At 38.5% G+C, this 57,671-nt stretch carries 42 protein-coding genes, 1 tRNA gene and 2 rRNA genes (1 of these 45 running past the window's edge); 28 read left to right on the top strand and 17 right to left on the bottom strand.

From position 1 onward, the window contains the following. Positions 1 to 12 precede the first annotated feature (12 nt). Positions 13 to 1,023, bottom strand: coding sequence for a hypothetical protein (locus MMG00_RS00960; RefSeq protein WP_242150122.1), 1,011 nt, complete (start codon positions 1,021 to 1,023; stop codon positions 13 to 15). Positions 1,024 to 1,264: 241 nt separating this feature from the next. On the opposite strand from MMG00_RS00960, the gene MMG00_RS00955 reads away from it, so the two are divergent. Then, on the top strand, positions 1,265 to 2,422 hold the full coding sequence (locus MMG00_RS00955) for an alpha/beta hydrolase family protein (protein ID WP_242150118.1): 1,158 nt from the start codon (positions 1,265 to 1,267) through the stop codon (positions 2,420 to 2,422). A gap of 208 nt (positions 2,423 to 2,630) precedes the next feature. On the opposite strand, the gene MMG00_RS00950 is transcribed toward MMG00_RS00955, so the two are convergent. Then, the gene (locus MMG00_RS00950) at positions 2,631 to 3,407 is read right to left on the bottom strand and encodes a hypothetical protein (RefSeq protein WP_242150115.1); all 777 of its coding nucleotides are present in this window, start codon (positions 3,405 to 3,407) and stop codon (positions 2,631 to 2,633) included. Between the two features lie 11 nt (positions 3,408 to 3,418). Then, entirely contained in the window at positions 3,419 to 3,952 is a 534-nt protein-coding gene (locus MMG00_RS00945; protein ID WP_242150112.1) for a hypothetical protein, read from the bottom strand. A gap of 204 nt (positions 3,953 to 4,156) precedes the next feature. Between MMG00_RS00945 and MMG00_RS00940 the strand changes: the two genes are divergently transcribed. Further along, positions 4,157 to 5,062 carry a hypothetical protein gene (locus MMG00_RS00940; RefSeq protein WP_242150110.1) on the top strand — a complete coding sequence of 302 codons (906 nt, stop codon included), beginning with the start codon at positions 4,157 to 4,159 and terminating at the stop codon, positions 5,060 to 5,062. Between the two features lie 121 nt (positions 5,063 to 5,183). Here the strand turns inward: MMG00_RS00940 and MMG00_RS00935 are convergent, their stop codons facing one another. Then, a complete protein-coding gene (locus MMG00_RS00935) occupies positions 5,184 to 5,573 on the bottom strand; it encodes an iron-sulfur cluster assembly protein (RefSeq protein ID WP_242150107.1) in 390 nt (129 codons plus the stop codon). A 100-nt stretch (positions 5,574 to 5,673) separates the two neighbouring features. Further along, entirely contained in the window at positions 5,674 to 6,120 is a 447-nt protein-coding gene (gene sufU / locus MMG00_RS00930) for a Fe-S cluster assembly sulfur transfer protein SufU (RefSeq protein ID WP_242150104.1), read from the bottom strand. 344 nt (positions 6,121 to 6,464) lie between these two features. Here sufU and accD point away from each other — a divergent pair, with 344 nt between their 5' ends. The 19 genes from accD (at position 6,465) to MMG00_RS00835 (ending at position 27,689) form a co-directional block, all read left to right on the top strand. Continuing rightward, positions 6,465 to 7,334 carry an acetyl-CoA carboxylase, carboxyltransferase subunit beta gene (accD, locus tag MMG00_RS00925; protein WP_242150101.1) on the top strand — a complete coding sequence of 290 codons (870 nt, stop codon included), beginning with the start codon at positions 6,465 to 6,467 and terminating at the stop codon, positions 7,332 to 7,334. 37 nt (positions 7,335 to 7,371) lie between these two features. Continuing rightward, positions 7,372 to 8,664 (top strand): bifunctional tetrahydrofolate synthase/dihydrofolate synthase, encoded by a 1,293-nt coding sequence (folC, locus tag MMG00_RS00920; protein ID WP_242150099.1) that lies wholly within the window; start codon positions 7,372 to 7,374, stop codon positions 8,662 to 8,664. Then, positions 8,657 to 9,448: an SPOR domain-containing protein gene (locus MMG00_RS00915; protein ID WP_242150096.1), complete on the top strand. Its 792-nt coding sequence runs from the start codon at positions 8,657 to 8,659 to the stop codon at positions 9,446 to 9,448. Before folC ends, MMG00_RS00915 begins: the two co-directional genes overlap by 8 nt. A 30-nt stretch (positions 9,449 to 9,478) precedes the next feature. Beyond that, positions 9,479 to 10,168, top strand: a complete 690-nt coding sequence (locus MMG00_RS00910; protein WP_242150093.1) for a CvpA family protein — start codon at positions 9,479 to 9,481, stop codon at positions 10,166 to 10,168. Beyond that, a complete protein-coding gene (gene ubiG / locus MMG00_RS00905) occupies positions 10,161 to 10,856 on the top strand; it encodes a bifunctional 2-polyprenyl-6-hydroxyphenol methylase/3-demethylubiquinol 3-O-methyltransferase UbiG (RefSeq protein ID WP_242150090.1) in 696 nt (231 codons plus the stop codon). Before MMG00_RS00910 ends, ubiG begins: the two co-directional genes overlap by 8 nt. Positions 10,857 to 10,959: 103 nt before the next feature. After that, positions 10,960 to 11,685 (top strand): SDR family NAD(P)-dependent oxidoreductase, encoded by a 726-nt coding sequence (locus MMG00_RS00900; RefSeq protein WP_242150088.1) that lies wholly within the window; start codon positions 10,960 to 10,962, stop codon positions 11,683 to 11,685. A gap of 38 nt (positions 11,686 to 11,723) precedes the next feature. Then, complete coding sequence (locus MMG00_RS00895) at positions 11,724 to 13,145, top strand: M16 family metallopeptidase (RefSeq protein WP_242150086.1); 1,422 nt, start codon at positions 11,724 to 11,726, stop codon at positions 13,143 to 13,145. A 13-nt stretch (positions 13,146 to 13,158) separates the two neighbouring features. Next, the gene (locus tag MMG00_RS00890; protein WP_242150083.1) at positions 13,159 to 14,487 is read left to right on the top strand and encodes a M16 family metallopeptidase; all 1,329 of its coding nucleotides are present in this window, start codon (positions 13,159 to 13,161) and stop codon (positions 14,485 to 14,487) included. A 1,075-nt stretch (positions 14,488 to 15,562) separates the two neighbouring features. Further along, complete coding sequence (gene yoaA / locus MMG00_RS00885) at positions 15,563 to 17,512, top strand: DNA repair helicase YoaA (RefSeq protein WP_242150080.1); 1,950 nt, start codon at positions 15,563 to 15,565, stop codon at positions 17,510 to 17,512. Between the two features lie 27 nt (positions 17,513 to 17,539). Next, a complete protein-coding gene (gene plsY, locus MMG00_RS00880) occupies positions 17,540 to 18,142 on the top strand; it encodes a glycerol-3-phosphate 1-O-acyltransferase PlsY (protein WP_242150077.1) in 603 nt (200 codons plus the stop codon). A 213-nt stretch (positions 18,143 to 18,355) separates the two neighbouring features. After that, the gene (gene rluB / locus MMG00_RS00875; protein ID WP_242150074.1) at positions 18,356 to 20,083 is read left to right on the top strand and encodes a 23S rRNA pseudouridine(2605) synthase RluB; all 1,728 of its coding nucleotides are present in this window, start codon (positions 18,356 to 18,358) and stop codon (positions 20,081 to 20,083) included. 227 nt (positions 20,084 to 20,310) lie between these two features. Further along, positions 20,311 to 21,270: an ABC transporter ATP-binding protein gene (locus MMG00_RS00870; RefSeq protein ID WP_242150072.1), complete on the top strand. Its 960-nt coding sequence runs from the start codon at positions 20,311 to 20,313 to the stop codon at positions 21,268 to 21,270. After that, positions 21,263 to 22,036, top strand: a complete 774-nt coding sequence (locus MMG00_RS00865) for an ABC transporter permease (protein ID WP_242150069.1) — start codon at positions 21,263 to 21,265, stop codon at positions 22,034 to 22,036. Before MMG00_RS00870 ends, MMG00_RS00865 begins: the two co-directional genes overlap by 8 nt. Before the next feature lie 171 nt (positions 22,037 to 22,207). Then, entirely contained in the window at positions 22,208 to 22,996 is a 789-nt protein-coding gene (locus MMG00_RS00860; protein WP_242150066.1) for an MlaA family lipoprotein, read from the top strand. Positions 22,997 to 23,099: 103 nt separating this feature from the next. After that, complete coding sequence (locus MMG00_RS00855; protein WP_242150064.1) at positions 23,100 to 23,909, top strand: 16S rRNA (uracil(1498)-N(3))-methyltransferase; 810 nt, start codon at positions 23,100 to 23,102, stop codon at positions 23,907 to 23,909. A 219-nt stretch (positions 23,910 to 24,128) separates the two neighbouring features. Then, positions 24,129 to 25,112, top strand: coding sequence for a glutathione synthase (gene gshB / locus MMG00_RS00850; protein WP_242150061.1), 984 nt, complete (start codon positions 24,129 to 24,131; stop codon positions 25,110 to 25,112). A gap of 302 nt (positions 25,113 to 25,414) precedes the next feature. Then, positions 25,415 to 26,461, top strand: coding sequence for a M42 family metallopeptidase (locus MMG00_RS00845; RefSeq protein WP_242150058.1), 1,047 nt, complete (start codon positions 25,415 to 25,417; stop codon positions 26,459 to 26,461). 162 nt (positions 26,462 to 26,623) lie between these two features. Then, positions 26,624 to 27,490 (top strand): YicC/YloC family endoribonuclease, encoded by an 867-nt coding sequence (locus MMG00_RS00840; RefSeq protein ID WP_242150055.1) that lies wholly within the window; start codon positions 26,624 to 26,626, stop codon positions 27,488 to 27,490. 122 nt (positions 27,491 to 27,612) lie between these two features. Next, a tRNA-Arg gene (locus tag MMG00_RS00835) sits at positions 27,613 to 27,689 on the top strand. A 96-nt stretch (positions 27,690 to 27,785) separates the two neighbouring features. On the opposite strand, the gene MMG00_RS00830 is transcribed toward MMG00_RS00835, so the two are convergent. After that, on the bottom strand, positions 27,786 to 28,376 hold the full coding sequence (locus MMG00_RS00830) for an acyltransferase (RefSeq protein ID WP_242150052.1): 591 nt from the start codon (positions 28,374 to 28,376) through the stop codon (positions 27,786 to 27,788). Between the two features lie 227 nt (positions 28,377 to 28,603). On the opposite strand from MMG00_RS00830, the gene MMG00_RS00825 reads away from it, so the two are divergent. From MMG00_RS00825 to MMG00_RS00810, 4 genes are all read left to right on the top strand, one after another. Next, positions 28,604 to 29,260 (top strand): LexA family protein, encoded by a 657-nt coding sequence (locus tag MMG00_RS00825; protein WP_242150049.1) that lies wholly within the window; start codon positions 28,604 to 28,606, stop codon positions 29,258 to 29,260. A 293-nt stretch (positions 29,261 to 29,553) separates the two neighbouring features. Beyond that, the gene (locus MMG00_RS00820) at positions 29,554 to 29,874 is read left to right on the top strand and encodes a hypothetical protein (RefSeq protein WP_242150046.1); all 321 of its coding nucleotides are present in this window, start codon (positions 29,554 to 29,556) and stop codon (positions 29,872 to 29,874) included. Positions 29,875 to 30,070: 196 nt separating this feature from the next. Then, positions 30,071 to 30,325 carry a hypothetical protein gene (locus MMG00_RS00815; protein ID WP_242150043.1) on the top strand — a complete coding sequence of 85 codons (255 nt, stop codon included), beginning with the start codon at positions 30,071 to 30,073 and terminating at the stop codon, positions 30,323 to 30,325. A 60-nt stretch (positions 30,326 to 30,385) separates the two neighbouring features. Continuing rightward, the gene (locus MMG00_RS00810; protein WP_242150040.1) at positions 30,386 to 30,706 is read left to right on the top strand and encodes a Dabb family protein; all 321 of its coding nucleotides are present in this window, start codon (positions 30,386 to 30,388) and stop codon (positions 30,704 to 30,706) included. A gap of 161 nt (positions 30,707 to 30,867) precedes the next feature. On the opposite strand, the gene MMG00_RS00805 is transcribed toward MMG00_RS00810, so the two are convergent. Both MMG00_RS00805 and MMG00_RS00800 read right to left on the bottom strand, forming a co-directional pair. After that, the gene (locus tag MMG00_RS00805; protein WP_242150037.1) at positions 30,868 to 31,119 is read right to left on the bottom strand and encodes an integrase core domain-containing protein; all 252 of its coding nucleotides are present in this window, start codon (positions 31,117 to 31,119) and stop codon (positions 30,868 to 30,870) included. Next, entirely contained in the window at positions 31,110 to 31,703 is a 594-nt protein-coding gene (locus MMG00_RS00800; protein ID WP_242150034.1) for an HTH domain-containing protein, read from the bottom strand. The genes MMG00_RS00805 and MMG00_RS00800 overlap by 10 nt, the downstream gene beginning before the upstream one ends. Positions 31,704 to 31,927: 224 nt before the next feature. Here MMG00_RS00800 and MMG00_RS00795 point away from each other — a divergent pair, with 224 nt between their 5' ends. After that, positions 31,928 to 33,034: an adenosine deaminase family protein gene (locus MMG00_RS00795; protein ID WP_242150031.1), complete on the top strand. Its 1,107-nt coding sequence runs from the start codon at positions 31,928 to 31,930 to the stop codon at positions 33,032 to 33,034. A 114-nt stretch (positions 33,035 to 33,148) separates the two neighbouring features. Here the strand turns inward: MMG00_RS00795 and MMG00_RS00790 are convergent, their stop codons facing one another. The 7 genes from MMG00_RS00790 to dcuC form a co-directional block, all read right to left on the bottom strand. Next, positions 33,149 to 34,684, bottom strand: a complete 1,536-nt coding sequence (locus MMG00_RS00790) for a glycosyltransferase (RefSeq protein WP_242150029.1) — start codon at positions 34,682 to 34,684, stop codon at positions 33,149 to 33,151. After that, a complete protein-coding gene (locus tag MMG00_RS00785; RefSeq protein ID WP_242150026.1) occupies positions 34,681 to 37,764 on the bottom strand; it encodes a UDP-N-acetylmuramoyl-tripeptide--D-alanyl-D-alanine ligase in 3,084 nt (1,027 codons plus the stop codon). Before MMG00_RS00785 ends, MMG00_RS00790 begins: the two co-directional genes overlap by 4 nt. A gap of 26 nt (positions 37,765 to 37,790) precedes the next feature. After that, positions 37,791 to 39,011 carry a beta-barrel domain-containing protein gene (locus MMG00_RS00780; RefSeq protein WP_242150023.1) on the bottom strand — a complete coding sequence of 407 codons (1,221 nt, stop codon included), beginning with the start codon at positions 39,009 to 39,011 and terminating at the stop codon, positions 37,791 to 37,793. An 11-nt stretch (positions 39,012 to 39,022) separates the two neighbouring features. Further along, positions 39,023 to 41,161 (bottom strand): type I secretion system permease/ATPase, encoded by a 2,139-nt coding sequence (locus tag MMG00_RS00775; RefSeq protein ID WP_432805930.1) that lies wholly within the window; start codon positions 41,159 to 41,161, stop codon positions 39,023 to 39,025. A gap of 182 nt (positions 41,162 to 41,343) precedes the next feature. After that, a complete protein-coding gene (locus MMG00_RS14330; RefSeq protein ID WP_242150017.1) occupies positions 41,344 to 49,383 on the bottom strand; it encodes a BapA/Bap/LapF family large adhesin in 8,040 nt (2,679 codons plus the stop codon). A gap of 51 nt (positions 49,384 to 49,434) precedes the next feature. Beyond that, entirely contained in the window at positions 49,435 to 50,907 is a 1,473-nt protein-coding gene (locus MMG00_RS00765; RefSeq protein ID WP_242150014.1) for a TolC family protein, read from the bottom strand. Positions 50,908 to 51,436: 529 nt separating this feature from the next. Next, entirely contained in the window at positions 51,437 to 52,825 is a 1,389-nt protein-coding gene (gene dcuC / locus MMG00_RS00760) for a C4-dicarboxylate transporter DcuC (RefSeq protein WP_242150011.1), read from the bottom strand. A 310-nt stretch (positions 52,826 to 53,135) separates the two neighbouring features. Here dcuC and MMG00_RS00755 point away from each other — a divergent pair, with 310 nt between their 5' ends. Both MMG00_RS00755 and MMG00_RS00750 read left to right on the top strand, forming a co-directional pair. Beyond that, entirely contained in the window at positions 53,136 to 53,675 is a 540-nt protein-coding gene (locus MMG00_RS00755) for a hypothetical protein (protein ID WP_242150007.1), read from the top strand. A 146-nt stretch (positions 53,676 to 53,821) separates the two neighbouring features. Continuing rightward, a complete protein-coding gene (locus MMG00_RS00750; RefSeq protein ID WP_242150005.1) occupies positions 53,822 to 54,766 on the top strand; it encodes an AEC family transporter in 945 nt (314 codons plus the stop codon). Between the two features lie 1,098 nt (positions 54,767 to 55,864). Here the strand turns inward: MMG00_RS00750 and rrf are convergent. Beyond that, a 5S ribosomal RNA gene (gene rrf, locus MMG00_RS00745) occupies positions 55,865 to 55,979 on the bottom strand. A 183-nt stretch (positions 55,980 to 56,162) separates the two neighbouring features. Beyond that, positions 56,163 to 57,671 (bottom strand): 23S ribosomal RNA (locus MMG00_RS00740); it runs 1,403 nt beyond the window's last position.

Genomic DNA, 57,671 nt, shown 5'->3' with positions numbered 1-57,671 from the left:
ATAAAAAAAATATTAATATTTACCTGTCTCTTTAAATGAGAAAAAGCCTACAGCCCTTGCATTAGAATTCTCATTGGACAATCCAAGTTTTCGACAAAGACGACCATATATATTTGAAGGGAATCCGCCCTTAAAACTCCATTGCTCTTCTCCTCTACTCATAATTACATAACCCGAAATGTGAGGATATTTATATCCAAGTCTATTATTGATAATGTAATCACTAACCTGTTTACTCCTAGTGAAACCCTGTTTTGATACTTCTTTAACTAAATATTCAAACTCTTTTTCACTAATTATATCAACAGGTGTTGTTGATTGTAGCCACTCGTTTGCACCTTGCAATTCAAACAACATTTCATTAATCTCATCAGAACTATATTTAATAATAGAGTTGTCTACTAATGTAAGTAACTCCTTTCTTAATCGCTGATCTCTTTTTTTATCCTCTATAATCCAATCAACATCTTTTGAGTAATTCAACGAATCTAACATCTCTAATATCTCTTCATCATTAAAATCCTCTGTACTAACTAACTTTAAGAGCCTTTCTTTTAAAACAGATTTTTCTTTCTCTTCTTTTCTTTGGGCTTCAAGTCTAATTTTTTCTTGCTGTTCTGTTAAATAAAGTAAATTACTCTCGGCTACATCTTCTCCTTGGATTACCTTTGTAACAAAATACAACCAACTAGGACTCTTCCCAACAATAGAATCATCCCATAATTCATTCAGTTTCTGAACAATAACCCCTTTCTCTTTTGCCTTGATCATCTTACTTACCCTGTCAGCATTAATTACTCCTTTTAAACGATATCCTTTAGAACTTTTTTCAACTTCAAACCAAAAAAACACATCTGAAAAACTATTTCTTTCTATTGATTTGACTAATTCAGGATCAGTTTTAATTATAGTCGATATATGAAAAAAGAGACCCTCTGAACGCAACTCTGGCAATATACATTTTACAAAACCAAACCCTCTATCAAGAAAATATTTTTCAATAACTCCAAATCGAATATCCATACACCCTCTTAATTTTAGAAATTAATGTATTTGTTTCAACATAAAAGTTATTTTGAGTTTATATTCCGTACTATCTAACTCTTCCAAACAATGCTTGATGAAACCCCTAATCAATAAACCATATTACTATTTATATCTTCATTCTAAACTTAACTGTTATCTCCTTTAAACTGACTTTATTATAGATAATGATATTAAAATAATCTTAACATATATCAAATCTATAATTAGGAGTTGTTAAATGATAGACTCAAGTGCAACAATCTCTCAAAAGCCTTATATTCTTGATCACCTAGATGAGTGTCAAAAGATCGAGATACTCTCCTATCAAATGCCTTATATATCAGGAATCATGCAAGATACAACGGCATTGGTTTTTTATCCTAAAACACCTAAACCAAAAGATGGCTGGAGAGTGATCGTTTGGATGCATGGAACCGTTGGGGTTAGTGATCGCTGCGCTCCTAGTAAAAACCCTCTTAATAAACACTTTAAGTTAACAGCGCAATCAATCCTCGCGAAGGGCTATGTCATTATTGCACCTGACTATGAAGGCCTTGGTTCTCCTGGAATCCATCCTTACTTAAACTTAAAGAGCGAAGCGCTATCGGCAATTTATGCGATTAATTCTATTAAAACAGCTTTTCCTCAAGATTTTCAAGGAGAATGGATGGTTATAGGACAATCTCAAGGAGGACAAGCCTCTCTAGGAACAGCGCAATATGCCAATAATGATCCCTATTTTAAAGGCGCTATTGCCGGCGCACCTGCCTCTAACCTACAAATGATCGGCGAAGATGTGTTGCCTAGAATATTTACCCAGCTTTATCTCTCTGAGCAAAAATCTGATATTCCCCTTAATGAGCGTAATTCTATTCACTCTTTTGCCACTATTTTGTCATATGTCGCTTTTATGGGAGTGGGTATTACGGCGATTCATCCACATTATAATTATCTGCAACTTTTTCAACCTAAAATACAACATATTGCAAAAAAAGCAGCCGGAAGTAATGGAGAAGATGGACTTTGCTTAGCAGCTTTACGGGATCTATTTACAGCAGATATCATCCAATTTTTACAATCTAATCCAAGTGCCCAGCTGATGGATTATCCAGGAATCAATGATGATTCTTTTAAAAATGATCCCGTTTTAGTAGAGTTTTTTGCAAATAGCCAGCCAGGCACTAAAAAACTCGATAAGCCTATACTCCTCATACAGGGAGAAAAAGATACTAACGTCCCTTCTATCGCCACAGAAAAGCTCGCTGAAGATCTTAAAATGCTAGGATCAAAAGAGGTCTCTTTAATACTCGTTCCAGATGCCTCACACACGCAGGCGATTATTTGGGAAAATAGCGCACTTATCCGTTTTATTCAGCAACATATGCCGGCAAACTAATATAGTGAAATCGGTTTAAAAGTGACCAAATTAGATTACCGGCGCATCGCAGATAAGAAGGTTTTATCCGACACCATGCAAGTGAATTTAAAGCATACTGTGTTGCTTTACTTTTAAGATTATATCTCTTAAACCAAATCGACTATCTTAAAGCCACATCGCGATAGAACGAGGTATCCTAAAATCGTTTTTGCACTCCTATCAGCTATTAACGAATAAAATCTGGATAGTCGAAATAGAGCATCACCACATAATTCTCAAATACAAGCGCCATATTCATATAGATCAATAGCGCAACGCTCAATAATGCTCCGATAACTAAAACAGCTTTATAAACCGTAGGTCTATTAGAAGTCCAATGCGTTATCAACATCATAATATGGCTGCTACATAACACGGAAAAAGAGAAAATAAAACACGCAAACCACAAAGGCCAGCTAATAAGATTAATATCTAACATGATAATTATTTTCACGAAAGTTAGCATTATTATCACATGCAATAATAACGTAATGCAGGGAGATAACATGCAAGCAATCAAACCTCTTTTTTTATCCTGACTACCTGGGAAATAAGCCATTACAAAGAGGATAATCGCACCATAGAGAAATAACGTCATAAAACCATGAAGGATTATAAAAAAAGCACTTGAAGTATCGAAATCACGGCGAAACTGATAGATCTCTTCATTTAGATAAAATAAAATAATTGCCGAAAGAACTAATCCTACGAATACCGTTATTAAGGCTTTCTGCGTCTCATAATAACGCTCCAAACTTCCCCAGAAAATGATCAATACCAAAACTATCACGGCGAAATAACTTAAGCTAATGCGTGAGAGTGAAACATCATAAGCCAAAATATTCGATAAAGAGAGATCAAAGGCATCAATCCCCATATAACTCACTAACGCAATTAAAATAAAGTATAAAACCTGTCGCCCAACAGGAGCAATAATAGTAGGCTGACTTGATTGAGATGTCATATAAACTCCCCTTAATAATTAATAGGATAAGCTTGGATAATGCTGATATAACGAACCGACCCATCTTCATTACGCTTAATATCTATGGTGGCAGTTTCTTTATCAGCGCCTTTAATCACCACTTCACCTTGCTCATCAAATCCAATCTCAAAATGTAATTTACGGCTAAAGAGATTTTCAAGCTCATTATCAATCGATCCGGTCAACGTTATACGACAATAAGCCCTTTCCTGCTTCCCTCGAGGATTCGGTAACGGCCAAGCAACAACCTCTATTTCATGATCCCGCTTTGTAAAAATCTCTGTTTCACGAATAGGTTGTAAAAAGGACATCAGATAAGGGGCGGGGTCATAGTTTTGAGTATCTACAATTTTATACTCATCATTAAGATACATCGCGCAGCGCATATCACTTGCAGCGATAGGAATCATAAAGCTTTTATATAAAATATCTTCCGGCTTACGCCAATCCATAATAAAGACCATTAATAACCCAACTAAGAGTAAAAAAGTGGTCATTATTCCCAACAATGCGCGCTTTATCATATTAATATCCCCGTTAAATATTGGGCTTAAATATTACCTTGTTTTTATTAAATATCACTATAAATATCTATTTTATTGATAAAATCAATAATTATTACAATTTAAAGGCATACTATTAAAAGATAGATCACAACTTTGTAATCTCTATCTGATGGGCAACATCTCCCCCTATCACCATTAGCTATATCTTTAATAGAGGTCTTTATGCCAAAATTCTCACTTTACTGCTTGCCATTTATAGCCGCGATGACTTATGGCATTAGCAACTTTATAAATAGTGTTCGAATATCTACCAAACTAATGCATATTGATCCCTATCTTGAGCCATTTTGGATGAGCTTATCGATTCCCTTAGCAGTCAATCTCATCCCAACACTGATGATGTTTTTACTTTTCATCCCCCTATTCTCAGTGCTTAAGCTCCAGCTTGTAACGAAACGAAATATCCTTATCATTATTCTCACTATTATCATCGTAAATCTTTTTAAAATACTCATGGGTCACTTAGGGGTTGGACCTGCTTTTGCGAGTCTATTTCATGGAGAAAGCTATTTTAAAGTATTTAATGTCATCGCAAGAATGACAAATCTTCTCTTCTTTCTCTTACCTTTAATGCTAATACTCTATGGAGCTCGAAATTATTTAGATCTCTACAAGGAAACATATTCTAAAGATGAGAAGAGATGGAAAATTGCCAATCTTTTTGGAACGATGGCTTTTTTTAATTATACCCTTTGGCTACTTTACCCTCTATTAATGCTCTTTAAAGAAAACTACTCCTTGATGGCAGAGTTTCAAGTGGAGTTTTGGTTAAAATTACCCGTAACGATTATGTTATTTCTTTTAATGCTTTCAAAAAAAATTCGCCCAACCTATTTCAATATTCCAGCCACATTTTATGCCGGCATCACTCTCGCTCTACTGACTCTGCTAGTCTCTATCATTGGTGAATCGGTTATTATGCTTGCAGATCACGCGAGTATTGGCGCCTTAATTCTTCTCTTATTTAGTGTTCCCATTATTGCCATCATCATCATTTGCTTTGCCACTATAAAAGTCACGAACTACTTTTTAGTAAACTCGCAAAAACCCAATAATCACTGGCAATAAGCCCCGCTAGTAACTTTCCTACGCTTAATCACGCAACAAAAAGCCCGAAACATCTCTGCATCGGGCTTTAATATTCAATTTAAATTTTAGCTTAAAAACCTCTAATGAGATGTTGTTAAGCTTAGAGCATATTTAACTCTAGCTTTGCACGAAGTGACATCCGTTGCGGCGTCCAAAATGGTTCCCACACAAGATCAACAACGCACTCTTTAATTTCAGGAATTGAGTAAACTGCATTAGAAACCCAGCTCGGCATCTCCCCAGCAACAGGGCAACCCGGCGCCGTTAATGTCATATCAATACGCACACGGATATTGTTTTCCGTTAGTTCTAAAAACTCAATGGCGTAAATTAGTCCAAGTTCATAAATATCTACGGGGATCTCTGGGTCGTAGACCTTTTTCACGGCATCAATGATACGTTCTACTAACTCTTCTGACTCTTCATTGGGCGCAACACCTTCGGCAAAGAGAATTTGCGGAAAGTTTGGCTCATCACGATTAATATCCATCTTTGATTCTATCCTTCAAATCTGTAGCTAATGCTGATTGAAACACGCAGTATTCTATCGCATGTCTCTTTATTCTTGATTATTTATATTACTTATCGGCTTACTCAGTCTTGGCAACTTCATCTTTTTCATGAATAGCTGAGTGCATAGCATGCCATGCAAGTGTTGCACACTTAACGCGCGCGGGATATTCCCTAACACCAGTTAAAACTCGAAGCTTCCCTAAACCATCGCTATCTTCACCATCAAGCATCACGGCATCATGAAAAAGCTTAAAGAGCGCATCTGCCTCTTCCACCGTTTTACCTTTAATAGCATCTGTCATCATTGAGCTTGAAGCTGTCGAGATCGCGCAACCATCACCTTGAAAAGAGACATCTGTAATAATCCCATCTTCAATATTGACATAAACCTCGATCTGATCACCACACAACGGGTTATACCCTTCTGCATGATGAGTGCATGGATCAATCACACGAAAATTACGAGGATTTCTATTATGATCTAAGATCATCTCTTGATAGAGCTCTCTGATATCAAAACTCATGATAATATTTACCAACCTTAAATAGCACTAAATTCGTACTGATTATAACGGATCATCTGCTTCTTTACGAGTATTGATTCTATCGATTCAAAAAATCTAGTAACACATTGATCCTATATTCTTCTTGTACAATGCATGCTTCTCATTGAGTTTCCTATCAATTTTAAGGATCATTTCTGTCTTTTTTATCCGCACACTTGTTCTCATAAAAAATTCACCATTGGCTATTTTTCTGTTTTATGAGAAAATCGACTATTAAATTCGGAATATCTCAACGAAATTTACCTAAAAATTTCATAAACAACGAATGTTATATCAGAATAAACAAAAAGGATGGTTACTGAATGAACTGGTTTGAACGTATAATTCCAATGATCCGTACCCAAAAAAAGGGTAACTCAGTTCCAGAAGGTGTATGGGCTAAATGCCGTTCTTGTGATGCCATTCTCTATCAACAAGAACTTGCTGCAAACCTACAAGTTTGCCCAAAATGTGATGCGCATATGCGAATCGATGCTCGCACACGCTTAATCTCTTTCTTAGATGAAAACTCAGCTGTAGAAATGGGCCAAGATATTGAATCTGTCGATTTTCTTAACTTCCGTGATAGTCGTCGCTACCGTGATCGCTTAACAGATGCACAAAAATCAACAGGAGAGACGGAAACCCTGATCGCTATGCATGGAACACTCAAAGGCATGGAGATCTCCGCAACGTCGTTTAACTTCAACTTCATGGGTGGTTCAATGGGGTCTGTTGCCGGTGAGCGATTTATCCGTGCGGTGAATTATAGTTTAGAAAATAACTGCCCGCTTGTAGCCTTTATGACAAGTGGCGGCGCTAGAATGCAAGAAGGTTTAACCTCACTCATGCAAATGGCAAAAACATCTGCAGGAATCGCTAAACTTAATGAAAAAGGCATTCCTTTTATCTCTGTCTTAACCGACCCTACATTTGGTGGTGTTTCTGCCAGTTTAGCAATGCTTGGGGACATTAATATTGCCGAGCCTCATGCTTTAATTGGTTTTGCAGGTCCGCGTGTTATTGAGCAAACGGTTCGTGAAAAACTGCCAGAAGGCTTCCAACGCTCAGAGTTCCTCCTTGAAAAAGGGGCTATTGATATGATCGTTGATCGCCGTCATCTGCGTAACGAAATTGCAAGCTTACTTGCAAAATTAACGCACCAAGGTCAACCTTTAGATGAGGTTTGCTAACCCTTTCTAATTTGCTATGACACAAAAAGAGATGAATATGGCTTCTGAACGCTCCCTTCAATCGTGGCTAACTTATTTAGAAGCCATTCACCCTCTCTCAATGGATTTCAAACTCGCTCGTATCATTACTGTATACGAGCGTTTAAGTCTTACCCCCATTGCGCCACTTGTCATCACGGTTGCTGGCACCAATGGCAAAGGCTCAACCTCTACGACCATTGCAAATCTCTATAAAGCCCATGATTTTAAAGTGGGTCTTTTTACATCCCCCCATATTAATCGCTTTAATGAACGTATTAGAATCAACCTTGAGGAAGTTTCTGATAGCGAACTTATTGAAGCCTTCAATGCGATTGAAAAAGCACGAGAAGAGATCACCCTTACCTACTTTGAGTTTGCAACACTTGCAGCCTTTTATCTATTTAAGAAAAATCATGTGGATGTTGCTGTTTTAGAGGTGGGCTTAGGAGGACGATTAGATTCTACCAATATTGTTGATGCTAATATTGCAGTAATTACGCCTATTAGCATTGACCATACCGCACAATTAGGTAATACCATCACAGCCATTGCCGGTGAAAAAGCAGGCATTATTAAAGCAAAGGCAAAAGTTGTTACAGCCGAATCAGAGCCAAGCATCTCCATTATTAATAAAGCACAATCGGAAGATGCCTCGCTTTATATTCGCGATGAAGCCTATCATTACGAGATATTAGAAAATGGAGCATTCACCTATCAATTTGAAAACTCCGCAACGCTCACGCTTCCTCAACCTAACTTATTAGGTAAACACCAATATCAAAACGCTTCAGCGGCCATTACAGCGCTCTATCTCTCAGGCACAGATGTAATACCAGAGAAAGTAGAACAAGGCTTAAAGAGCGTTAAATTAGAAGGAAGATTCCAAGCACTAACACGCAAAAATTCCCCCAGAGTGTTCTTAGATGTCACACATAATCCTCAAGGCGCGACTGTTTTAAAAGCATTAGTTGAAGAATTCGTTGCAAAAAGTCAGCCTAAACCAAAGGTAACTGCCCTTTTAGGGATGCTGAAAGACAAAGATGAGCAACTATTAGTCAAAACATTAAGTGAGACTGTTGATGAGTGGATTACAGCACCAATACTCGATGAGAGAGGGCAATCAGCGGAAATATTGCGTGATAAAATTTCCCATCTATTAACAAAACCACCACATGCATCAAACTCTATTCCAAAGGGATGTGAGTTTGCCTTATCTTGTAGCCAGCCCCATGATATTATTATTGTATTCGGTTCATTTCACATGATGGCAGAAAGCCTCAACTGGTTTAAAGAGAATCAATATGTCTAATACCCAATCCAAACCTATCTTACAACGCGCAGTAGGCGCTATTTTTCTCTTAGCGCTCATTGGGCTCGTGGCGATTTTACTGTTACAACCCTCAGATCGCTTACCTGACTCCACGGCTAAAAATAGTAAACCTCAGCAGCCGACCATTAGTATTACTGCTAATGATAATAAGCCCTCTACACCATCAAATGATAATTTAGAGCCCGCACTTATTCTTGAGAGCACAACCGATGTTGATGTTGCCGATACAGATTCAACCACAGCTCCAACTGAAGTTATTGGGGAAGATATCTGGCAAAGTGTTGAACAGCAAACTCAAGAAGAGATTCAAGCTGCAAAACCGATCTTAGTGGTAAGTAGCGAGCCCTCAACACAAGAAGCTTCTAAGCCAAAAGTTGACACGCCTAAGACACAAGCCTCCCAAACCACACCAAAAGCTGAAACGACTAAACCAGAAACGGTTAAACCTAAGGTAGAGGCGCCAAAGCTTGAATTGATTGCAGATAGTGAAAAAACAACAACCTCAAAACCCAGCGCACAAGCAACGCCTAAAGCAGATGCCAGCGGCAAATGGTATGTTCAAATTGGCGCTTTTGGCAATGCTGCGAATGCCCAAAAATTAGTAAATCAATATAAGCAACAAGGTTATAATGTCCGAATCCAAAAGGATAATAATCTCAATCGCGTTCAAATTGGTCCCTTCTCAACAAAAAAAGATGCTGAGAAAGTCCAAGCAAAAACCAAAACCCAATCTCTCAACCCCGCGGTGATTCACCTCCCGTAATTTTACTTTTCATCTTAGGAGCTCGTTATCGTGGATATCTCTACAATTATTGATGCTGTTATTATTGCTATTATTGCTATCTCAGTGATTGTAGCTTTTTTTAGAGGCTTTATCTCTGAAGCACTTTCTCTTGTAGTCTGGATTTTAGCCTTTATGGGCGCTGTAATGTATTACCAGGATGTCGGAGAGATGTTACCAAAAATCTTTGGTGGCAGCTTAGGCTCATTAAATAGTGAAGATTCTATTTTTAGTGACTTAATTAGCTTTGCGATCACCTTTATAGGGTTACTGATTTTATTGGGCTTGGCTAATCTTCTCATTACTTTTATCCTAAGACGCCTTAGCATTTCATGGCCTGATCGTCTTTTAGGGGCTATTTTCGGGCTTCTTCGAGGCATGTTTATTGTCGCAATTATCTCTCTTTTTGTGATTGAATCCCCCTTTAAAGAGACTGAATATTGGTCAAATGCTAAACTTAGCAATATGGCAACCTCATGGGCGCATACGCTCTCTTCATTTATTCCTGAAAACTTCTTAGAGAGCATTAATACTGCTGTAATTGAACCTGCAAAAGAGTCGATTCAACAAGGATCAACTAGCTTGAGAGAACAAGCAACTGATGCCGTTATTGAACGCATTAGTCAGCCTAATAATGAAGTTATTTTAGAATCCACAGAAGCTGTGACTGAACCAAGCGAAGAGGCAACAATTAATGAGTAATGTATCGAACGAAGAAATTCAAAAATTTAATGATCAAGATTGGTGGAATACTGAAGGAGAGCTTAAAACACTTCACGATATCAATCCTACTCGCTTTGAATTTATGGAAGACTGCGTCGAATTAGCGGGTAAAAAAGCTTTAGATATCGGCTGTGGTGGGGGGATTATCTCGGAAGGATTAGCACATCGCCATGCAAAAGTGACAGGTATTGATATGGCGCCTAATGCCATCGAAGTTGCCAATCATCACGCAAAATCTCATCACCTAGAAATTGACTATCAAGTCATTACCGCTGAAGAATTTGCTAAAGATCATATTGAAAAGTTTGATGTCATCACCTGCCTTGAAATGCTTGAACATGTTCCTACTCCAAGTTCTGTGATCAAAGCGGCAAGTGATATGTTAAAACCGGGTGGGAGCATCTTCTTCTCAACAATTAACCGCACCTTTAAAGCAAAAAGCTTAGCGGTATTTGCAGCTGAGAATGTTTTGCGTATTGTTCCTAAAGGTACGCATGATTACAACAAATTCATTACCCCTCTAGAGCTCTACGAAATGTGTGAAGCTTACGGCTTAACAGTAAAACGCATTCAGGGCATGAGTTACAATCCATTTAATCGCGTTGCCGGCTTAACCGATGATGTCAGCATGAACTACCTTGTTTATGCGACTAAAGATCGTATTTAATTGCCATTTCACACTTAAAACCGATTCATTATCAACGATCAAGCGAGCAAAGAGGCGTTACATTCTCTTTGCCATCCGCTTTTCATTAAAAAAGGATCATGACATGACAAAACCTTTAGATGGAAAAATTATTTTAGTTACAGGCGCCTCAGGGGCTATTGGCAAAGAATCAGCGCTTCGCTTAGCAGATTTAGGCGCAACCATTATTTTAATGGGCCGTAAAGAAGAGAAACTCAATCCGATCTACGATATTATCGTTAACCGTGGTGGTGCTGAACCTGCTATCGTTGCGATGGATTTCTTAAAGGTTGAAGATCTTGATTACTATAACCTCGCACAAAACCTCGGCGCGGAGTTTGGCCGATTAGACGGTATTGTTCATGGCGCTATTAACTTAGGATACCTCACGCCGCTTGCGCATACTACGCCTGAAAAGTGGCATCATGGATTACAAATCACGCTAAATGCGCCCTACTTTCTTACGCATGCGATGCTACCACTTTTAGATCAATCAGAACGTGCTTCTGTGATCTTTTTTGCCCATGATGAAGTCGCTTTTGGTGATAAAGCTTACTGGGGTAGCTACGCTGTTGCAAAAGCCGGCTTGATGACACTCATGAAAACTTTTGCACTTGAAAATGAATCAGAAGGTAAGATAGCATTTAATGCAATTGATCCTATTTGCATCAACTCCTCATTAAGAATGAGCGTGATGCCAGAAGGCGCGCCTGATGCAAGAGAGCTTCGTAAAGTTATTGATCTTGTCTTTAAACTTAACGATCCTGCAGAAGGTTTTGTCACAGGATCAACATTGACGGTCGACGAATAATTCGTTCAATCAAATTACTATTAAGAGGAGCACAGCATATGACACAGACTCACTCCCTCAAGAAAGCGGCACAACTATTCGTAGCCGCTTTCTCTTTTTCCACCATCTCATTTGCCTTTGCCGCGCCTGAGATCACCTCTTTTGAGAATACTCATGAAGCAACTTTAAATAATGGCTTAAAAGTGGTTGTTCGAGAAGATCATCGAACCCCTGTCGTCACGGCAATGGTTTGGTATAAAGTTGGCTCTGTTGATGAGCCTCGTGGTCTTGGTGGAGTCTCTCATATGCTTGAGCATATGATGTTCAAAGGAACAGATACATTAGGCCCTAACGAGCACTCAACGATTATTGCTAACTTAGGGGGAAGAGATAATGCTTTCACCTCCACTGATTACACCGGCTATTTTGAAAATCTACCGGCATGGGAGTTAGAAACGGCACTCAAACTAGAGGCCGATCGCATGCAAAACCTAGAGCTTCGTGAAGCTGACTTTGCACCAGAAAGACTCGTTGTTGCCGAAGAGCGCCGTCAAAGAACAGATAGTAATCCTCAAGCAAAGCTCTATGAAACATTTAGTGCCACCATGTTTAATACCAGCGCTTATCGTAACCCGATTATTGGCTGGATGCCGGAGATCCACTCATGGCAGTTGGAAGACCTTCAAAAATGGTACGAGCAATTTTATGCGCCTAATAACGCGACAGTGGTAATTGTAGGTGATGTCGATCCTACGAAAACAATCGAAATGGTAGAGCACTACTTTGGCAATATTCCAAGTAGTGAGAATATTACTCGCCCTTACAACTTTGAAGTGGCACAAGAAGGTGAAAAACGAGTAAACCTTGCTGTTCCAGCCAATCTTCCTGTGATTTTTATGGGCTATAAAGTCCCTAGTGTCAATGAGATTGAAGAGGGCTCAATGGATGCAGCGGCTCTACTTTTAACCTCAATCATTCTCGATGGAACAAACTCTTCTCGCTTAAGTAAAAGCATGGTCAGAGATCAGCAAATCGCCTTGCAAGCAGGGAGCTTCTATAGCTACGGCGCTCGTTACGTTACTCCTTTTACTTTTGTGGGGGTTCCTAGCGAAAAGAACTCTTTAGAAGATTTAGAAATCGCATTTAAAAAAGAGATAAAAAATCTTCAAACAACACCAGTAACGCAAGCAGAACTAGATCGTATTATTGGCCTTTATGAAGCAAGTAGCATCTACGCTAAAGATTCAGTCTACTCCCAAGCAATGCTGATCGGTCAAGCAGAAACCACAGGTGAAGGCTGGCAAAATGCAGAGAAACGCGTAGAGCTCTTGAAAAAAGTCACCCCTGAAATGATTCAAAATGTTGCCAACAAATATTTCCAAGACGATTTATTAACCGTGGCAACGCTCCATCCCACTAAACAAGCAGCCAACCTGTTAGAAACCTCTGATGCCGTGCTGATTGATACAGCAACAGAATAATAGGAGAGAGATCATGAAAAATTTACTCGCAGGAATTCTTGCCACTTCCGCATTTTTAATCGGACTTACCGCTAATGGAGCTTCTCAAGTTGAAACTTGGAAAACCAAAGAAGGCGCCTCAGTCTATTTTCTACAAGCACCAGAAATCCCCATTATGGATATGATTGTTTCCCTTGATGCCGGAAGCTTACGCGAAGGCAATCAATATGGCTTAGCAAGCATGACCGCAAATATGATGACTAAAGGTACATCTAGGCTAAATGAAGAAGATTTCTTAACAAAGCTTGATGATCTACAAAGTAGTATCAATGCCGGAAGCTCATTAACCAGCACTAATTTCTCTTTACGCTCTTTAACGAAAGAGACGTCATTAAAGCCCTCCCTTGAACTTTTCTATGAAGTCCTTATGGAGGCTAATTTTAACGAGAAAGTCTTTGAGAGAGAACGCGCACAAGCCATTGATGGACAAAAAGCAATTCTCGATAACCCAGGGCAAATCGCTAATGAGCTCTACTATGAAACACTCTACCCAAATACGGTTGTGGGCGCGACTTCTAAAATGTTAGAACAATCCTTAAAATCACTAACAATGAGTGATTTAGAGAAATTCCGTACACAGTTCTACCATGCCAATAATGCCAAAATTGTCTTTGTCGGCGATATTAGCAAGGAAGATGCTGAAAAAATTGCAACTCATATTAGTGGGCTTCTTGGCCAAGGAGAAGTTGCTCCCCTTAACATCGATATTAAATCTGTAACGACTAACAAAACCGTGGAACAAGCATTCAATAGTCCGCAAACACAAGTGATTATGGGCCAACCTGCTATTGATCGCTTTAATAAGGATTATCTGCCCTTAATCGTAGGAAATCATCTTTTAGGGGGTAGCGGTTTAACTTCTATTTTAATGACCAATATCCGGGAAAAAGATGGTTTAACGTACGGCATTTATAGTTATTTTGCTGCCGGCATGTATGAAGGCCCATTTACGGTTAGTTTCTCTACCAAAAATGAGAGCGTGGAAGAAGCGATCGAAAAGAGTAAGGCTGTGATTACTAAATTTATCGCTGAAGGCCCAGAAGAAGATGCCTTACAACGCGCAAAAAATAACTTTTTAGGGGCTTTAGTACTCGACCTTAATAGCAACGCAAAACTCGCCAATGCGATTTTAGGATTAGCAAATTATAATCTTCCCCTCGATTATTATGAAACGCTGCCTGAAAAAGTGAAGGCCATTACGCCTGCAGAGATACAATCGGCATTTAAACGCCATGTCAACCCAAAGGAGATGGCAACAGTGATTGTCGGCGGCTATGTTGAGGCTGCAAAAACAGAAAAATAACGACAAATATCTCATTTAATCAGTAACTTAAAAGATTCATGAGATCAATAAGGGCTATCCCAAGTTGTTCACAGTTCCTGTGGATAAGTTTTGGGATAGCCCTATTACATTGCCAACAACCCCGATAGGAATGCGCTTTTATAACTTTGATTAAAAATAGAACAGCACTTTTTTCGACATTCCTCTATATTGATAGATCCCGCTTTAAAAACTTTTATAAAATAACTTCTAAATCTGTTTTAGATGCATCTTTCAGCGATCTTTAGAATTTACATCTGGAATACATATTCTTTAAGTCAAAATTTATTAGTTAGTCTTCCTCCTAAAAAAGGTTGATGAGCAGATAGGTCGAATGCTTGCATATTTTTGGAAATTACGTGCCAGCCGTTTTAAGCCTTTTTCGGTTCGAATCAGAATTTAATACGTGATAGCTATATATAATAGATTCGGTTCAAGAAACATTATTTTAAAAGTATTAAGAGCACAAAGTGTGTATCAAATTAGCTTGCATGCTGCCGGATAGAACGATTCTTGTGCTTCTCATAATCGATGCACCGGCAATCTGATTCAGTGATTTTTAAACCGATTTCTCTTATATAGCAATAAATCCCCCTTCCTCTAAAGAATTAGTATTTAAAATATAGTGAAATAGGTTCAAAATAGGCGGATTTAAATGCCGGCGCATCGGCTATTAACAATAAGAAATATGTTCTACCCGGCATCTTGCAAGCACTGTTTAATACGTACTTTTATTTATAGATTGATGCCGCGCTGGAGGGAATGTTTCGTGTTCTTTGTAAAACTCCGTATCAGCTGTTTAAGGCTTGTTTTTCTTAAACCGATTTTACTATATCTATAAAGAACTCAAAATTATGGCTGACAGCAAGAAATAATCAGCCCTTTTCCACAAAATTCATCAACAAAAGCCTTGAGAAAAAACCTCAAGGATTTTTTGTAATTATAGAATTTTCAAAAAAACAGCTACAATAGCTGACCGGCAATTGATGTTAAGATGAACTGCGATATTTCTTTCCCATCAATCACCCTTATAAAGATTTAAAACGACAATATCATTATGAATAGAGAGAGCATTACGCATTTTTTTGCCGATGGTGGCAATTTAAGCCTAGCAATTGAAGGATATCAGCCCCGTGACGAACAGATTAAGATGGCTAAAGCGATTGCTGAAGCAATAGAAGAACATGACACACTCATTGTCGAAGCAGGAACTGGTACCGGAAAAACATTTGCCTATCTTGTCCCAGCACTCTTATCAAAACGTAAAACTTTAATTTCAACAGGAACAAAACACCTTCAAGACCAGCTCTTTGAAAAAGATATCCCCCTCTTAAAGGGGCTTATTAAACATCCTATTTCAACAGCCCTTCTTAAAGGTCGTTCAAATTATCTCTGCCTTTATCGCACAAAGACCTTACGGGCTCGTGGCCGATTTGAAAATAAAAAACAAGTTGAACAATTCTTTAAAATTGAGCGCTTTGCAGGACAAGATGCAACGGGTGATATCACTCAACTCTCCGGCATTACTGAGACTGAGCTCTGGCCACAAGTAACCTCAACAACAGAGAACTGTCTTCATAACGAATGCCCTGATTTTGAAGAGTGCTTTGTCTTTAAAGCCCGAAAAAAAGCGATGGATTCAGATGTCGTTGTGATCAATCATCATCTTCTTTGCGCGGATCTTGCACTCAAGCAAGATGGTTTTGGCGAGATTCTACCTGAAGCTGAAATTATCATTATTGATGAAGCCCACCAATTAGCAGAAACGGCGGGACTCTTCTTTAGTACGCAATTATCGACAAAGCAATTTCATGATTGGATCGATGATCTCAATAAAGCTATTGCCGTTGAAGCTGCTGACTTTAGTGGTCACGATACGGCAGCTGATGCGCTTTTTAAAGCGCTTACAGATCTTCGTAAAGCACTGCCACAATATAATCAGCGCTATGCACTCTCTGAATTTGAAGAGAACCCGATTATCACGGGGCTTTTTCAAGAGATCTATGATATTGCAAAAACAATTCTTTCTATTGTCGATCCTCTCAAAATACGCGCACAAATCTTTCTAAAACTTGTAGAGCGGTTAGAAGAGATCATTATGACTTGGAAGATCCTTCTTTTAAGCGAGAAGACCCCCGATTCCGTCAACGCGATTAACTGGCTTGAAACTTATACCTTTAATATCACGTTTCACTCAACGCCACTAGATATCTCCGAGCAATTTCGTAAAAATAGCGGATCGCTCAATGCTAGCTGGATCTTCACCTCAGCAACATTAGCGGTAAAAGATGATTTTAGCTATTTCTGCCGTCCGCTTGGACTCTCTAAAAAGAATACTTTAAAGCTCGATAGCCCCTTTGATTATCCACGGACATCCCTACTCTATCATCCTGATCACCTACCTTTACCAAGTGATCCCAAGTTTTTACCAGAGATGATTGATGCGGTGTTGCCAGTTATAGATATTGCCAAAGGAAGAAGTTTTATCCTCTTTACCAGTTATCGCGCGCTCAATGAGGCTAAAGAGCTCTTAAAGAAAAAAACAGCCTATCCCCTTTTTGTACAAGGTGATATGCCCAAAATGCAACTCATTGAAGCCTTTAAAGCATCCGGTAACGGCATTTTACTAGGAACAATGAGTTTTTGGGAAGGCGTTGATGTTAAAGGTGATGCGCTCTCTTGCGTAATTATTGAAAAATTCCCGTTCTCCTCGCCAGGAGATCCTATTGAGCAGGCAAAAATGGATCTTATTCGAGAGCAAGGTTATGACCCCTTCAGTACTTACCAATTACCAAAAGCAATTATCGCTTTAAAACAAGGTGTAGGTCGATTAATTCGCGATCATGATGATTATGGCGTGCTAGTCATTGCAGATACAAGATTATCGAAAAGTCGCTATGGTAAGCGCTTTTTAGACAGTTTACCGCCGATGACAAAAACATTAAAACCTGAACGTATTACACGTTTTTTTGACTACATGGAAAATAAACGAGAAACTAGCTCATAATTTTTTCCCTCATCTGAGATTTTAAAAATGGATATTACCCTTTTCGGTTACCTTTTAATTGGTGGAAGCTACCTTATTGGCTCGCTTTCATCCGCAATTATTCTCTGTAAGCTTGCAGGTCTTCCTGATCCTCGTACCGAAGGCTCTGGCAACCCCGGCGCTACTAACGTCATGCGTATCGGTGGCAAAAAGCTTGCGGCATTAACACTTCTAGGAGATCTTTTAAAAGGTCTTATTCCTGTTATTTTGGCATGGCTACTCAATCAGTCACCACTTACGGTGTCGCTCGTTGCAATTGCGGCATTTATTGGTCACCTCTTCCCTATTTTCTTTGGATTTAAGGGTGGAAAAGGTGTAGCAACAGCGCTTGGCGCCATTTTAGGGCTTAACTATTTAGTGGCTCTCTGCGCACTTGGCGTTTGGATTATTATTTTTGCAATCACAAAAATCTCCTCGCTCTCAGCACTTATTGCGGCAGTATCAGCACCAATATTCCTCTATCTGTTTAATGCTTCAAGCGAAATTGTGTGGGCAGTGATCTTTATGGATCTACTCTTAATCTATCGTCATAAAAGCAATATTCAAAGATTACTCAAAGGTGAAGAAGGGAAACTGAAATCTAAAAAATAAGCCTCTCGATGATTAATATTCTCCTCAGAGTTGTTAATCACCTATAAAGGTCTCAAAGGAAAAACCTTCGAGATCTTTTTTTATTATTAAATGGCATTTTAAACTGCCACTATTCAAGCATCACTCTTATTAGGTTTTTATTGCAATACGCTACAATTCATTGCAAGAATCAGCTATAATAAGATGTATTTAAATTCCTATTTTAAGGGCATCATGAAAGAACGTTTACAAAAAGTTTTAGCGAACCTGGGTTTGGGTTCACGCCGAGAAATCGAAGGTTGGATTAGCGAAGGTCGTATTAGGGTCAATGACGAAGTCGCTGAGCTCGGATGCCAAGTCGATGGAACAGAGACTGTCCTCTTAGATGGTCGTCGTATTTCTATCGATAGCGGCGAACAAGAACGTCGTGTCCTCATCTATTACAAACCAGAAGGTGAGATTACTACTCGCCATGATCCTGAAGGTCGTCCAACAATTTTTGACAGTCTTCCCCGCATTAATGATGGTCGCTGGATTACGGTTGGCCGTCTAGATATCAATACACAAGGTCTTCTTCTTGTTACAAACGATGGAGAACTTGCGCATCGTTTAATGCACCCATCTCATGAATTAGAGCGTGAATATGCTGTTCGCGTGATTGGTGAATTTACCGATGAAATGGCCGAGAATATGAAAAATGGCATCGAGTTTGAAGATGGCCTTTCTAAATTTGAGGAGATTCTCTGGTCAGGTGGAACTGGTGCAAACTTCTGGTATCACGTAACTGTTAAAGGCGGTAAAAACCGTGAGGTTCGCCGTCTTTGGGAATCACAAGGTTTAATGGTTTCTCGTCTTATCCGTATTCGTTACGGTAATGTAGAGTTACCGAAAGGTCTTCGTGAAGGACAATTTATTGATATTGATCCTGAAATCTTAAAAGAGCTTGTTGAATCAGTTGGCCTTGAACATCAACGTGTGACGCTTGATGAGAAGACAGAACGCCAACGTTCTAAAGCACGTCGCATTGGTGGAAGCCAATTAGATCGTCGCCGTGAATTAAATCGCGATCATCGCGGATCTCAAGATGCACGCCGTCATGATGGAGACCGTCCATTTAATCGCGATAACAATCGTGGCGAAGGCCGTTCTTTTGACCGTGACAACAATCGTGATGAAGGCCGTCCGTTTAACCGCGACAACAATCGCGGTGAAGGTCGTCCGTTTAACCGTGACAACAATCGCGGCGAAGGTCGTCCATTTAATCGTGATAATAACCGTGGCGAAGGTCGTCCATTTAATCGTGACAACAATCGTGGCGAAGGCCGTTCATTTAATCGCGACAACAATCGTGGCGAAGGTCGTCCGTTTAATCACGATAATAACCGTGGCGAAGGCCGTTCATTTAATCGCGACAACAATCGTGGCGAAGGTCGTCCGTTTAATCGCGATAATAACCGTGGTGAAGGTCGTCCGTTTAATCGCGACAACAATCGTGGCGAAGGTCGTCCGTTTAATCGCGACAACAATCGTGGCGAAGGTCGTCCGTTTAATCGCGACAACAATCGTGGCGAAGGTCGTCCGTTTAATCGCGATAATAACCGTGGCGAAGGTCGTTCTTTTGATCGCGATAATAACCGTGGTGAAGGTCGTCCGTTTAATCGCGACAACAATCGTGGCGAAGGCCGTTCATTTAATCGCGACAACAATCGTGGCGAAGGTCGTTCGTTTAATCGCGATAATAACCGTGGCGAAGGTCGTCCGTTTAATCGCGATAATAACCGTGGTGAAGGTCGTCCGTTTAATCGCGACAACAATCGTGGCGAAGGTCGTCCGTTTAACCGCGACAACAACCGAGGTGAAGGTCGTAGCTTTGGATCACAAGATTCACGCCGCCATAACCGAGATGAGAAACGCACTTTCAATCGTGAAGATCGCTTTTCACCAAAAAGATCACGCGACTAATTAATCTTAGTAGCCATCCATCATAAAGATCTTTTGCAATCGCAAGAGATCTTTATTTATTTTATCGGTAAGGGTTTTTAATAAAAAATTAGCGATAACTTCGCTTCATAAAAATTTTATAGGGATTCAATTAAAAATAACTATTCGTCAATCAATCAAGAATCAGGCATCCTAATTGATCGTCATAATGAATCCACATATTTGATTAAACTAGAGGAATAGAGTTTATGACTGCTCCATTAGCGTTAAAAATTACTGACTTAAAAAAACAGTATCGAAACGGTAAAGTTGCCCTAAAAGGCATCGACCTTGAAGTAAAAGAGGGGGATTTCTTTGCGCTCCTTGGCCCAAATGGTGCCGGAAAATCAACAACCATTGGCATTATTACGGATCTTGTGGAGCCTTCTTCTGGCAATGTTGAAGTCTTTGGCGTAGATACTAAGAAAAATAAGAATCTTGCCAAATCGATGATTGGTTTAGTACCTCAAGAATTTAACTTTAATCCCTTTGAGCCTTGCGAAGAGATTATCATTAATCAGGCGGGTTATCTTGGTATTCCTCGCACAGAAGCTAAAAAAAGAGCCGCTGAACTTTTAGCATTACTCGATCTTACAGATAAAGCTAAAGTAATGGCAAGAGAGCTTTCTGGTGGTATGAAACGCCGTCTCATGATTGCCAGAGCGCTAGTTCACAATCCTAAGCTCCTCATTTTAGATGAACCAACAGCCGGCGTTGATATTGAAATTCGCCGTCAGACTTGGGAACTGATGCAAAAAGTAAATGCGGCAGGTACCACGATTATTCTTACAACTCACTATCTCGAAGAAGCAGAACAGATGTGTAAGAATATTGCCATTATCAATCATGGTGAGATCGTGCAACAAAGCTCAATGAGCGCCCTACTTCGGGAGCTTCAGTCGGAATCATTTATTCTGACACTGAGTGATCATGTTGATGAGTTGCCTCTTATTGAAGGGGTCTCTTTAAAACTCATTGACTCAATGACATTAGAAGCAGAAATCACTAAACCGCATACCATCAATGATCTCTTTATTGGGCTCAATACAAAAAATATTAAAATTGATACGATGCGTAATAAGTCTAATCGCTTAGAAGAACTCTTCCTAAGAATTACTAATAATCCATCCTCCCACACGAACAACCTAGAAGGAGCAAAAAATGAGTAATCGCGCTTATTGGATTGCCTTTTATACGATTATTACTAGAGAGATCTATCGCTTTGTCCGTATCTGGCCACAAACGCTCCTGCCCCCCCTTATTACAACGATTCTCTACTTCCTTATCTTTGGAAAAGTCGTTGGAGAACGAGTCGGTAGTATGGATGGCGTGACTTACGCACAGTTTATCGCCCCTGGTCTTATTATGATGACGGTGATTAGCAACAGCTATTCCAATGTTGTTTCCTCATTCTTTAGTGCAAAATACACCAGCCATATTGAAGAGATGCTCGTGGCACCCGTGCCAAATCTTGTGATTATTGCCGGATATGTCATGGGCGGTGTTGCAAGAGGTCTTGCGGTTGGCGGGATTGTCACAATCGTTGCACTCTTTTTCATCGATATGCAGATTAATAACATAGCACTGATGATTCTCATCTTTCTCTTAACATCTCTTGTATTCTCCTTAGCCGGATTAATTAATGCGATATTTGCGAGAAGCTTTGATGATATCTCTATTATTCCAACCTTTATTTTAACGCCATTAACCTATCTTGGAGGCGTATTCTATTCTGTATCACTCCTTCCAAGCTTTTGGCAAAATATCTCTTATTTTAACCCTGTTCTTTATATGGTCAGTGCATTTCGCCATAGTATTTTAGGCGTTTCAGATATTAATATTTGGGCCGCAATCCTCTTACTTTTAGGATTTTTTATCGTCTTATTTGGCGTTGCTTATTATCTTTTAAACAAAGGGATTGGCCTTAAATCATAGTCTAATAAAAAATGAGATAAACCATCTCTTTCATAACACCCATCGAATATTTTATTAAAAAGCAGTATCATATTAAATGATCGGCTATCAATAACTATTCGATAACAATAAGATAAATTACAACATCCATCATAGATGGGGTTTAAACATTCAATCTAAGAAGACTTTTGTATGAAATATTTTCAACTATTGGGCACGCTAATAATTGCAGCCGCCATCACAGCTTGTGCAGGGAATCCTCCTAATCCTTATGATCCTTATGAGGGATATAACAGACCTACCTATGCATTTAATACAGCGTTTGATAATGCAATCTCTAAACCTGTCGCTAAAGGATATGTTCATGTTGTACCTAAGACCGTTAGAACCGGGGTATCAAACTCCTTATCTAACTTAGGTGATACGCATAATGCGGTAGTTCACGTGACACAAGGGGAATTTCTTTCAGCGCTTGAAAGCGTGCACCGCTTTGTATTCAATACGACATTTGGTCTACTTGGATTTGTAGATGTCACAGAGATGTTTAATCTCCCATCGAAAAAAACGAATGATATGGGAACTACTTACGCTAAGATGGGCTGGGCTAATAGCAACTACTTTGTGATTCCATTTGTGGGCCCTTCAACTTCTCGAGATACCGTTGGCGTTGTGAGTGATGTCTTTGTAAACCCTGCGACCTATGCCTTTAATGATTGGCAAGCTCTCGGGCTTTATACGGTTGGTCTAGTCAATCTTCGAAGTGAGCTTTTAGACGTGGATTCAGTCACTAAATCGGCCGCACTCGATCCTTATGTCTTCCAAAGGGAAGCCTATCTTCAATATCGTAATCAGCTTCTTAAAAATCGTGGGGTAAAACATATTCGTTCAGCCCATGAAAAAGAAGGAGGTTTTGACGATTACGATGATGATGACGATTCAGGTCTTTCTATTGCAGAGCTTGCTCGTCAAAGAAATCAATAAATTTATCTAAAGCCTTTAACTTTAGTAAATTCCCGAAGGCGTTTAGTCAATTGATTAAGCGCCTTCGATCTTTTATAAAATTTATAAAAAGGACTATCCGTCAATGCGCCGTTTTTTAAACCAACCATTAATGATTGGTGAGGAAATTATTCTTCAAGATGAAGATTATAACTATATTGCTCGTGTTTTAAGAAGCCGAGAAAATGACCCTATTACGCTATTTAACGGTGAAGGTGGGGAATATCACGGCAATATTATTGAAATTACTAAGCGCCATCTCACAGTAAAACTTAAAAAGTACAACCCCATCAATCGAACCGGTTCTATTAAAATCCACCTGCTCCAATCCCTTGCTAAAGGTGAGAAAATGGAGTTAGTACTACAAAAAAGTACTGAGTTAGGAGTTACTTCCATCACGCCTCTTGCCACTGAGCGCAGCGTTATGCATCTTAAGAAAGATCAAACGGAAAAACGTCTAGAGCGCTGGAATAACATCATCACCTCGGCATGCGAGCAGTGCGAGTTAAATATTCCACCAACGTTACAAGATCCAATCTCCATAGAAGCATGGATTAATGAAGTCCTACCAACATTAAATACGACAATCATTACCTTGGCACCAACAGCAAAACATTCTCTTGGGAGTTTTCTAAAAAGCGTTAAGTTCCCGGAATCAAAAAATGAAGAAGGGCTACATAATGATGCCCTATCCCACTCCTTTACGATCATCATCGGTCCTGAGGGTGGATTAACACAAGAGGAGATTGAAATGTTACAAAATGCCGGAGCACAGAGCGTCTCTCTTGGTTCTCGTATTTTACGAACAGAAACCGCAGCCTTATCTGTCATCTCAACGATTCAAGGATTAATAGGCGATTGGTCAACTGAAACTGAGGAATTACTAGAAGATTAGTGGATGAATAATGGATGAATAAAGAGATCTCTTCACCAATATCTCTATCTGTAAAAAATCAGTATCAGTCATATTAAAGAAATCAATTTTTCCTCTCTCTAGAAATGCATTATGCTTAAATAAAAGCATAAATACCGCTGGCTACTTACAAAAACAGATTCAGCGAAAACAATTAAAGAATAATACGATTACAAAACTATTACGATTTCGAGGAAGTTTATGAATAAGACACCAAGAATTATCTTTATAATGGATCCTATCGAATCTCTTCTCCCAAAGAAAGATACTACGATTGGAATGATGATGGGCGCAGTGAGTCTCAATCTCCCTATCTACTACACTAAGCAAGAATCCATCTATCTTTTAGAAGGAGTCGTACAAACAACAGCGCAAGAAATTACGCTCCATACAAAAGGGGATAATCAACTCAAAAGCCTCGAAGATTGGTATAGCTTAAAACCTTCTGAAAATCTGGTGTTTGGCCCTAATGATATTGTCTTGCAGCGTAAAGACCCACCATTTAATATGCATTATATCCATACGACTTATCTACTTGAGCTGATGGAAAAACAAGGATCTCTTATCTGCAACCGACCAGATTCGCTTCGAGATTGTAATGAAAAAATGTTCACCACATGGTTTCCAGAGCTCTGCCCACCAACGCTTGTGACAAGCCAAAGTCACCATATCAAAGCGTTTATTGAAAAGCATCACGATACAATCGTCAAACCCCTTGATGGCATGGGCGGAAGTTCAATCTTCAGGGTTGTGGAAAAGGATGCAAATCTTAACGTTATCCTTGAAACGCTCACAGAGCATAATACAACATCAATCATGGTGCAGCGTTATATCCCAGAGATAAAACAAGGTGATAAGCGCATTATCTTAATTAATGGCAAACCTGCACCATACTTACTTGCTCGAGTACCAGCAGAAAATGAAACTCGTGGTAACCTCGCAGCTGGCGCAACTGGTGTTGTCCAAGAACTCTCAGAAAATGATCAGCGTATTTGCGATACCTTAGGCCCTGAACTTGTAAAACGTGGGCTCTACTTTGTGGGTCTTGATGTTATTGGCAACTATCTCACAGAAATCAATGTCACAAGCCCAACGGGTATTCGCCAAATTGATGATGAAAAAGGGACTTTTTTAGGAAAAGATATTATTGAAGCGCTACTCGTTGAATGGAAGAAGGGCGCTTAAAATCAAGCTTAAATGATTAGAAATAGCCCTCACTGGTATCTTAAAATATAGATAAGTACTACTCTTTAAGTAGTACTTATTTTTAATATAGTGAAATCGGTTTAAAAGAAACTGAATCAGATTGCCGGCGCATCGGTTATGAGAAGCGCAGGAATAGTTCTATCCGGCATCGTGCAAGCTTATTTGATACACAATCTGTACCGTTAATATTTTTAAAATAGTGTTTCTTAAACCGAATCTACTATAACTTTAAGCTCTGGATTTTTCCTCTATTTTTACCTTCAATTCAAGGAATCTACTTTATGTCATTAAATCAGGATGCCTTAATTCGGCAGTTAGAAACGCTAGTTAATATCCCTTCACCATCAGGCTTCACAACACAAGCACTAGGCTATGTACAAGAAGTACTAGAACAATTATCACTCCCTATCCAAAAGACCAACAAAGGGGCGATTATTACCAAAATAGAAGGTAAGGATCCCTCAAAAGCGAGATTACTTACGGCACACGTGGATACTTTAGGCGCTATGGTTAAAGAGGTAAAAAGTGATGGGCGTTTAAAACTTACAAAAATTGGTGGATTCAACTGGAATGCCGTAGAGGGGGAATATTGTCAAATTCATACAAGAGATGGCAAAAAATTTACCGGCACGATCTTAATGCACGAAACTTCTGTTCATGTTTATCGTGAATCTGGCGAGCTTCCAAGAGATGATGCGCATATTGAAGTTAGACTTGATGAAAAAAGCAAAAACCAGCAAGAGACGCTTGCTCTTGGGATTCATGCCGGCGATTTTGTCTCTTTCAATCCCCGTTTTTCATATACTGATAGTGGATTTATTAAATCTCGTCATTTAGATGATAAAGCCAGTGTTGCCTTACTATTGTCTTTGATAGAGAATATTCAAAGTAGCGGTAAAATTCCGCCTTATACGCTCTATTTCTACTTTTCAAACAATGAAGAGATTGGCTTTGGGGGCAACTCATCCATCCCTCAGGAAACGGTGGAATATCTTGCCGTAGATATGGGCGCGATTGGCGATGGGCAAACCACTGATGAATATAGTGTCTCAATCTGCGCAAAAGATTCATCTGGTCCTTACCACTATGAGTTTACAAATCACCTTATCTCTTTGGCAAAAAAAGAGAAGATTCCGTATCAAGTTGATATCTACCCTTTTTATGGCTCAGATGCATCTGCCGCAATTAGAGCAGGATTTGATATTCGTCACGCACTCATTGGTCCCGGCATTGAATCCTCCCATGCAATGGAGCGAACGCATTTAGATTCAATGATTGCAACATTTAATCTTCTACTTGCCTATAGTTATTCTGCAATGATTGACTAAAGTAGAATATAAGCTGACTCATTGTGCGCTTTAGCTACACTAAAGCGCTTTTTTCCGTATAATAGTTTTCATATTTTTAAAGTATCACCCCCTTTCTTTTCTAGAAAGAGGTCGGTGCTTAGATCACCACAAACAATAGATATCATCATACAAAGGTTGCCTATGTTACGCTCCATGACAGGATTCTCTCGCGAAACCACAACGACTGAAATCGGACAATTAAGTCTTGAAGTACGCAGTGTTAATCATCGTTACTTAGATCCGACATTTAAAATGCCGGAGCTTCTCCGTGCGCTTGAACCTGAACTTCGTGAAACGCTTCAAAAAAATGTTTCTCGCGGCAAGGTTGAAGTTGCAATTCGTATTGATTTTGATGAAGCAGAAAGCGCGCATCTAACCTTTAATGAATCAGCGGCTAAAGAGCTCATTGCAATTCACGGCCAAGCGAATCATCTTTTAGGAACTAGTACTCAACTCTCAGCACTTGAATTAATGCAACTCCCTGGCGTGATGAAAACCTCAAGCCTTAATGCAGATTCGATTAAAGAATCCCTCTTCACACTATTTGATAGCGCATTACAATCTTTCCTTGCAAACCGAGAAAGAGAAGGGGCTCGTTTACAAGAGATGATGCTTGATCGCCTTGAGCAAATGGCAACGCTCGTTGAGAAAGCACGGGAGCAGCGCCCTATCGCCGTGGAAAAAATTGAAGAGCGTTTACGTGGACGCTTAGAAAATCTTGATATCGAACACGATCCTCAACGCTTTGAACAAGAACTTATCTATGTTACCCAGCGTTTAGACATCGATGAAGAGATCGACCGCTTAACCGCCCATATTGCTGAAATGAAGCATGTATTTAACCGCAAAGAGCCTGTTGGTCGCCGTTTAGATTTCCTTACCCAAGAGCTCAACCGCGAAGCAAATACTTTAGGTTCTAAATCTCAAGATGTTGTACTCACTCAAATCGGTGTCGATCTTAAAGTCTTAATCGAACAGATCCGTGAACAAATTCAAAATATTGAGTAATAGTAATCTACTCGAAGTACAAGAATCAATAACATAATCTTAACGATCCCAAAAGCAACGTTTAACCTAGGATGCTTTTTCTTTCATAAGAATTTATTAGTGTTATAATATCGACCTTCTATGCGCCTATAGCTCAGTTGGATAGAGTGTTGGTTTCCGAAACCAAAGGCCGGAGGTTCAATTCCTCCTAGGCGCGCCATTTAATGATTAATGCGGTTCACTAGAGTTTAATCAAACCTCTAAGAACCGCATTTTTATTGCTAAAAAACTAGCCTGATAATACCTTCAATAATACTTATAATAATTGTGATTCCATTCTTTCAGGAAGAGTATCCACTCGTTCATCACACCACAAAATATCTTGTTTAATGACTCTAGCAGGAACCCCTGCACAAATAGTATTGGATGAAATATATCCAGTTACCATAGCTCCTGCGGCAACAACTACATCCGACTCAATATGTGAACCTTTCATTACCCATGTTTTTCTACCAAGCCAAACTCTATCTCCAATAAATATATTACTAGCAACATTTATTTTCGCTCCTGTTTTTCTACAAAAAATAGAATGTGTATCTGATGTGTACAAACTCATATCTGAAAATAAACAATCACAACCAATATGTAATGTTGTTTTTTCAGAAACAACTATATGTACAGGATAATTACATTTTGTTCTATCCCCAATAATAATTTTACACCCTGATGAAATAGCGATATATCCTCTCAGAATCACATTATCTCCAACAATCAATTCCGAATCTTGCGCCATAACAATTCTGGCATTAATCAATCTTACATTCTTCCCAAATACTGTATGACAATTTTCCCCTTTTCTTTCAATAACGGATTTATTATCAAGTCTTACTTCTCTGTTTTCTGCCACTGATTTTATTCCTCACGATTTAACTTTCTAAACATATAAAAAATAACAAAAATTTAAATAAACTATTCATATAAAATAAAAATTAAATTATATCTTAAAAAAATATTTTCTTGGGAGAAACAAAACGCCCTCGATTTCAGCTCCTAAAACATTATATTTATGCAATGGGTTGACCAATACATTTATATAATTTACATTTATAAAGCAAAATAGCGAGGTAATGTGATATGAAAGAAGCAACAAGAATTAGAGCCGAGAATTTAAAAGCTTGGATCGATGAGTATTACGGTGGAAAGCAAGCCGCATTCATTGAAAAAACGGGTATGAATCAAGGTGAGCTTTCCGCACTGATTAACGGCCGTCGTGTATTTGGTGAGAGAAAAGCAAGATCTATCGAAGAACTTGCCGACATGCCCAATATGTATTTAGAACAAACAGAACAAGCAGATTTTGTTGCTAATCCCATGGATATGAAGGGAATGGTTCCTGTGATCTCTTGGGTCGCCGCTGGTAACTTTAGTGATGCCGAGGTTTCATCAGCCGATGACTTAATTAAATGGGTTCCATGCCCAGCGCCCCATAGTAAAGGGACTTACGCATTAACAGTTTCTGGCATTAGCATGCAAAACCCTAATGGGAATCCCTCTTTTGAAGATGGTGATATCATTTTTGTCGATCCTGCGAAACTACCTGAAAACAAATCTTGCGTCATTGTATCGTTAGAAGGAAGTAATAGCGCTACATTTAAACAACTTGTGATTGAACCAGATGGGAGAAAATATATTATTCCACTAAACCCAAACTGGGGAGATAAGCCAATAGAAATTGAAGGAGATGCTTCGATTAATGGCGTTGTTATTGGCAAATGGGTCGATATTTTTTAAGCCCAACTCCTTACTTCGCTCTTCTTTATTAAAAATAATGCAAAAAACATCAAAATAAACATTTTGACTAATTTCTCTCCAACACCGCTATTTAGCGGTGTTTTTTTGCCCTTTAAAAAAACTTTCTCAATAAAACTGTTCAAAAATATAACAATAATTACAATTTTGCATTGCAATTAAAATTGCAAATATGTAATATAAATTACATCAAAGAACTATCGCAGTTTTAAATATGATTCTAAAAAGACCCCTTATTCGAAATTTAGTAGAAGCTTTATAGGAAGGAAAACACTATGAAAAATTTATTTAATATTTTAACGTCAATTAGCCGTCGTCAGGAAAATCGCCGTATTAAAAGTGATAACCGCTTTAATAAAGTACAATCTATTGCTAACGAGTACAGTGCAGAAACACCTGAGAAAATCCAAGAACATATTTTTCTAGCTGAATCAAAGCTCTCTCGCATTCCATTTTGGCGTCGTAAAGAGATGCAGATCCTTACAGAGGCACTTTATAGAGCTCAAAACCTCATTATGAGTAGACAGCGAATCTATGAGAAGCAAAGTACAATTGCACATGCCCCTATTGTACTCCTAAAGAAAAAAGTTGCTTAATTGGCTTCTCCTCACGAAAACGAGGTGAAATCCTAAAAAATCATATAATCTACTTAAGGACTAAAAAAATAGTCTAGTATTTTTTTCCCTATCAATTATTATGACAATTAAAATGTTACTATTATTAAGCGTTATATAACGCATGATAATTTAGTAAAATATATAAATTCATGATGGCGTGGGGCGAAGTAATTGCATGAAACTCATAACAACTCTCTTATTTTCAGTCTTAGCATTAACTGCTTGTGCTAAATTACATCCTTTAGAAGAACAGCCTAAATTTAATTTACCGCAAGTTGTAAAACCTGAAGATATGATTATAGAGGCTCCTAAAGAAACTGAAGTTGTAGCAACTGAGGATCAAGAAGAAATATTACCTATTGATGAGGAAGCTCCACTAATAGAAGAATCTACAACAAATGTAGATCAAGAAGTCGACGAAGAGTCATAAAATCAATATTTATATAAATTTATATAAGTTACTTCCTTACTATTTATCCTTAGGCTTGTCATGATTAAACACATCGTTTTAGTTAGATTTAAAAAAAATATTCGTAAAGAACAAATTCAGGAGATTTTTAACAAAATCGGAGCCTTAGAGGCAATCCTTCCCACCATGAAATCTTTTGATTATGGGAAATATAATGGATCGGCTGATCGTCATAAAGGATTTGATTATGCTTTTTATATGGAATTTGAGAATGAAAAAGAGCGAGATGAGTATTTAATGCACCCAGAACATGTAAAAGTCGGAGGTGAACTCCGATCAATGCTAGATCCTAATGGGCCAGACTCATTTTTAGCTTTTGATTACGGTACTACACTTCTATAAGCTCTTAATTACTTCAGAACCAGTAAAAAGGCATTACAATCATGATGCCTTTTTCATTCTTCTGTTCTTATTCTTCATATAAATGCCTCAAGCCTCAAATAGCAGCCGATAATGATCATCGCCATTTTTATATCGTTATCTGTTAGAAATCGGCGGGTTGTTTACACTTCAGTGTTAAAATAATTTTCTAAAACTTCATAAGGCGTTAAACCATTAATACCCTTATGAGGTTTTACTGTGTTGTAATAGTTCAAAAATCGTTTTAGCTTCTTTTTCCGATCATCTGAACTGATAAACTCCTCCTGATTATGCCACATTTCCATGAGTGTTCGAATGACTCTTTCTGCTTTTCCATTCGTTTGAGGGCAAGCTGGCTTTGTAAACTTTTGATTAATCTTATGTGTTAGACACATTTCGACAAAGGCATGTTCTGATGTACCTTTATACTCACGCCCATTATATCCGAATAGGTGCATTCTACAGTATAGGGACACTGTTCTAACAGATCCCATCGAAGAAATTCAGCAGCACTAAACTGTGATTTATCAGGATAAATACCGGCATAAAGTTCTCTTGAAAAATCATCAATTCCTACAAATAAATACTCTCTAGTGCGATTTTTAAGATCCCCTTTTAAAAGAGGGAGCCGTTTAGTATCCACATGGACCATCTCGCCAGGATAGTTTTTGTTATAACGTTTAGCCCTCTTTTTAAGTTTCTCTTCAATAGATTTTTCAATCTTTGCAAGACGTTTAATGCCATACTTAATTGTTCTATAACGTTCATTTTTACTAGCTAATGGCACAAACAAGTTCAATCTACCTTGTTTTAGTACTTTATAGATCGTAGGTCTGCTTACCATAAAACGCTCAGCTAGATAGGTTACGGTAAATTTTTCTTGATGATGTAATCGCCAAATCTCTTCTCGATGAAACGGCGTTAATTTTGTTTTTCGATGGATATTCATAACAGTATTTTCTCCTAATACTGTAAACAACGCGATAAAATCCTACACGTTATCATTTAAAGATCCCAGATAAGCTCGGTACTTTTATAAATGACCATCAATCACTTTATTGTGCTCTTTATCTAAAGATAAAATATTTTAGCGATAATACTCTCTTTTTTACATAGCTATCAACCATAAAAACTCCTGATAAAATTACGCATAATCTCTATAATATGTGAACGATTCTTTAAAGATTTTCATGAGATAGATTTATGACACGACAGTTAACACTTCCCGAATTTTTACGAAAAATGCCTAAAGTAGAGCTTCACTACCATCTTTTAGGCGGTGTTCGCATGAATACAATGCTCGATTTAGCCAAAAAATATAATGAGCCACTAACGGAGAAGGATGCAAAATCATACTATCGTGCTTTTGCACACGAAAATGAGGTTATGAAAGGCGGTATCGCAGCCTTAAACTTCCTCTACCCTCTTTTAAGAGCTACTGAAGATTATGAGCGTGTTGCCTATGAAATTTTAGAAGATGCTAAAAATACGGGCGTCCGTTATGTGGAGTTTTTTTGGAACCCCAATGACACAGAAATCCCCTATCAAGAAGTAACCCTTGCACTGGCAAAAGTATTTGAGCAAGCTGAGATTGATTGGAACATCTCTGCCTATTTAATTCCTTCCATTAATCGTGAAAAGACACCGGAAGAAGCGGTTGAAATGGTGACATGGATGATTAATTTCCCTCATCCTAGAGTGCTTGGTATCGGTATTGATTATCGTGAAGATAATGCGGCTATTGAAAAATTTTGGAAAGCTTATCGTTTAGCAGCACAAAATAATCTTCGCTTAACAGGTCATTGTTCAGAGTTTGGATTACACTGGCGCAATGTTGAAACAGGACTTGATCTCATAGGTCTTGAGCGCATTGATCACGGTTATACTGTTGTAGAAAATGCTGAACTTATGGCAAGATGCGCTAAAGAAGCAATTCCCTTTACGGTCGTTCCTAGCAATACCTTCTTTATGAAAAAATGGCCAAATCATAGCGAATGGCAAATAAATCATCCTATTCGCCAAATGGCAAAAGCCGGCATGATAATCATCCCCGCAACTGATGATTGGCACATGCATGATACAAATGGGCAAAAATGTTATCAATCGATGATTAAGGACTTTGGATTTGATCTAGATGGTGTTCGTCAATGTATCCTCAACGGAATTAATGCAGCTTGGCAACCAGAGACTACCAAGGCAAAATGGCGACAAGAATGGCTCACAGAATTTGATACACTTCGAGCACAGTTAATAGAAGAACCTCAATTTGATAATGCTTTCCATACACCCTATCAACTTAATAATCATTAAAAATGATTTACAAAAAAGCCATCGACATCTTCAAATATCGATGGCTTTTAAATCGACAGTAGATTGAACAGGTTATATTAAGTTTCTCTTCTATTAAGAAGAACAATAAGTCCATCAAATCATCTCATCAAAAACTTGCCGCCATAGTTTTTTTACTTCTATTTCAGAATATCTCTTTGCACTAGCCTTTGCATTCTCAGAAAGTGTTCTCTGTAATGATGAGTCCAACATCACTTTTAAGATACATTCTGCCATTGCCACAGTATCCTTATAGGGCACTAAATAACCATTTTCTCCAGAGTGTACTAATTCTTTAGGCCCATAGGGAACATCAAAACCAATAACAGGACATCCGTGCGCCAGACTTTCAGCAATCGTTAGGGAAAATGATTCAGATTCGCTAGAAATAATCGATAATGCCGCAGACTCATACTGCTCAGAAACACTATCGCACCATCCATGAAGAAAAATATTGTTCTCAAGCTTCAAGTGTTGCACTAATTGTTGTAATTCCTTAAAACGTGAACCTGAACCATAACAATGAAATTGCGCTTGCGGCAGTTTTTCAACAACCTTTGCAAATGCATCTATCGCTAACTCATGTTTCTTATCATGGTTATAACGCGCAAAATACACTGCCTTATAAGGTTTTTGATCGCATTTTTTTTGATCAATTTCCCATTGGCATTCATAACTATGAGGGATTGCATAGACATTTTGAGTATTGCCAAATCGCGCGATAATATCGTTCCTCTGGATATTTGTCTGAACAATTACTGCATCTGGCTGTGTTAAATCTTTAAATACAGAGACATAATTGATATTAATTCGACTAGTCTCTTTCTTGTGATAATTCACGGCATGCAAGTTATGAATCGCAGTAATAACTTTCACTCTACTTCTACCTAACTGATTTCTAGCAGAGATTGCCGGCTCATAAAAGACACGATTTTTATCAACTATTAAAATACTTAAATCATCTTTTTCAGATAAATATTGCGTTAAAAAATATTCAATAAAAGAGGCTTCCTGATCCGTCACAAAAGCGATACCTTTTGCATCAAAAACTTGAATCTTCAGCCCCGATCTATCCCCACTTTCATCATAAAAATAGTTTTTAATGATGCAAACCGTATGATCCGATCGATAGAAGATTTCCTGTAAAACTTTCTGCCCTTTAGTATCTAAAAGATGCGTACAACTTAAACGCCCACTTTCATGATAATAATCCCGGCGCCATGTAGTTCCTTTAAAAAAATGAACAATATAGTGTAATCGTTGATTCGACTGATTATAAAAAGCTCTGCCCCTCACATTTCCATCAATATCTAAATAATTTTGGTAATGATTTCCTATTAATGAAACGATAACCTCCCCATTATAAAGGGAGATTTCAGCATCTTTAAGCGGCAATAACTGCTGATAAAAATCATAAATATTTATAACAGTAGCTTCGCTAGGTAATTTTGCCTGTTGTTTTAATATTTTAATCTCCGTCGATAATTGACTACGGTATTTCGCCGTAATAAATACAGGTTGAATATTCAACTGATTTGCAAATAGACGATATCTTAAAAGTGCCGAGCTCTCAATCCCCGTATGTTGAACCCCTAAATCTTGATTAAGAAAATAAACCTTTTTAAATTTCATTTATTTTCCATAAAATAATCAATAATTTTTTTAAACCCCATAGAATTAGAAGCCTTTAATACAATATGATCTTCATCCTCAATCCACATATCTATATTCGTCAAAATATCGGCAACCGATGGATACCACCCCTTTCTAATATGTGCAAAATCAGGATCCTTTTCTATCTCATCCCATAAATGTCGCATCAAATCACCACATAAAATTATCTTTGCTACGTTAGCCGCTAAGATCCCCCCCTTTAAATCAATATGATAACCAACTTCTTCCTTTCCTAACTCCTTCATATCTCCTAATATTAAAAATCGGTGTTTTGGATTTTTAATATTCGATAAAGATGAAATAGCTGATACCATTGAAAGTGGATTAGCATTGTAAGTATCATCATACATATAAAAAGTTTTTTCTATTTGATCAACTTTAAGTGATTGCCCTCTACCTTCCGGTAGTTGGAAGGATTTAAAAGCATCTAAAAGACGAGTCCAATCTAACCCTAAGGCATATACTGTCGCGAATACCCCTAAAACATTATAAATTATATACTTATTAGGCAATATTACTGCTAACTGAACAACCTCATCTAAAAGCCTAAATCGAATCATATTATCCGTATAAGTTAATAGTTGAATATCATCATCATCATTTTCACCATACGTTATTACCGATAGTAATTTTTCCTCAGCTTTTTGTATAAAACATTCTCGATGCTTTATACCCCCAAACAATACTAACGTCCCATTAGGATCCATTTCATCCATAATACAAGACTTTTTACGTGCAATAGTCTCTGTATCAAAATGATATTCTAAATGAGCCGGCCCTATATTTGTAATCACTGCAACATTTGGCGTTGCTAATTTAGAATTTAATGGCATCTGCCCAATTGCCATTTCTACAACCCAGTTTTTTGCACTATGAGGCATATTAATCTGATTCCAAGCAACACCTATTGGCAAGTTCGCACTACGTTGAGTATGGCCTGTACCACCAAAAATTTTTAACGCATGGCTTAACATATGTACCGTTGTTGTTTTTCCAGCACTTCCTGTTACACCAATCACATTTCCCTTAAACAACTTTCTAGAAGCCATCCCTAAGCTTAAAACTGCACGACGACTATTTTTCACTTCTAAAATAGGAATATTAAGCTCCATAAAAGGCTCTGCATTTTCACAAATAATTGCTGAAGCCCCTTGACCTGAAAGCATTTTAATCAGGGACTCAGTCATAAATCCGCGATTATCCGCACCTCTTGCGACTAAAATATGTCCAGGCTCAAACATCAACGAATAAATACTTATTCCTGTTGCTTTCCAATGTAAGTCTGGTCTTTTCACCCATCTACCAGAAACTTCTCTTGCAATATTATCAGCTGTAAGTAATGGTTGATTATTAGATTCTAGAAATAAATAATCATCATGAGCTACAAGGTATTTTCTATAAGCAACATAGCCCGATAAATAATGTTCAACATCATCTATTCTAACTCTAAAAGCGTGATGTCTAATAAAAAATCCTCCCAATATTCTTTGAGGATTTTTAAAAAACATTGCTACTTCAGGATAAAAGAAACCATTTAAAAGATAACGAGCACGATACTCTAAAGCCTGATAAAATTTTTCAACATCAAAATCATTTAACAAATGAGAAATTTTCGAATCATTCTGTATACGCACAATCATCTTCTGTGCGGCCATCATTAGCTCTAAAAGAGTCGGATACGTTGTAATTCTTTTCAGAACGAAATCTAAATGATCTCGAATATTATCAAGTCCAAACTGATAATACTTTGGATCGGGATTATAAAGCGTCAATTCATTAACACAATAACTCTGCCAATGATCATGTGCTTGCCAATGTTTATTTTCAATAAAATAATCAAACGCTTTTTCAACAGATTTAATCCAACGAATATCTTTTGTTATACCGTATAGTCGCATTAAACCAAATGCAGCCTCTCCATCATAATAAATAGTACGATTATCAGATTTCACACTTAAATCAGGATAATTTAAAATATGAACATACTCGCCTGTTTCAGGATTTTGCATAAAAAGGATCCCGAGCGCAAGCAACTCCATCACCTCTAAATACTTCTGATCACCGGTAATTTCAGTATATTTAGCATAAGCTAAAATCGATACAGCATTTCCACCAAGCTTAATTTCATCCCCAATATCGACCAAAAAAGCAGCTGATGAACCATCGGGCAATTCAACAACTTTAATTAATTCATTCGTCAGATAATGAAGAGCCCGATCAATTGCTTGTTTCTGATCTTCTTTTTGCGTTACTTCCCACCCTTCAAGTAAAGCATAAGTTGAGCTTGCGTGACGAAGAGCATTATAGGTGGGAATTGGGCGATCAAAACAAGGAAACCATCCGTAATGATAAAATCCATTTGATTTCACCTGTTTTGCTAAATAAGCACTGCTTGTTTCTATAAGATCTGTAACTGTATCTACATTCCATTGATCTAACTTTCGGTAACCACTATTTTTACCATTAGATTCTATCTCATAAGTTTCATTACCATCTGTAAAAACAGCTACCGTTTTAAAGCGGTAAACTAACTCATTATCATTAGTCGGCCATTGCAGTTCCTTTCGAAATCTACGTTTACTAAAATTTTTCAAGTTGATTTCATTGGGAGTTGCAACACTAACATCTGTTTTATATAGCACTGCATTAGCATACAATTCATGTTCTAATACCGCAGTTTTAAAATTAGGAGAAAAAGACAATCCAAATCTAAAATAATTACGTTTTGCTCTACTTAATTTCAGTTTTAATTCTTCCCATCGTAATGGCTCTATCTTATTAACTAGCTCTACCCTTAACGAAGTGGGCTTATGCCAATTTTTTACCCTCCATTTTTTTAATGCTATTACCCCCTTATTCCAACAATCTTCAAAATTATTATCTGTTGCAATCTCAATATGGGCTCGATTAACACTGTCTGAAACAACAAAAAATAATATATAAGCAGGATATGCATTAGAAAACTGAGGAAGAGGATCATTACCTAATATTCCAGTCAGTTTCTCTTTAGCATTTTGTAAAAGCAGATTAAAAGACATTAAATTTCAACTCCTAGAGAATAATGTTATCGTTCATGCAAAGCATCTTTGATGCGACCAAAAGGCTTCATTAAATAATCAAATACAGTTTTTTCACCTGTTTTAATATCCACAGTTGCAATCATTCCCGGCACAATTGAGAAACTCTGCCCATTCTTATCAATCAGAGAATCCGTATCTGTTCGAATAAATACCCGATAATAAAAAACCTCAGGCTTCACCTCATCTTGAATAGTATCCGGTGATATAACCGTCACAACACCTTCAAGTCCGCCAAATATAGAGTAATCATAAGCAGTAATTTTGACCTTTGCTTCTTGCCCTGGGTGAATATACGCAATATCTCTCGGCGTAATTCTCGCCTCAATTAATAGCTGATCCTCAAGTGGAACAATCTGCATTAACTCGCCACTAGGTGGAAGAACACCACCTTGGGTTGTGACAGAAACATCTTTCACAATACCTCGAACAGGCGATTTAAGAGTTAAACGTGATAGTGAATCCGCTCTTCCCCTTACCACGGATTCTAAAGAGGCAGCTTCTGCCTGAGACTTCCCAAGCTCTTCACGTGAACGCACCATATATTCTGAACGCTTATCGGTAATTCTTAACTTTAAGTCAGATACTTGGCGCTGAAGTTTTAAGACATCAACATTACTCGCTGCCCCTTGTTTTGCTAGCATCTGTGTTAAAACTAACTCTTCTTCTACTAAATCTAAGGCTTCTTGTAAGCCCGATACAGATTCTTCTAAAGCTTGTTGTCGTGTTTCATAAAGTCTTGTTTCTGCTTTTATTAATCCTAAATAAACAGATAATTCTTCAGGAAAGACTAGCGCTGTCTGATTCACTTCAGCTTCTAGGCGCGCAATGTTAGCAAGTAATGCTCTATAACGAGCGGCACTCTCTTCTACTGTGGCTTCTGTTTTTGTTAAATCAAGTTGAGCTAATACCTGACCTTTTTCGACTATATCGCCCTCACGCACATATAATTCAGAAAGAATCCCACCTTCTAAAGATTGAATCACCTGCTCTCTTGAAGTAGGAACCACTTTTCCTGTACCCTTTGATACTTCTACAATTGAAGCAAAATAAGACCAAATCAATAAAATAACAATCAATAGTAAGAAGTACCAAATGATACGAGTAGATTTTACTATTTCTGTCTCATCCACTTGATCATTATAACGATGCTTATCTTCCTCATAATTAATCAGCAGAAGGTGATCATCTTTGTTTCCTTTACGCATCCTATTCTCCGTTATTTTCTTACATTGCCAGAAAGCTTTGCCAAGGCGATATCTTTCGGATCATCTAAAACAATCTGCCCATTATCAATCACGATAATACGATCAACCATATTCACAATACTCATCTTATGGGTCGCCACAATCATTGTTTTACCCTTCATCCAAGTAGAAAGTTCCTGTAAAAGATGCTTTTCTGTTACATCATCTAAGGATGCTGTTGGTTCATCTAGCAAGACAATATAAGGGTTTCGTAAAAAAGTTCTCGATAGCAATAAGGATTGTTTTTGTCCACCGGACAATCCTCGCCCGCCTTCTGCAATCACATAATCTAATCCTGTTGGTATTTTACGAATAAATTCAGCGGCTCCTGTCATATTAAGGGCTCTCAATAACTCATCATCCGTAGCCATTGGTGCCCCTAGCAATAGGTTCTCTCGAATAGTTCCATGAAACAGCCCAGAATTTTGACTCATTAAACCAATATCTCGTCGTACATCTGCAGGGTCAATGTGCCCCAAGCTTACATTATCAAGGGTTACAACCCCACTACGAGGCTCCAACATCCCTGATAGCACTTGAAGCAGAGTTGATTTACCGGCACCATTACGTCCTAAAATTGCAATTTTTTCTCCGGGCTGAATTTTTAACTTCTTCACTTGTAATGCAGGAAGGGGATTCTCTTCACCATAAGCAAAAGTTGCGCCTTGAATTTTATAATGACCCAAAATCACAGACTTATGAACACGTTTCTCACCATCAGGATTATCAACTGGAAGCTCCATTAACTGATTAATTCCATTTAAAGCAACTTTTGCTTGCTGCCAGCGACTTAATACTTGTGTTAAACCTGCCATAGGACCGATCATTCGTCCCCCTAAAATAGAGGCTGCAATCAAAGATCCCGTAGTCAGATCCCCTTCCATCACCATCGGTGCGCCAAAAAGTACAATCACTACAAAAGCCGCTGTTTGGATACTCTGCGTCCAACTATTAAGGTAACTGATTAATGAACGTAATCGAAGATTAACATCTGCTGAGACAGCATTATAATTATTCCATTGATGTTGGAACCTTTGCTCAGCTTGCAAGCCTTTAATATCCTCATTGCCCTGAATAGCCTCTACTAACATAGCATTACGAAGCGAGCTCTCACGCATTGCTTCATTGGCAAACTTTCGTAATTTCTTTTGTACCAATAATCCCGGAACCACCATTAAAATCACAGCAATAATAGGGATTAAGACTAATGCTCCGGCAAGATACCAAAAAACCACACAAAATAGTAAAAAAAATGGGATATCTGCAAAGGCTGTTACAGTCGTTGAAGTCAACATCTCCCGAACACTATCGAGCTCTCTAATTTGAGAGATAAAGGTCCCTGTTGAGCGAGGCCTAAACGCATTTTTAATACGCAAAGCATGACCAAATACCCGATCTGAAATTCTTAAGTCGGCTCTCTTTCCTAATAAATCCGTAATCCTAGTTCTTAATTTTCGCATGATAAAGCCAAAAATAATAGCAATCATCACTCCGCTAAATAAGACATAAAGAGTCGGATACGATTCGGCAGGAATCACCCTGTCGTAGACTTGCCTTGTAAATAAAATCCCTGATAACGCAAGGACATTCACAATAAATGACGCAACAAAAATATGCGCATAAGGTTTCCAATCACGAAGCACGATTTTTTTAAACCAATCATGATCATGCGGTTTAATATAATCATCAATTCGTGAGTCAGGAACTGTATGCGAAGGTCTTAAAACAACAGCAACATTAGTATTCGCTAAAAGCTCTTCCTTCGAAATACGACTTTTAACGCCTGTATCACCACTATAGGTAATACCAATATTTCCATCTTCACTAATAGTATCAACAACTGCAATTTGCCCCTCATGAAATTGAACGACCAAAGGCAAACGCCATACTGATAGATCCTTTTCCGTCAGCTTTATCACACCAACCGTTAACCCTGCTTGTCTTGCCATACCACGCAAAACATCACTAATAGGGTCATCTTTTAACCAGTGGCTTGTTAAAGAGATATTCTCTTTTGAAACTTCTAAGCGATAATGCTTAGCAACAGTGATAATTGCTTCTATCCAAGCCGTATAATCTAAGGCTTTGTTCTTCTTGTCAGATGATTCCATCTGTAACAAGTCTGCTTCTGCTTTATGATCCACAAATAAATCCCACTACAAAATTAGTTACTTATAGATTTAAAGATTCTTTATTACCCTAAAAAAATCCTTAAAACTATAAGCTTTTTCAATGAATAAATAAAAGTAAAGCACCGAGCATATTGCTCGGCGCCATACCTATTAATAAAATATTAAATTAATGATGTTTTCTGATCTAAAAGATCATCTAAAGGATCAACCACAGGTTGTACATCAAAGACACTAGAATCAACTAGCACTTGATCAGAACTGTTGGTCAACAATGATTCAACAACCTCTTCTGAATCCATGAAAAATGGAACTTCATCATTTTCATCAGTCAAAATTACATCTTCAAGCGTTAACGCTAAAGGTTCCGCAGTTTCAGCATCATCCATCACAAAAGATTCGACATTAGAAAGATCTATACTTGCATTTTGAGCTGCAACATCTTGTACTTCCCAATTAATACCTTTTAATAATGAATCAAAGCTATCCGCTGCCACTTCTAACAGTTCCTCAAACTCACCATTACCATTACGATCTACAAAGAGAACACCCTCTTCATATTTTAAATAATCTGTAATATTGTCGATTGTTTGATTACCATCAAGTAGCTGAGTAAGATCGATTTTATCGCCCTCTTGAACATTAAAGTCAGTCCACTTATTGAAACCATTACCACCGTTTCCGCCACGATCATCCCCAAGATTTGTGAAGATCACAGTGTCAGCACCAGCACCCATAGTGAAGGTATCATCTGCACCAGAGCTAATAGCAATATCATCATATTGAGAAGCTACAATGTTCTTACCAACATTAATTTCTAATACCGCAGTCTCTTTAGTCCCCACTTTAGAAGTAGTTTCATAAATAAACTTATCGATACCATAAACTCCACCTTTAGGTGTGTAAGTATATGATCCATCTTTCTTCACAAGTAATGTACCGTACTGGCCTTCAATTGTGATTTCTTTAGCACCTTTATCGTTATTTTCTTTTCCAAGATAAACAACTTTATTAGCAATGCTTAAGCTATCAATCATCTTCCAACCAGTATCATTGTCTAAAAGAAGCCCTGTTACAGGATCAAGCGCTGAATGAGTATATTCATCTAAATGAACAATGGTTGTTTTTGCATCAATTGATTCAATATTCCCATCTTTAGATGAAGTAACTTCTAACGTATATTTTCCAGCAGGTAAGTTCTCAAACTTATGACTTAAAGATGCATCTTTTCTTGGATCTGTAGTAAATGTGCTAACAACCTTGCCAGTATCATCATTTTTCAATACGTAGCTAATTGTCATCTCTTTTTTACCTAGTCCAATGAAACTCTCTGAGCTTCCTTTGACATTAATAATAAAGTCTTTAGCTATCTGACCTTCTTTAACCTCAAATGTTTCTGTTACTGATTTACCGTAATTTCCAATTTTATCTTTATGCTCAACAACAGTTTCAACTCTCTCAATATTTTGTTCATTAACAACTACATCATTAAAATCATCGCCTGCAGTATGAGTGCCTACTTTAATATTCAATGTTTCAATAATTGTTTTACCATAAATATCTTGAGTTACCACTTTGAAGGTATCAACTTTACCGTATGGAGGCTTCCAATCAGCAGGTGCATTCACTGGTTTTTCTACAGTATAAGTATAAGTGCCGTCAGAATTAATTACTAACTTCCCATACTTACCCTCAACAACTGTTTCCTTGCCAGGCTCAACATCTTTATCGCCAGCTTTCAATACGATTGTTGAATCTTCAGGTGTTACATCACCAGAAACTTGTCCCTCGATCTTAGACGGATTACCATAATCATAAACTTTCTCATTGTCTACATATAAACCTGAGCCAGTTAATAGAGAAACCCCTCCCTCACTATGGATCATGGCTTTATATTGCCCCTCACCAAATTGCAAAGTTAACTTATCCGAGATACCTAATACAAGATAAGCTGTAAACCAATCCTTCTCTGAGTGAACTTGTATGTAATTACCAGTTTCTGGATCTAACTTATAAATAAACAAGTTATACTTAGTTCCGACAGCTATCCCGCCAGCACTACCATGGAATGTTAATTCTTTAACTTGATTTTCACCAACGTTAAAGCTCATGGCTTCTTTACCACCTAAAAGATCAGCACCTAAAACCGGTCCTAACAATCCAAGTTTAAGTACAGAGAACCCAACTCCGGCCTTGATATCTGACTTTCCATCATGAGTAATAGTTGGTTCAGAATTAAGGACAACAGTACTGTCCACATCAATACGATCTTCTTTCGGCGTAATATTTAACTCAAATGTTAAATCTGACTCAGAAGTTTTACCTGATGGAGAAGTCACTTGATAAGTAAACTTATCTTTCTCACCAAAATCACGGAAGGAATCATTCACTGTATAAGTATACGAACCATCAGCTTTTACTACCAATACTCCATATTTCCCATCAGCGACAATTTCTCCATTATCTGAAGGTAAGAACCACTTACCATTACCATCTTGGATAGCTGTTACTGTACTACCCTCCGGAACTTCATCGCGTCCATACTTAGCATCTTCGTCAGTAATCATATTACCTTCGGCAGAACCAGACACATCCTTAGCTGCAGCATAATCTAATACAACATCTTTACTAAACTTCAGATCAAACCCTGTGAGAGCTTGTACACCTTCACCTGAAGCCATTGTGAACATCCATTTGCCTTCAGTCAGAGTAAAGTCCGTATCTTTAGATCTCCCGCCTAAAAGTACTGCAACAAGCCAGTTTTTATTAACAAATTGTTGTTCCCATTCTCCTGTAGATTCATTCAATTTATAGGCATATAAATCCATTGTACCTAAAACCTGAACGCCTCCGGAAACACCATGTACTGTTACTTCACGTTCAGTACCTGCCTCAACATCAAGTATTACAGATTTCTTTAGAACATCAGCTAATACATCTAATCCTAATACAGGTCCTAAACCAACACTCGCTACAACAAAACCTCCTTTATTTAAATCACCCGGTTTTGGATTAGGTCTTTCTGTTGGTGTTGCATCTACTTTAAGATCCACATAATTATCTGTTGTTGCAAGAATCTCAGCAACTCCAGCAATAAGCTTCGTTGGATCAGACTCATTCCCAGCTGCATCAGTTGCCGTAATGTTAATGATTTTTCCGCGCTCTAAAGCAGGATCAAATGTGTAAGTCACATTACCCTCACCATCTGCCTTAACTTCAATAACCTTACCATTTTTATCAAGTAATGGTTTACCCTCTGAGTCATACACTTTAACAGTAGCATGAGACTCTGTTTTCACAGTTAAGACCGTATTACTATCATCAATCTCAGCTTCTGGTGCATCTGGTGCTGTAATGTCTGGTGCATTAATTTTAGCTTCCGGCGATTCATTATTAGCAGCATCCGTTGCTACAACAATAACTTCTTCACCATTTACTAACGCAGGATTAAGATCAACAGTAAAATTGCCATCCTTATTCGCTGTAGCACTACCAATTTCATCACCATTAGAATCTCTTACTGTTACTTTTGAGTTCGGTTCAGCCTTACCTGTCACCACACTTCCATCTTCAGAGAATTCAAGATCAGTTGGTGCATCTGGGGGAGTAGTATCTTTTGCATTAACCATTCCTGGTTCTGATGTGCCAGCCTTATTGGTTAATGTTACTTCGAGTAATTCACCATTCGTGAAAATTTTACCTTTATTAAACTCAACAGTGAAACTCCCATCTTTATCAACAGTCCCCGTACCTACAACATTACCATCAGCATCCTTAACTGTTACGTCAGCATTTGCCTCGCCTGTACCAATAACTTTTGTTCCATCTTGATGAACATCAAGGTCTTTTGGCGCATCTGGTACCGTTATATCTGAATCGCTGTCTGAATCTGAATCGCTGTCTGAATCCGAGTCACTGTCTGAATCTGAGTCACTATCGGAATCTGAGTCACTATCGGAATCTGAGTCGCTGTCAGAGTCTGAATCGCTATCTGAGTCTGAGTCACTATCGGAATCTGAATCGCTGTCAGAGTCTGAGTCACTATCGGAATCTGAATCGCTGTCAGAGTCTGAGTCGCTATCTGAGTCTGAATCCGAGTCACTGTCAGAATCTGAATCGCTGTCTGAATCCGAGTCACTGTCTGAATCTGAGTCACTATCGGAATCTGAGTCACTATCGGAATCTGAGTCGCTATCTGAGTCTGAGTCACTATCGGAATCTGAGTCGCTATCTGAATCTGAGTCACTATCTGAATCTGAGTCACTGTCAGAGTCTGAATCGCTATCGGAATCTGAGTCGCTATCTGAGTCTGAGTCGCTATCTGAGTCTGAGTCGCTATCTGAGTCTGAATCGCTGTCTGAGTCTGAATCGCTGTCTGAGTCTGAGTCGCTATCTGAGTCTGAGTCACTATCGGAATCTGAATCGCTGTCAGAGTCTGAGTCGCTATCTGAATCTGAGTCACTATCTGAATCTGAGTCACTGTCAGAATCTGAGTCACTGTCAGAGTCTGAATCGCTATCGGAATCTGAGTCGCTATCTGAGTCTGAGTCGCTATCTGAGTCTGAGTCGCTATCTGAGTCTGAATCGCTGTCAGAGTCTGAATCGCTGTCTGAGTCTGAATCGCTATCTGAGTCTGAGTCACTATCGGAATCTGAGTCGCTATCTGAATCTGAGTCACTATCTGAATCTGAGTCACTGTCAGAGTCTGAATCGCTATCGGAATCTGAGTCGCTATCTGAGTCTGAGTCGCTATCTGAGTCTGAGTCGCTATCTGAGTCTGAATCGCTGTCAGAGTCTGAATCGCTGTCTGAGTCTGAGTCGCTATCTGAGTCTGAGTCACTATCGGAATCTGAATCGCTGTCAGAGTCTGAGTCGCTATCTGAATCTGAGTCACTATCTGAATCTGAGTCACTGTCAGAGTCTGAATCGCTATCGGAATCTGAGTCGCTATCTGAGTCTGAGTCGCTATCTGAGTCTGAGTCGCTATCTGAGTCTGAATCGCTGTCAGAGTCTGAATCGCTGTCTGAGTCTGAATCGCTGTCTGAGTCTGAATCGCTGTCTGAATCTGAATCGCTGTCAGAGTCTGAATCGCTATCTGAGTCTGAATCGCTGTCAGAATCTGAATCGCTGTCTGAATCCGAGTCACTGTCTGAATCTGAATCGCTGTCTGAATCTGAGTCACTATCGGAATCTGAGTCACTATCGGAATCTGAATCGCTGTCAGAGTCTGAATCACTGTCAGAATCTGAGTCACTATCGGAATCTGAATCGCTGTCAGAGTCTGAGTCACTATCGGAATCTGAATCACTATCTGAATCTGAGTCACTGTCAGAGTCTGAATCGCTATCGGAATCTGAGTCGCTATCGGAATCTGAGTCGCTATCTGAGTCTGAATCGCTGTCAGAGTCTGAATCGCTGTCTGAGTCTGAATCGCTGTCTGAGTCTGAATCGCTGTCTGAATCTGAATCGCTGTCAGAGTCTGAATCGCTATCTGAGTCTGAATCGCTGTCAGAATCTGAATCACTGTCTGAATCTGAGTCACTATCTGAATCTGAGTCACTGTCAGAGTCTGAATCGCTATCGGAATCTGAATCGCTGTCAGAGTCTGAGTCACTATCGGAATCTGAATCGCTATCTGAATCTGAATCGCTGTCAGAGTCTGAGTCACTATCGGAATCTGAATCGCTGTCAGAATCTGAATCGCTGTCAGAATCTGAATCGCTATCTGAGTCTGAATCACTGTCAGAATCTGAGTCGCTGTCAGAGTCTGAATCGCTATCTGAATCTGAGTCACTGTCAGAATCTGAGTCTGAATCGCTGTCTGAATCCGAGTCACTGTCAGAATCTGAGTCTGAGTCGCTATCTGAGTCTGAATCACTGTCTGAATCTGAGTCACTATCGGAATCTGAATCGCTGTCTGAATCTGAGTCGCTGTCTGAATCTGAATCGCTATCGGAATCTGAATCACTATCTGAATCTGAGTCACTATCGGAATCTGAGTCTGAATCGCTATCTGAGTCTGAATCACTGTCAGAATCTGAGTCACTATCGGAATCTGAATCGCTGTCAGAATCTAAATCAATTGTTGGCGCCGTTACTTCCGCAGGCTCAGATTTATTGCCGGCATTATCCGTTGCCGTTACTTCAACTGTTTCGCCATTCGTCAACGCGGGTTCTAAATCAAGCGTAAAGTCGCCGTTTTCATCAGCAGTCCCTTCAGCAATGACCTTACCTTCTTGATCTTTTACTTCGACTTTCGAGTCTGGTTCTGCCTTACCGGTAATCGTTGTCCCATCTTCTGAGATAACTAAATCCGTTGGAGCATCAGGTGCTGTAGTATCTGGCGCCGTTACTTCTGCAGGCTCAGATTTATTGCCGGCATTATCCGTTGCCGTTACTTCAACCGTTTCGCCATTCGTCAACGCGGGTTCTAAATCAAGCGTAAAGTCGCCGTTTTCATCAGCAGTCCCTTCAGCAATGACCTTACCATCTTGATCTTTTACTTCGACTTTCGAGTCTGGTTCGGCTTTACCTGTAATCGTTGTCCCATCTTCTGAGATGACTAAATCCGTTGGGGCATCAGGTGCTGTAGTATCTGGCGCCGTTACTTCTGCAGGCTCAGATTTATTGCCGGCATTATCCGTTGCCGTTACTTCAACCGTTTCGCCATTCGTCAACGCGGGTTCTAAATCAAGCGTAAAGTCGCCGTTTTCATCAGCAGTCCCTTCAGCAATGACCTTACCATCTTGATCTTTTACTTCGACTTTCGAGTCTGGTTCTGCCTTACCGGTAATCGTTGTCCCATCTTCTGAGATAACTAAATCCGTTGGAGCATCAGGTGCTGTAGTATCTGGCGCCGTTACTTCTGCAGGCTCAGATTTATTGCCGGCATTATCCGTTGCCGTTACTTCAACCGTTTCGCCATTCGTCAACGCGGGCTCTAAATCAAGCGTAAAGTCGCCGTTCTCATCAGCAGTCCCTTCAGCAATGACCTTACCATCTTGATCTTTTACTTCGACTTTCGAGTCTGGTTCTGCCTTACCGGTAATCGTTGTCCCATCTTCTGAGATGACTAAATCCGTTGGGGCATCAGGTGCTGTAGTATCTGGCGCCGTTACAGACTCGGTATAAATTGCACCATCTTCATTTATAAATGTGACTGATAGTTTTTCACCATTATTGAAGATATACCCTGGCTTAAATGTGAACTCAAAAGTTCCATCTCTATAGACATCACCACGTCCGACCTCTTCTCCATGAGAGTTTTTAACTACTACACTTTTTACTAGTCGAGCAATACCCTTAGAGTTAATTGATTCAACAATCCCTTTTATTGTAGCTCCATCTTTTAGGACCTCCAATCCTGAGATATTCCACTTAGTATCTGAATTGTTATCTGAGTCTGAATCACCGTCTGAGTCTGAGTCACTATCGGAATCTGAATCTGAGTCACTGTCTGAGTCTGAATCGCTATCTGAGTCTGAATCGCTATCTGAGTCTGAATCGCTGTCTGAGTCACTATCTGAATCTGAGTCACTGTCTGAATCTGAGTCACTATCTGAATCTGAATCGCTGTCAGAGTCTGAATCACTATCAGAGTCTGAGTCACTATCTGAATCTGAATCACTATCAGAGTCCGAGTCGCTGTCTGAGTCTGAATCACTGTCGGAATCTGAGTCACTATCAAAGTCTGAATCGCTGTCGGAATCTGAGTCACTATCGGAATCTGAATCGCTGTCAGAGTCTGAGTCACTATCTTGGTCTAAATTATACTGTAGATCAGATCCACCCCCTCCAGAGTTGGCAAGCTTAGCAATCGCTCCGCCACCTAACAGACCTAACAACCAAAATGGAGGGGCTTCTTTAGAACCGGCAGCACCAGCTAAACCTTCAATAAGTGGTGAATCCGTTGCAATTTCAACAAACTCTTGCCCATCATTGAGCCACCAAATAATACCATTATCATCTTCTACAACGAGTTCACTATGCTCACCATTCTCATCCTCATTAAAGAAACCATACAGCGTTACTTGCTTACCATTTGCGTAAACAATAACTAGATTAGCTCCTTTACGTACAATTGAAGAAATTTCTCCCAAATTTCCTTCTAATTTAATAAGATGTGGTGAGTTTAAAACTCGATCTTTGAGAGGGACTTTCGAAGGCTTACTTCCTTCGACCCGCTCTACAATAACCATTTCCATAATTTTTCCTATAATTACAATAAATACATCTGTAAAACTACAAACATTTTCTTATTGGTTAGAAACATTAAAAAAATGTCTCAGTTTTCCTTGGTAAAAAGCGCACTCTAGCTGAGCTTGAATAATGTCAGACTTATTATTTTCTACTTCCACTTGTGCCTGGTGAAACTCTTGTTCTGAATTCAATAAATCTAATAATGATCTTGTTCCTAGTTCAAGATATTGTTTTTTATAAAGTTCTTTAGTTCCTTTTAGATTACTTACCTGTTGCACTAAAAGCCCCTGCCGTTGCAGCATATATTGGAGCCTTACTTGAACTTCACTTAATCTTTGATTAATCTCTAATCTTATTTCATCTTTTTTTGCAATAGCCGCCTGCGCTCTATTAGCAGAAGCCCTTTTATTAGCAGATAGTCCCCCACCTTGATAAATAGGAATAGACAAATTTAATGAAATACTTGTTTCATATTTTGAACCATTTCTTGAGCTAGCATTTAATGGTCTAGACGTACTTCCTTGCAATGAAATAGAAGGTAACTCTTCAGCCTCAGCATAATTTAAATCAGCATATGCTTTTTGCGCCTCAAACTCTGCAATCGCAAACTCAGGGATATTTTCCCACTCGGGGAGAAGTGAACAAACCTGATTTAGACCCGATGGTAATTCCCCAATAGTTGCACTTGTTAAATTTGTTTTTCCAATTACTAAACCGAGAGCTCTAAGTTGGCTTTGTTGCTGAGAAGTAATATTCAATACTTCTACTTGTACTAAATCAAATCTTGATTGCGCTTGTAAAACATCAGATAGATTACTTGCACCTTTCTCATATCGATTCTCTACAAGTTTGCCAATAGATGAAACTTGTTTTACTTGCGCTTCAGCAAGTGCAATAAGCTTTTGAATTCTTGCAATATTCACCACAGTAGAAGCAGCGGTATAAATCAACTCCTCATTAGTAGCAGAAATATAGGCTTGTGCCCCTAAATAACCATATTCTGAGCTTTTAACTGCACTTTTAGTTCTACCAAAATCATAAATATTTTGTTTCACTTCAAGGTCTAAAGTATGAATATAATCTTTATCATAACGGGTTGAATCTTTATCATATCTCGTACCGATTCCTCCTCTTAATTGAGGATAATAAGCCGCCTTTGCAACAGCAATCATCTCTTCTTCACCTTTAGCCGCACTTCTAGCTTGTGCCACACGAGGATGAGTGTTCACTATGAGCTTTGTCGCTTCTTGCAATGTCACATTGTGTGAAGGCAAGCTAGAAGCACTTTTATTAATACTAAAAGCATTACGATTATTCGCTAATGCTAAATATTTTTCCTCTTCTTGTTGGGTTAGAAAAAATGGGGAATCTGATGACTTTTCTGAACTCTTTAAATAATTAGATGGTGATTCCGTATCAAAAAAAGCTTCTATTTTATTCCCAGTAGCACTTAAATTTTCTGAATATCCAAATGAAACAAAAATACTCACAAAAAATATAGCTGATAATGCTATACAACGATTCTTCATTTACTAATTACCAATATTTATATATTAACGATACAATTTTAAGCGCGAAAACATGACGCAGATCAAAAAAAATAAAATAACAAGCGAGAAAGTATAAAGTTTCTTAAAAAACTGTCAATAACAAATAAATAAAAATATAGCTTTAAATTAAGAAAAATTTTAATACTTATTAAAAAAACACCACCTGAACAAAAAAACTTATTTATATAAAACTAAACATTAAAATCAATACTGGTAGTATTATAAAAAAACAATTTACAAAAAACAACAATGAATGATAATTATTTAACAAAAAACAATGTTCAATAAATAAAATCAAATAGATGTAAGCGAATAATAGATTTATATCTTAAACATCCTATTCTTAATTAAAGAAAATTAAGATATTTAACTATTTTGCATATAAAAAATATATATTTTATATATAAAAAACCAACCAAAAGGTAGTTATTACTTTTCACTACCTTTTAGTTGGATTATTTTTATTATTTATAATAATATTTTAATAAAATTAATACTAATACTAATACTACCCATAAAAATAGTAAGAGAGCGTTAAGCAAGTAAATATTCCGACAAAAACAGGGACGGATGTTCTTTTTACAATGGTTAAAGGGTTAACCTTCAATACTGAAGCCACAATAATAATCACGGCAGCAACAGGCGATGCTGAACGTATTAAGTTTGCTGTAAGCTGCATTGGTAAAGCGACTAATACTGTATTAACATCCATCTGCTGCGTAATTTCTGGAATAATCTTAATAAAGGAATGGAAAACTGCTATCCCACTACCACTTAGGAATCCTATTAATCCAGCCATTCCTGAAAAGAAGAACATTAAAATGGGACCCGCACCTTCCACATCATTTAAGCTATCTGTCAACATCGTAATAATACCTATCGACTTTAATGCCTCTACAAAAAGTCCGGCAGCAATAATTAGTGATACAACTTGATAGAAGCCCTGCCCCATTCCTTCAAAAAATAGATTAAAGTCTTTGATGCTTTGTTTAAAATTACGTTTACGAATTAATTCAATAAATATAGGGATTAACATTGAAATTAAGGTAATCTCCGGCAATCCCATCTTAAGCAGGGGCTTTCCTGTCTCGTGATCCAAAAAAACAAGATTAAAAATCAACAATAAAATAATAGGCAATATGGGGAAAATGGCATACCAAAGAGGAGGTATTACGATTTTCTCCCCCATTTTATCTAATGAATGATCTGGCGTATAAGGCACATTCATTGTTCCGGCACGCTTATCTAAATAACGTTGCCAAAGTAAATGAGTAAAAGCCATTATTAATAATGCAGGAATGGAGATTTTTGCATGATACTTCATCACATATTCTAAAGAAGTAATATTAAGATGCTGAGCCACGACAACATTGTCTGAACCAAGAGGTGTGGGTGTAATAGTTGCGGTTGTGGCAATAACAGCCCCTGCCGTTAAAGGTGACATCCCAGCAGTTCTTAATGCCGGATAAAGTGTTGCCATTAATAAAATTGCGAGCCCCGCAGCACTTGGTAGTACCATTTGCAACATATTACCTAATAAAAATACAATAGGAACTAAAATATATACCGAACGAATTTTTTTAATAGGTTTTGATAAAACTGCAACCATCGCATCATTTGCACCAATATGATTCATATAAGCAGCAAATCCAAAAAGCATCATAATTGTTAAACCAACGATACCCATTTGCATCTTAAAGACATCTGTAGCTTTAGCAAAGGGATCTAACCAAATAGAGCCCGTTGGTGTTGTTGTTTCTATAGGATGCCCCATAAAAACAGAGATATAAAGGAGAGCAAAAGCTGCTAAAAATAAGATAATTTTAGCATCATAATTTTTCGCAACAAGATAACCAACAGTTATTAGAAAAATTATACTAATCAAAATTTCATACATGATCTACATCTTCATTCTAAGAGATTGATAAAACGGAAGGATTGTATTGTACGCCTCTTAAAAATTTATGCTGAAATTTATTCCTAATTTCTCACAATAAAAATAATTTTATGACAATATTTCTCGTACATTTCTTGGAGCTCATTTAGCTTAATGAGCATCTTATCTGGCTAGAGTCATGTAATTAACCAAAATAACAATCCTCAATTGACTATTCATGATTAGTTGATTCTAATGTAAAGAAAGGTTTGCGATTTACATTAAATCTATCAACGGTTCTATTTCAGCTATTTTGTTCTAGAGGTGCAAATTGAGATTATTACTTCTGTCTACTACACTCCTTATAACCCTATCAGGATGCATCAGCATCAATCAGCTTCATCGTCCTAACATACAAACAATCAAACTTACCAATCAATTTGATCCTAATGAAGCAAGCTTTGTGCTAGAAAAAGGAACGGCTACAATCACTGGAAGTGCGAGTTTAACCGATGCTAATGGTGAAAGCATCAGCTGTGCTGGCAATAACGTCTATTTAGTCCCTGTTACTGAATATTCAAAGGAACGCTTTCTTCACTTATTTGGAGATAGCGACAATCACTTCTCAGGAGATGAGATTATTTTCCATGTTCGATTTAAACCCGACCATCCTGATTTTAGAAAATATATGAAAGTAAGCACCTGTAACTATGTGGGCGAATTTAGCTTTGATAATGTCTCTGCAGGAGAATATTATCTTGGAACAAACATTATTTCAGAGGTTGAAGAATACAATACCATCAAAGGGGGAGCCTTAGCTGAGACGATTAATGTCAAAGAAGGACAATCTCTTGAGATCAACCTTCATTAAGATCATGTTATAAGCGGCATGATGAAATAATAAAAGTACTTTAAAGGAGGGAAAGATTCTCTCCTTTTTTATTAAGCTGAGAATTCTCTACAAATGGTGCTATATTTTGCTACAGTAAAATTTCTTTTATCTAAAAGCTAGCACACATGACACTTTTCCTTCAGGCCTTCGCACAACAATTTTATGCATTACTTCCTTTCTTCATCTTGATTGCGACAGGATACATTCTCGTTAAGGTCTTTAAGTGGTCATCTCACTTTACAGATGGACTTACTAAGTTTCTTTTTAACCTTGCAATTCCCGTAATGCTTTTTGGTGTTATGAGTAAATTCCATACTCAAGAAGAGATGGATCCTCTTTTAATATTTGCCTATTTTGGCGGTTCTTTTATTCTATTTTTGATAGAAAAAATCTATGCCAAATATATCTTAAAACTCACTGCTCAAGAAGGGGCGGTATTTGGATTAGGGGGAATTTTCTCAAATAATGTCATGATTGGTATCCCACTTATTATGTTATTTATGGGAAGCGAAGCGATTGCCGTTTCAGCACTTATTATCTCCTTCAATGCACTCCTTCTTTGGAGTCTTGTCTCTTTTGCAATTGAATGGGCAGAACATGGATCTATATCGCTTAAAGGCTTTGTTTTAACACTAAGAGGCGTATTCAAAAACCCTATTGTAATTGGGATTATGCTTGGTCTTTTAGTTAGCTTCTTTAGAGTCCCTCTCCCCACTTTTGCTAGCTCCACGATCACTATGTTCTCAAATATGGTAGCACCACTCTCATTATTAACCTTAGGGATGGGACTCGCAAAATATCGTTTAGGCTCTAATCTTAAAATCAGTTTAAATATTACCTTTTTCAAACTAATAGCCCATCCTTTTATCATCTGGATTATGGCTGTTCTTTTAGGTCTACCGGCATTTGAAACAAAGGCCATTGTCATTTTGGGTTCAATCGCAACAGGTATGAATGTCTATCTAATGGCATTAAAATTTAAAGTTATTGAAGACGCAACCGCTTCTAGCATTATTTTAACAACTGTTTTATCGGCCATTACAACACCAATTATTGTTGTTTTGCTCTAAATTAAAAATTTTACTAACGATCACTATATATATAACCATACTTGAATTTGGTGATAAAAGATCAGTAAATATAAAAAAAGCATTGCTGTATCAACTTTAATCTACATCAATTAACGACTGTTTTCCCTGTTGTCATGGCTCAACTATATAAGAAGTTCAAGTGTTACACCGGCAACTTTAAAGACTTTCTAACCTCACATTACTATGAGGCTAAATAAGATGAGCTTATTAAAGTTCAACCATCGCCGGAATCAATATCCCGTCTCTTTCTAGCTTGCATGCCGGCAGATTATTAACTTCTATTTCTTCTTATTTTTTCTAAATAACTCTAAGTAAGAACAGGTTCACCTCAGTACCAAAATAATTACTTATTAAGAGTCTCCTTGGCTTTGTTTAATATCTAAAAAACTCTAAAGAACTAAGGTTCCCCAAATTGCCGTGGTTCAGCTAACAAAGAAGTTTGCACGTTACTCCGGCAACTTTATAGACTTTCTAACCTCCCATTACTGTCAGGCTAAATAATGTGTGCTTATCAAGGCTCAACCGTCGCCGGAGTCAATATCCCGTCTCTTTCTAGCTTGCATGCCGGCGGATTATCAACTTCTATTTCTTCTCATTTTTTCTAAATCACTCTAAGTAAGAACAGGTTCATCTCAATACCAAAATAATTACTTATTAAGAGTCTCCTTGGCTTTGTTTAATATCTAAAAAACTCTAAAGAACTAAGGTTCCCCAAGTTGCCGTGGCTCAGCTAACAAAGAAGTTCGAACATTACATCGGCAACCATGAGATCCCTCTAACTTCACAGCGCTTTCGGAGGGGATTAATGCTACTTATTAAGGCTCAACCATCGCCGGAGTTAATATCCCATCTCTTTCTAGCTTGCATGCCGGCAAGTTAATCAGCTTCTATTTCTATTCTTTGTTCTAAATTATCTTAAAAAAGAAATGCTTCTTCTAAACTAAATAACTACTGCTTATTAAATTTTTATAGTCCCATTTAGCTGTTCTTCTAAGGAAGAGATTCTTCAATGCATACTTTTCTTCAGACAAAAGAAAAACCCCTAGTTCATCTGAACTAGAGGTTTCCTATATTAAGCCCTGGGGGTGACCTACTCTCACATGGGATCTCCCACACTACCATCGGCGCTACTACGTTTCACTTCTGAGTTCGGGATGGGATCAGGTGGTACCATAGTGCTATTCTCCCCAGGAAAACTGGTTCGCGCTTGAAGTCTTTCGCTTACGCTTTGTGACTCCACTCACTGAATAAATTTGATTAGTTGGTATTGTAACAGCAAACTTTCGTTTTATTTAAGTTATTTTGTATTCATTTTGAACTTTAGTGAAACAGTCTTTTATCATGTTTCGTATCAAAATTGTCTAAGACCTATTATATGGTCAAGCCTCACGGTCAATTAGTATTGGTAAGCTCAATGCATTACTGCACTTACACACCCAACCTATCAACGTCGTAGTCTTCGACGGACCTTTAGAGGGGTTAAACCCCTAGGGAAATCTAATCTTGAGGAAGGCTTCCCGCTTAGATGCTTTCAGCGGTTATCCCGTCCATATGTAGCTACTGGGCAATGCCATTGGTATGACAACCCAAACACCAGAGATATGTCCACTTCGGTCCTCTCGTACTAGAAGCAGCTCCTCTCAAATTTCCAACGCCCACGGCAGATAGGGACCGAACTGTCTCACGACGTTCTGAACCCAACTCGCGTACCACTTTAAATGGCGAACAGCCATACCCTTGGGACCGACTACAGCCCCAGGATGTGATGAGTCGACATCGAGGTGCCAAACTCCGCCGTCGATATGAACTCTTGGGCGGAATCAGCCTGTTATCCCCGGAGTACCTTTTATCCGTTGAGCGATGGCCTTTCCATACAGAACCACCGGATCACTAAAACCTACTTTCGTACCTGCTCGACGTGTCTGTCTCGCAGTCAAGCACCCTTTTGCTTTTGCACTCAATAGCCCGATTTCCGACCGGGCTGAGGGTACCTTCGTACTCCTCCGTTACTCTTTCGGAGGAGACCGCCCCAGTCAAACTACCTACCATACAATGTCCTTAACCCGGATAACGGGTCTAAGTTAGAATTCCAAAACTTTCAGGGTGGTATTTCAAGGATGGCTCCACTAAAACTAGCGTCTTAGCTTCAAAGCCTCCCACCTATCCTGCACAAAAAGATTCAAAATCCACTGTAAAGCTATAGTAAAGGTTCACGGGGTCTTTCCGTCTTGCCGCGGGTACACCGCATCTTCACGGCGATTTCAATTTCACTGAGTCTCGGGTGGAGACAGCCTGGCCGTCATTGCGCCATTCGTGCAGGTCGGAACTTACCCGACAAGGAATTTCGCTACCTTAGGACCGTTATAGTTACGGCCGCCGTTTACTGGGGCTTCGATCAAGAGCTTCGCTTACGCTAACCCCATCAATTAACCTTCCAGCACCGGGCAGGCGTCAGACCCTATACGTCCACTTTCGTGTTTGCAGAGTCCTGTGTTTTTGATAAACAGTTGCAGCCAGCTTTTCACTGCGACCTTCCTTAGCTTACCGCGTAAAGCGTTCACCATGGAAGGTGTACCTTCTCCCGAAGTTACGGTACGATTTTGCCGAGTTCCTTCACCCGAGTTCTCTCAAGCGCCTTAGAATTCTCATCCCAACCACCAGTGTCGGTTTGGGGTACGGTTCTCATATCACTATAGCTTAGAAGCTTTTCTTGGAAGCATAGCATCAACCACTCCGGAGGTCGTAACCTCCTCGCATTCACATCTCAGCATTAAGATCCCGGATTTGCCTAAGATCTCTGCCTACCTGCTTACACTGGTATACCAATAACCAGCTGGTCTAGCTTTCTCCGTCCCTCCATCGCATGATACGAGAGTTCAGGAAT

The sequence above is a fragment of the Ignatzschineria rhizosphaerae genome (assembly GCF_022655595.1).
In the GTDB taxonomy this organism is placed as follows: Bacteria; Pseudomonadota; Gammaproteobacteria; order Cardiobacteriales; family Wohlfahrtiimonadaceae; genus Ignatzschineria; species Ignatzschineria rhizosphaerae.
The sequence above is the reverse complement of the archived record's forward strand: the minus strand, read 5'-3'. Positions and strand labels throughout refer to the sequence as shown.

Excerpts from the sequence above, each read along its gene's own strand:
- MMG00_RS00960 (WP_242150122.1), bottom strand. The coding sequence starts at position 1,023 with ATGGATATTCGATTTGGAGTTATTGAAAAATATTTTCTTGATAGAGGG.
- MMG00_RS00955 (WP_242150118.1), top strand. The coding sequence starts at position 1,265 with ATGATAGACTCAAGTGCAACAATCTCTCAAAAGCCTTATATTCTTGAT.
- MMG00_RS00950 (WP_242150115.1), bottom strand. The coding sequence starts at position 3,407 with ATGACATCTCAATCAAGTCAGCCTACTATTATTGCTCCTGTTGGGCGA.
- MMG00_RS00945 (WP_242150112.1), bottom strand. The coding sequence starts at position 3,952 with ATGATAAAGCGCGCATTGTTGGGAATAATGACCACTTTTTTACTCTTA.
- MMG00_RS00940 (WP_242150110.1), top strand. The coding sequence starts at position 4,157 with ATGCCAAAATTCTCACTTTACTGCTTGCCATTTATAGCCGCGATGACT.
- MMG00_RS00935 (WP_242150107.1), bottom strand. The coding sequence starts at position 5,573 with ATGGATATTAATCGTGATGAGCCAAACTTTCCGCAAATTCTCTTTGCC.
- sufU (WP_242150104.1), bottom strand. The coding sequence starts at position 6,120 with ATGAGTTTTGATATCAGAGAGCTCTATCAAGAGATGATCTTAGATCAT.
- accD (WP_242150101.1), top strand. The coding sequence starts at position 6,465 with ATGAACTGGTTTGAACGTATAATTCCAATGATCCGTACCCAAAAAAAG.
- folC (WP_242150099.1), top strand. The coding sequence starts at position 7,372 with ATGGCTTCTGAACGCTCCCTTCAATCGTGGCTAACTTATTTAGAAGCC.
- MMG00_RS00915 (WP_242150096.1), top strand. The coding sequence starts at position 8,657 with ATGTCTAATACCCAATCCAAACCTATCTTACAACGCGCAGTAGGCGCT.
- ubiG (WP_242150090.1), top strand. The coding sequence starts at position 10,161 with ATGAGTAATGTATCGAACGAAGAAATTCAAAAATTTAATGATCAAGAT.
- MMG00_RS00900 (WP_242150088.1), top strand. The coding sequence starts at position 10,960 with ATGACAAAACCTTTAGATGGAAAAATTATTTTAGTTACAGGCGCCTCA.
- MMG00_RS00895 (WP_242150086.1), top strand. The coding sequence starts at position 11,724 with ATGACACAGACTCACTCCCTCAAGAAAGCGGCACAACTATTCGTAGCC.
- MMG00_RS00890 (WP_242150083.1), top strand. The coding sequence starts at position 13,159 with ATGAAAAATTTACTCGCAGGAATTCTTGCCACTTCCGCATTTTTAATC.
- yoaA (WP_242150080.1), top strand. The coding sequence starts at position 15,563 with ATGAATAGAGAGAGCATTACGCATTTTTTTGCCGATGGTGGCAATTTA.
- plsY (WP_242150077.1), top strand. The coding sequence starts at position 17,540 with ATGGATATTACCCTTTTCGGTTACCTTTTAATTGGTGGAAGCTACCTT.
- rluB (WP_242150074.1), top strand. The coding sequence starts at position 18,356 with ATGAAAGAACGTTTACAAAAAGTTTTAGCGAACCTGGGTTTGGGTTCA.
- MMG00_RS00870 (WP_242150072.1), top strand. The coding sequence starts at position 20,311 with ATGACTGCTCCATTAGCGTTAAAAATTACTGACTTAAAAAAACAGTAT.
- MMG00_RS00865 (WP_242150069.1), top strand. The coding sequence starts at position 21,263 with ATGAGTAATCGCGCTTATTGGATTGCCTTTTATACGATTATTACTAGA.
- MMG00_RS00860 (WP_242150066.1), top strand. The coding sequence starts at position 22,208 with ATGAAATATTTTCAACTATTGGGCACGCTAATAATTGCAGCCGCCATC.
- MMG00_RS00855 (WP_242150064.1), top strand. The coding sequence starts at position 23,100 with ATGCGCCGTTTTTTAAACCAACCATTAATGATTGGTGAGGAAATTATT.
- gshB (WP_242150061.1), top strand. The coding sequence starts at position 24,129 with ATGAATAAGACACCAAGAATTATCTTTATAATGGATCCTATCGAATCT.
- MMG00_RS00845 (WP_242150058.1), top strand. The coding sequence starts at position 25,415 with ATGTCATTAAATCAGGATGCCTTAATTCGGCAGTTAGAAACGCTAGTT.
- MMG00_RS00840 (WP_242150055.1), top strand. The coding sequence starts at position 26,624 with ATGTTACGCTCCATGACAGGATTCTCTCGCGAAACCACAACGACTGAA.
- MMG00_RS00825 (WP_242150049.1), top strand. The coding sequence starts at position 28,604 with ATGAAAGAAGCAACAAGAATTAGAGCCGAGAATTTAAAAGCTTGGATC.
- MMG00_RS00820 (WP_242150046.1), top strand. The coding sequence starts at position 29,554 with ATGAAAAATTTATTTAATATTTTAACGTCAATTAGCCGTCGTCAGGAA.
- MMG00_RS00815 (WP_242150043.1), top strand. The coding sequence starts at position 30,071 with ATGAAACTCATAACAACTCTCTTATTTTCAGTCTTAGCATTAACTGCT.
- MMG00_RS00810 (WP_242150040.1), top strand. The coding sequence starts at position 30,386 with ATGATTAAACACATCGTTTTAGTTAGATTTAAAAAAAATATTCGTAAA.
- MMG00_RS00805 (WP_242150037.1), bottom strand. The coding sequence starts at position 31,119 with ATGTGTCTAACACATAAGATTAATCAAAAGTTTACAAAGCCAGCTTGC.
- MMG00_RS00795 (WP_242150031.1), top strand. The coding sequence starts at position 31,928 with ATGACACGACAGTTAACACTTCCCGAATTTTTACGAAAAATGCCTAAA.
- MMG00_RS00790 (WP_242150029.1), bottom strand. The coding sequence starts at position 34,684 with ATGAAATTTAAAAAGGTTTATTTTCTTAATCAAGATTTAGGGGTTCAA.
- MMG00_RS00785 (WP_242150026.1), bottom strand. The coding sequence starts at position 37,764 with ATGTCTTTTAATCTGCTTTTACAAAATGCTAAAGAGAAACTGACTGGA.
- MMG00_RS00780 (WP_242150023.1), bottom strand. The coding sequence starts at position 39,011 with ATGCGTAAAGGAAACAAAGATGATCACCTTCTGCTGATTAATTATGAG.
- MMG00_RS00775 (WP_432805930.1), bottom strand. The coding sequence starts at position 41,161 with ATGGAATCATCTGACAAGAAGAACAAAGCCTTAGATTATACGGCTTGG.
- MMG00_RS14330 (WP_242150017.1), bottom strand. The coding sequence starts at position 49,383 with ATGGAAATGGTTATTGTAGAGCGGGTCGAAGGAAGTAAGCCTTCGAAA.
- MMG00_RS00765 (WP_242150014.1), bottom strand. The coding sequence starts at position 50,907 with ATGAAGAATCGTTGTATAGCATTATCAGCTATATTTTTTGTGAGTATT.
- dcuC (WP_242150011.1), bottom strand. The coding sequence starts at position 52,825 with ATGTATGAAATTTTGATTAGTATAATTTTTCTAATAACTGTTGGTTAT.
- MMG00_RS00750 (WP_242150005.1), top strand. The coding sequence starts at position 53,822 with ATGACACTTTTCCTTCAGGCCTTCGCACAACAATTTTATGCATTACTT.